Source organism: Aggregatibacter valvarum (genome assembly GCF_980468985.1).
On the sequence record NZ_OZ413141.1, the window covers coordinates 346,029 to 403,699 of the forward strand.

General features: G+C 41.3%; 55 protein-coding genes, 6 tRNA genes, 1 pseudogene and 1 riboswitch (2 of these 63 cut by a window edge). Of the genes and pseudogenes, 27 read left to right on the forward strand and 35 right to left on the reverse strand.

Translation table 11 applies throughout. The annotated features are described in order from the left end of the window. The 4 genes from purL to AC30SF_RS01580 form a co-directional block, all read left to right on the forward strand. Positions 1-717, forward strand: partial view of a phosphoribosylformylglycinamidine synthase gene (purL, locus tag AC30SF_RS01565; RefSeq protein WP_489607345.1) — the end only. Its footprint begins 3,177 nt before the window's first position; 717 of the gene's 3,894 nt are visible here — the last part of the coding sequence; its start codon lies beyond the left edge, outside the window; its stop codon occupies positions 715-717. Positions 718-784: 67 nt separating this feature from the next. After that, complete coding sequence (locus tag AC30SF_RS01570; RefSeq protein ID WP_489607346.1) at positions 785-2,182, forward strand: PIN-like domain-containing protein; 1,398 nt, start codon at positions 785-787, stop codon at positions 2,180-2,182. A gap of 112 nt (positions 2,183-2,294) precedes the next feature. Beyond that, positions 2,295-3,116 (forward strand): DUF6216 family protein, encoded by an 822-nt coding sequence (locus AC30SF_RS01575; RefSeq protein WP_489607347.1) that lies wholly within the window; start codon positions 2,295-2,297, stop codon positions 3,114-3,116. A gap of 277 nt (positions 3,117-3,393) precedes the next feature. Then, complete coding sequence (locus AC30SF_RS01580) at positions 3,394-3,945, forward strand: REP-associated tyrosine transposase (protein ID WP_489607348.1); 552 nt, start codon at positions 3,394-3,396, stop codon at positions 3,943-3,945. Between the two features lie 125 nt (positions 3,946-4,070). Here the strand turns inward: AC30SF_RS01580 and AC30SF_RS01585 are convergent, their stop codons facing one another. The 4 genes from AC30SF_RS01585 to AC30SF_RS01600 form a co-directional block, all read right to left on the reverse strand. After that, on the reverse strand, positions 4,071-5,327 hold the full coding sequence (locus AC30SF_RS01585) for an O-antigen ligase family protein (RefSeq protein WP_489607349.1): 1,257 nt from the start codon (positions 5,325-5,327) through the stop codon (positions 4,071-4,073). 75 nt (positions 5,328-5,402) lie between these two features. Then, positions 5,403-6,482 (reverse strand): class II fructose-bisphosphate aldolase, encoded by a 1,080-nt coding sequence (fbaA, locus tag AC30SF_RS01590; RefSeq protein WP_489607350.1) that lies wholly within the window; start codon positions 6,480-6,482, stop codon positions 5,403-5,405. Between the two features lie 124 nt (positions 6,483-6,606). After that, positions 6,607-7,770 carry a phosphoglycerate kinase gene (gene pgk / locus AC30SF_RS01595; RefSeq protein ID WP_489607351.1) on the reverse strand — a complete coding sequence of 388 codons (1,164 nt, stop codon included), beginning with the start codon at positions 7,768-7,770 and terminating at the stop codon, positions 6,607-6,609. Between the two features lie 137 nt (positions 7,771-7,907). Next, complete coding sequence (locus AC30SF_RS01600) at positions 7,908-8,603, reverse strand: ribonuclease T2 family protein (RefSeq protein ID WP_454900882.1); 696 nt, start codon at positions 8,601-8,603, stop codon at positions 7,908-7,910. A 66-nt stretch (positions 8,604-8,669) separates the two neighbouring features. On the opposite strand from AC30SF_RS01600, the gene AC30SF_RS01605 reads away from it, so the two are divergent. Further along, positions 8,670-8,930 (forward strand): YfhL family 4Fe-4S dicluster ferredoxin, encoded by a 261-nt coding sequence (locus AC30SF_RS01605; protein WP_489607352.1) that lies wholly within the window; start codon positions 8,670-8,672, stop codon positions 8,928-8,930. A 59-nt stretch (positions 8,931-8,989) separates the two neighbouring features. Here AC30SF_RS01605 and AC30SF_RS01610 read toward each other — a convergent pair whose 3' ends face one another. Further along, complete coding sequence (locus AC30SF_RS01610; protein WP_489607353.1) at positions 8,990-10,066, reverse strand: tRNA/rRNA methyltransferase; 1,077 nt, start codon at positions 10,064-10,066, stop codon at positions 8,990-8,992. 171 nt (positions 10,067-10,237) lie between these two features. Here AC30SF_RS01610 and pssA point away from each other — a divergent pair, with 171 nt between their 5' ends. The 3 genes from pssA (at position 10,238) to murQ (ending at position 13,747) form a co-directional block, all read left to right on the forward strand. Further along, positions 10,238-11,605, forward strand: coding sequence for a CDP-diacylglycerol--serine O-phosphatidyltransferase (gene pssA / locus AC30SF_RS01615; protein WP_489607354.1), 1,368 nt, complete (start codon positions 10,238-10,240; stop codon positions 11,603-11,605). A gap of 100 nt (positions 11,606-11,705) precedes the next feature. Then, complete coding sequence (locus AC30SF_RS01620) at positions 11,706-12,836, forward strand: anhydro-N-acetylmuramic acid kinase (RefSeq protein ID WP_489607355.1); 1,131 nt, start codon at positions 11,706-11,708, stop codon at positions 12,834-12,836. Then, positions 12,833-13,747, forward strand: a complete 915-nt coding sequence (murQ, locus tag AC30SF_RS01625) for an N-acetylmuramic acid 6-phosphate etherase (RefSeq protein WP_489607356.1) — start codon at positions 12,833-12,835, stop codon at positions 13,745-13,747. Before AC30SF_RS01620 ends, murQ begins: the two co-directional genes overlap by 4 nt. A 25-nt stretch (positions 13,748-13,772) precedes the next feature. On the opposite strand, the gene AC30SF_RS01630 is transcribed toward murQ, so the two are convergent. From AC30SF_RS01630 to glnA, 3 genes are all read right to left on the reverse strand, one after another. Further along, the gene (locus tag AC30SF_RS01630) at positions 13,773-15,293 is read right to left on the reverse strand and encodes an ABC transporter permease (RefSeq protein WP_489607357.1); all 1,521 of its coding nucleotides are present in this window, start codon (positions 15,291-15,293) and stop codon (positions 13,773-13,775) included. A 67-nt stretch (positions 15,294-15,360) separates the two neighbouring features. Then, a complete protein-coding gene (locus AC30SF_RS01635) occupies positions 15,361-15,921 on the reverse strand; it encodes a DUF5358 domain-containing protein (protein ID WP_021615205.1) in 561 nt (186 codons plus the stop codon). A gap of 142 nt (positions 15,922-16,063) precedes the next feature. Further along, positions 16,064-17,473, reverse strand: a complete 1,410-nt coding sequence (gene glnA, locus AC30SF_RS01640; protein WP_489607358.1) for a glutamate--ammonia ligase — start codon at positions 17,471-17,473, stop codon at positions 16,064-16,066. A 303-nt stretch (positions 17,474-17,776) separates the two neighbouring features. Between glnA and typA the strand changes: the two genes are divergently transcribed. Both typA and AC30SF_RS01650 read left to right on the forward strand, forming a co-directional pair. Further along, positions 17,777-19,630, forward strand: a complete 1,854-nt coding sequence (gene typA / locus AC30SF_RS01645; RefSeq protein ID WP_479743967.1) for a translational GTPase TypA — start codon at positions 17,777-17,779, stop codon at positions 19,628-19,630. A 134-nt stretch (positions 19,631-19,764) separates the two neighbouring features. Further along, positions 19,765-20,262 carry a hypothetical protein gene (locus tag AC30SF_RS01650; RefSeq protein ID WP_489607359.1) on the forward strand — a complete coding sequence of 166 codons (498 nt, stop codon included), beginning with the start codon at positions 19,765-19,767 and terminating at the stop codon, positions 20,260-20,262. A 28-nt stretch (positions 20,263-20,290) separates the two neighbouring features. Here the strand turns inward: AC30SF_RS01650 and AC30SF_RS01655 are convergent, their stop codons facing one another. Together AC30SF_RS01655 and AC30SF_RS01660 are read right to left on the reverse strand one after the other, a co-directional pair. Further along, on the reverse strand, positions 20,291-20,728 hold the full coding sequence (locus tag AC30SF_RS01655; RefSeq protein ID WP_109059941.1) for a DNA repair protein: 438 nt from the start codon (positions 20,726-20,728) through the stop codon (positions 20,291-20,293). Further along, positions 20,728-21,762, reverse strand: a complete 1,035-nt coding sequence (locus AC30SF_RS01660; RefSeq protein WP_489607360.1) for an IS1595 family transposase — start codon at positions 21,760-21,762, stop codon at positions 20,728-20,730. The genes AC30SF_RS01655 and AC30SF_RS01660 overlap by 1 nt, the downstream gene beginning before the upstream one ends. A 119-nt stretch (positions 21,763-21,881) precedes the next feature. Here AC30SF_RS01660 and AC30SF_RS01665 point away from each other — a divergent pair, with 119 nt between their 5' ends. Further along, positions 21,882-22,217 (forward strand): helix-turn-helix domain-containing protein, encoded by a 336-nt coding sequence (locus tag AC30SF_RS01665; RefSeq protein WP_315027517.1) that lies wholly within the window; start codon positions 21,882-21,884, stop codon positions 22,215-22,217. 123 nt (positions 22,218-22,340) lie between these two features. Continuing rightward, positions 22,341-23,600, forward strand: coding sequence for a DNA methyltransferase family protein (locus AC30SF_RS01670; RefSeq protein WP_489607361.1), 1,260 nt, complete (start codon positions 22,341-22,343; stop codon positions 23,598-23,600). Here AC30SF_RS01670 and AC30SF_RS01675 read toward each other — a convergent pair. The 3 genes from AC30SF_RS01675 to AC30SF_RS01685 all read right to left on the reverse strand — a co-directional run bounded on the left by AC30SF_RS01675 (position 23,584) and on the right by AC30SF_RS01685 (position 25,844). After that, positions 23,584-24,240, reverse strand: coding sequence for an MAE_28990/MAE_18760 family HEPN-like nuclease (locus tag AC30SF_RS01675; protein WP_489607362.1), 657 nt, complete (start codon positions 24,238-24,240; stop codon positions 23,584-23,586). The genes AC30SF_RS01670 and AC30SF_RS01675 overlap by 17 nt on opposite strands. After that, positions 24,230-25,354 carry a GmrSD restriction endonuclease domain-containing protein gene (locus tag AC30SF_RS01680; protein ID WP_489607363.1) on the reverse strand — a complete coding sequence of 375 codons (1,125 nt, stop codon included), beginning with the start codon at positions 25,352-25,354 and terminating at the stop codon, positions 24,230-24,232. The genes AC30SF_RS01675 and AC30SF_RS01680 overlap by 11 nt, the downstream gene beginning before the upstream one ends. An 82-nt stretch (positions 25,355-25,436) precedes the next feature. Continuing rightward, positions 25,437-25,844, reverse strand: a complete 408-nt coding sequence (locus AC30SF_RS01685; protein ID WP_315027521.1) for a helix-turn-helix domain-containing protein — start codon at positions 25,842-25,844, stop codon at positions 25,437-25,439. 165 nt (positions 25,845-26,009) lie between these two features. Between AC30SF_RS01685 and AC30SF_RS01690 the strand changes: the two genes are divergently transcribed. From AC30SF_RS01690 to AC30SF_RS01715, 6 genes are all read left to right on the forward strand, one after another. Continuing rightward, positions 26,010-26,450: a hypothetical protein gene (locus tag AC30SF_RS01690; RefSeq protein WP_489607364.1), complete on the forward strand. Its 441-nt coding sequence runs from the start codon at positions 26,010-26,012 to the stop codon at positions 26,448-26,450. 9 nt (positions 26,451-26,459) lie between these two features. Beyond that, the gene (locus AC30SF_RS01695) at positions 26,460-26,993 is read left to right on the forward strand and encodes a hypothetical protein (protein ID WP_489607365.1); all 534 of its coding nucleotides are present in this window, start codon (positions 26,460-26,462) and stop codon (positions 26,991-26,993) included. Between the two features lie 18 nt (positions 26,994-27,011). Beyond that, the gene (locus tag AC30SF_RS01700) at positions 27,012-27,203 is read left to right on the forward strand and encodes a hypothetical protein (protein WP_061869977.1); all 192 of its coding nucleotides are present in this window, start codon (positions 27,012-27,014) and stop codon (positions 27,201-27,203) included. 9 nt (positions 27,204-27,212) lie between these two features. After that, positions 27,213-27,710, forward strand: a complete 498-nt coding sequence (locus AC30SF_RS01705; RefSeq protein WP_489607366.1) for a hypothetical protein — start codon at positions 27,213-27,215, stop codon at positions 27,708-27,710. Between the two features lie 380 nt (positions 27,711-28,090). Next, positions 28,091-29,227: an IS1595 family transposase gene (locus AC30SF_RS01710; protein ID WP_489607367.1), complete on the forward strand. Its 1,137-nt coding sequence runs from the start codon at positions 28,091-28,093 to the stop codon at positions 29,225-29,227. Between the two features lie 311 nt (positions 29,228-29,538). Then, a tRNA-Ile gene (locus tag AC30SF_RS01715) sits at positions 29,539-29,615 on the forward strand. 270 nt (positions 29,616-29,885) lie between these two features. Here AC30SF_RS01715 and AC30SF_RS01720 read toward each other — a convergent pair. From AC30SF_RS01720 to AC30SF_RS01775, 12 genes are all read right to left on the reverse strand, one after another. Continuing rightward, positions 29,886-29,955, reverse strand: a tRNA-Cys gene (locus AC30SF_RS01720). Positions 29,956-30,136: 181 nt separating this feature from the next. Continuing rightward, positions 30,137-31,141, reverse strand: a complete 1,005-nt coding sequence (bioB, locus tag AC30SF_RS01725; RefSeq protein WP_489607368.1) for a biotin synthase BioB — start codon at positions 31,139-31,141, stop codon at positions 30,137-30,139. Positions 31,142-31,156: 15 nt separating this feature from the next. Next, a complete protein-coding gene (locus AC30SF_RS01730; protein ID WP_290521858.1) occupies positions 31,157-31,447 on the reverse strand; it encodes an addiction module antidote protein in 291 nt (96 codons plus the stop codon). Then, complete coding sequence (locus tag AC30SF_RS01735) at positions 31,444-31,752, reverse strand: type II toxin-antitoxin system RelE/ParE family toxin (protein ID WP_314116386.1); 309 nt, start codon at positions 31,750-31,752, stop codon at positions 31,444-31,446. The genes AC30SF_RS01730 and AC30SF_RS01735 overlap by 4 nt, the downstream gene beginning before the upstream one ends. Positions 31,753-31,814: 62 nt before the next feature. Then, positions 31,815-32,459, reverse strand: coding sequence for a thiamine ABC transporter ATP-binding protein (gene thiQ, locus AC30SF_RS01740; RefSeq protein WP_489607369.1), 645 nt, complete (start codon positions 32,457-32,459; stop codon positions 31,815-31,817). After that, entirely contained in the window at positions 32,443-34,086 is a 1,644-nt protein-coding gene (thiP, locus tag AC30SF_RS01745) for a thiamine/thiamine pyrophosphate ABC transporter permease ThiP (RefSeq protein ID WP_489607370.1), read from the reverse strand. The genes thiQ and thiP overlap by 17 nt, the downstream gene beginning before the upstream one ends. 8 nt (positions 34,087-34,094) lie before the next feature. Beyond that, on the reverse strand, positions 34,095-35,099 hold the full coding sequence (gene thiB / locus AC30SF_RS01750; RefSeq protein WP_489607371.1) for a thiamine ABC transporter substrate binding subunit: 1,005 nt from the start codon (positions 35,097-35,099) through the stop codon (positions 34,095-34,097). Between the two features lie 21 nt (positions 35,100-35,120). Continuing rightward, positions 35,121-35,930, reverse strand: a complete 810-nt coding sequence (gene thiD, locus AC30SF_RS01755; protein ID WP_489607372.1) for a bifunctional hydroxymethylpyrimidine kinase/phosphomethylpyrimidine kinase — start codon at positions 35,928-35,930, stop codon at positions 35,121-35,123. A 127-nt stretch (positions 35,931-36,057) separates the two neighbouring features. Beyond that, positions 36,058-36,145, reverse strand: a riboswitch (TPP riboswitch). 117 nt (positions 36,146-36,262) lie between these two features. Further along, positions 36,263-36,337, reverse strand: a tRNA-Gln gene (locus AC30SF_RS01760). 38 nt (positions 36,338-36,375) lie between these two features. Continuing rightward, a tRNA-Gln gene (locus AC30SF_RS01765) sits at positions 36,376-36,450 on the reverse strand. 28 nt (positions 36,451-36,478) lie between these two features. Beyond that, a tRNA-Leu gene (locus AC30SF_RS01770) sits at positions 36,479-36,563 on the reverse strand. Positions 36,564-36,568: 5 nt separating this feature from the next. Then, positions 36,569-36,645 (reverse strand) — tRNA-Met (locus tag AC30SF_RS01775). A gap of 312 nt (positions 36,646-36,957) precedes the next feature. Here AC30SF_RS01775 and uspA point away from each other — a divergent pair. The 5 genes and pseudogenes from uspA (at position 36,958) to galU (ending at position 41,961) form a co-directional block, all read left to right on the forward strand. Then, on the forward strand, positions 36,958-37,383 hold the full coding sequence (gene uspA, locus AC30SF_RS01780) for a universal stress protein UspA (RefSeq protein ID WP_021615195.1): 426 nt from the start codon (positions 36,958-36,960) through the stop codon (positions 37,381-37,383). Between the two features lie 212 nt (positions 37,384-37,595). Next, positions 37,596-40,220 (forward strand): alanine--tRNA ligase, encoded by a 2,625-nt coding sequence (gene alaS / locus AC30SF_RS01785; protein WP_489607373.1) that lies wholly within the window; start codon positions 37,596-37,598, stop codon positions 40,218-40,220. 139 nt (positions 40,221-40,359) lie between these two features. Further along, entirely contained in the window at positions 40,360-40,545 is a 186-nt protein-coding gene (gene csrA, locus AC30SF_RS01790; protein ID WP_021615192.1) for a carbon storage regulator CsrA, read from the forward strand. Between the two features lie 95 nt (positions 40,546-40,640). Next, positions 40,641-40,832, forward strand: a pseudogene (locus AC30SF_RS01795) (phosphomannomutase CpsG); the annotation flags it as partial. A 238-nt stretch (positions 40,833-41,070) separates the two neighbouring features. Then, the gene (gene galU, locus AC30SF_RS01800; RefSeq protein WP_489607374.1) at positions 41,071-41,961 is read left to right on the forward strand and encodes a UTP--glucose-1-phosphate uridylyltransferase GalU; all 891 of its coding nucleotides are present in this window, start codon (positions 41,071-41,073) and stop codon (positions 41,959-41,961) included. Positions 41,962-42,028: 67 nt separating this feature from the next. Here the strand turns inward: galU and cpxA are convergent, their stop codons facing one another. From cpxA to yejK, 4 genes are all read right to left on the reverse strand, one after another. Continuing rightward, positions 42,029-43,456: an envelope stress sensor histidine kinase CpxA gene (gene cpxA, locus AC30SF_RS01805; protein ID WP_489607375.1), complete on the reverse strand. Its 1,428-nt coding sequence runs from the start codon at positions 43,454-43,456 to the stop codon at positions 42,029-42,031. A 45-nt stretch (positions 43,457-43,501) separates the two neighbouring features. Then, a complete protein-coding gene (locus AC30SF_RS01810) occupies positions 43,502-44,200 on the reverse strand; it encodes a response regulator (protein WP_209363288.1) in 699 nt (232 codons plus the stop codon). Between the two features lie 31 nt (positions 44,201-44,231). Beyond that, on the reverse strand, positions 44,232-44,648 hold the full coding sequence (bamE, locus tag AC30SF_RS01815; protein ID WP_295976603.1) for an outer membrane protein assembly factor BamE: 417 nt from the start codon (positions 44,646-44,648) through the stop codon (positions 44,232-44,234). A gap of 65 nt (positions 44,649-44,713) precedes the next feature. Further along, entirely contained in the window at positions 44,714-45,736 is a 1,023-nt protein-coding gene (yejK, locus tag AC30SF_RS01820) for a nucleoid-associated protein YejK (RefSeq protein WP_489607376.1), read from the reverse strand. Between the two features lie 125 nt (positions 45,737-45,861). On the opposite strand from yejK, the gene AC30SF_RS01825 reads away from it, so the two are divergent. The 3 genes from AC30SF_RS01825 to AC30SF_RS01835 all read left to right on the forward strand — a co-directional run bounded on the left by AC30SF_RS01825 (position 45,862) and on the right by AC30SF_RS01835 (position 49,074). After that, complete coding sequence (locus tag AC30SF_RS01825; protein ID WP_021615186.1) at positions 45,862-46,083, forward strand: YejL family protein; 222 nt, start codon at positions 45,862-45,864, stop codon at positions 46,081-46,083. Between the two features lie 6 nt (positions 46,084-46,089). Next, positions 46,090-47,829 (forward strand): DUF3413 domain-containing protein, encoded by a 1,740-nt coding sequence (locus AC30SF_RS01830; protein ID WP_489607377.1) that lies wholly within the window; start codon positions 46,090-46,092, stop codon positions 47,827-47,829. Positions 47,830-48,084: 255 nt separating this feature from the next. Next, a complete protein-coding gene (locus tag AC30SF_RS01835) occupies positions 48,085-49,074 on the forward strand; it encodes an amidohydrolase family protein (protein WP_021615183.1) in 990 nt (329 codons plus the stop codon). A gap of 69 nt (positions 49,075-49,143) precedes the next feature. On the opposite strand, the gene AC30SF_RS01840 is transcribed toward AC30SF_RS01835, so the two are convergent. Next, positions 49,144-50,988, reverse strand: coding sequence for an ABC transporter ATP-binding protein (locus AC30SF_RS01840; RefSeq protein ID WP_489607378.1), 1,845 nt, complete (start codon positions 50,986-50,988; stop codon positions 49,144-49,146). A 79-nt stretch (positions 50,989-51,067) separates the two neighbouring features. Continuing rightward, positions 51,068-51,976 carry a cupin domain-containing protein gene (locus tag AC30SF_RS01845; protein ID WP_489607379.1) on the reverse strand — a complete coding sequence of 303 codons (909 nt, stop codon included), beginning with the start codon at positions 51,974-51,976 and terminating at the stop codon, positions 51,068-51,070. 113 nt (positions 51,977-52,089) lie between these two features. On the opposite strand from AC30SF_RS01845, the gene AC30SF_RS01850 reads away from it, so the two are divergent. Next, positions 52,090-52,431, forward strand: coding sequence for a carboxymuconolactone decarboxylase family protein (locus AC30SF_RS01850; RefSeq protein ID WP_033002463.1), 342 nt, complete (start codon positions 52,090-52,092; stop codon positions 52,429-52,431). 153 nt (positions 52,432-52,584) lie between these two features. Here AC30SF_RS01850 and nagE read toward each other — a convergent pair whose 3' ends face one another. The 4 genes from nagE to AC30SF_RS01870 all read right to left on the reverse strand — a co-directional run. Continuing rightward, entirely contained in the window at positions 52,585-54,051 is a 1,467-nt protein-coding gene (nagE, locus tag AC30SF_RS01855; RefSeq protein WP_489607380.1) for an N-acetylglucosamine-specific PTS transporter subunit IIBC, read from the reverse strand. A 195-nt stretch (positions 54,052-54,246) separates the two neighbouring features. Continuing rightward, positions 54,247-55,380 (reverse strand): N-acetylneuraminate epimerase, encoded by a 1,134-nt coding sequence (locus AC30SF_RS01860; RefSeq protein WP_489607381.1) that lies wholly within the window; start codon positions 55,378-55,380, stop codon positions 54,247-54,249. A 116-nt stretch (positions 55,381-55,496) separates the two neighbouring features. After that, positions 55,497-57,347, reverse strand: coding sequence for a TRAP transporter large permease subunit (locus AC30SF_RS01865; RefSeq protein WP_489607382.1), 1,851 nt, complete (start codon positions 57,345-57,347; stop codon positions 55,497-55,499). A 67-nt stretch (positions 57,348-57,414) separates the two neighbouring features. After that, on the reverse strand, positions 57,415-57,671 hold the 3' end of the coding sequence (locus tag AC30SF_RS01870) for a sialic acid TRAP transporter substrate-binding protein SiaP (protein ID WP_489607383.1). The gene runs 730 nt beyond the window's last position; the window shows 257 of its 987 coding nt (coding positions 731-987); the start codon falls outside the window, past its right edge; the stop codon is at positions 57,415-57,417.

The window sequence follows — 57,671 nt, forward strand, 5'->3', positions numbered from 1 at the left end:
GCAGCATTTGACCGCGCAGGCTTTGAGGCGATCGACGTTCACATGAGCGACTTGCACAACCGCCGTTATGATTTGCAACACTTCAATGCCTTGGTGGCGTGCGGCGGCTTCTCTTACGGCGACGTGCTCGGCGCCGGTGGCGGTTGGGCAAAATCCATTTTATTTAACCCGCACTTACGGGATCAATTCAGCCAATTCTTTGAACGCGAAGACACGCTCGCACTTGGCATTTGTAATGGCTGCCAAATGCTTTCCACCTTGGCGGAAATCATCCCCGGCACAGAAAACTGGCCGCGTTTCGTGCGCAATAAATCTGAACGTTTCGAAGCTCGCGCTGCGTTGGTTCGCATTAATGAAAGCAACTCCCTGTGGTTCCAAGGTATGGCAGGCTCTCACATGCCAATTGCCGTTTCCCACGGCGAGGGCAGAGTAGAATTCAAAACGCCTGAAAATTTAACCGCACTTCAAGCACAAAATTTGATCGTGGCGCAATACATCGACAACACCCTCAACCCGACAGAAGTGTATCCGGCGAACCCGAACGGCTCCGCCCTCGGCATCACCGCCCTTTCCAACACCAACGGCCGCGTCGCCATCATGATGCCGCATCCGGAACGCGTCTTCCGCACCGTGAGCAACTCATGGCATCCGGAAGAGTGGGGAGAAGATGGGGCTTGGATGCGGGTGTTTAGGAATGCGAGGGTGGTGCTGGGGTAATTAATATTAACTATAAACTTATACTACTAATAGTAATTTTGTTATATTTTCTTAGAGGAAAAATTTTATGAAACAATCTTTTTCAGGGTTTTATAGCCCAACAGATGAAGAAATTAGTAATGCTTGGCTGGATAAAAATACTATTTTTATTTTTGATACAAATGTTTTTCTTAATATATATTCATATAAAGAAAAAACTCGCGAAGATTTCTTTTCTTCTTTAGAACAGCTTAAAGATAATATTTGGATGCCATTTCATGTAGGGCTTGAATATCAGAGAAATAGATTAGATATTATTAGTAAGGCTAAGGGGATCTTTAGGAAGGCAAAAAAACAATTAAATGATATTAAAGGGTTAGAGGAAAAAGATGCGATAAAAATAATAACTGATAGGTTTCCTTCTTTATTAAAAAATACAAGTGAATTGTCGAAGGCTATTGATAGATTAATTGATGATTATGAGAATAAACTGGATAAATTAGATTCTAAACAGCCTTGTGTACGTTCACATGATGAGATTAGAGAAAAGCTTAATGAATTATTTAGTAATAAGGTTGGTGCAGAACCTAACCAAGATATTATCAATAATATTGAAAATGAAGGTGTAGAAAGGTATGAAAGTGACATCCCTCCTGGATTTAAAGATAAAAATAAGGAAGGAGAATTTCATTATGGGGGTGTTAAATATAAAAACAAATATGGAGATCTAATAATTTGGAAACAAATCATTGAGTATGTTAAATCTAACAAAGATATTGTGAATGTTATATTTGTAACAGATGATACAAAGAAAGATTGGTGGTTTACCATAGATTCTGGTGGAAATAAGAGAGTTGGTCCTCACGCACACTTAATTAATGAAATAAAAAAATTAGATAATATAAAATTATTTGATATGTATACTACAGCTGACTTTTTACAAAAAACTAGTAAATATTATTCTAACTTTAAAGTCTCTGAGGATTCTATCAGCGATGTTAAGGAAATTGAAAGGAATAACCTGTCTGATTATTATACTGATTTAGATAATAAATTTTCAAAAATATATGGCTTGAGTGAGTTGGATAAATGGGAAGCAATTTCATCATTAAACAGCTTTAAAAAAATTCATGAATTATCTGATTTAAATAAACTTAATAAATTAAAAGAAAGGTATACCAGTTTTATGACACCGACAACAATTGCAGCTCTCGAAAAATCTCCTAGTTTGGAGTTGAATACTAAGATAATGGATGACCTGAAGAAGTATAATAATCTTATGAGAGCAGCTAAAGCTAATCTTGCAATTTCCAAATCTGTTAAGGATGCTACTGACTTTTCAGAAAGTATGGCATTACATATTAAGATGATGGATGATAATATTAAGGCAAATAAAGAAATTCTAAAATATTTGCAGGAAAAGTATGACCCTAATAAAGAAATTATTTTTAATGAAATAGAATCTTTTCAAGAGGATAATGAATAAGCTAGATATCGTGCGTCTCCTAATTGCGTGCTAGCCTTTGTCAAGATAAGCTTGGATGAGGGAGGCTAGAATGCATGGGTGTAGTTTAAATAATTATTTATAAGGTTATAAAATGGATATTCTTTCTTTTGAAATATCACCTATTTTCTCTGAGCATATTAAATTCATTATATTTTTATTATTTATTGTCCTTGGAGGAATATATTTCTATCTTAGAACTGATTCATTATTTTCTATATTCTATAGATTAATTATTTTGTTTTTAGGAAAACCAAGAACAAATACAGATCTAATAAATGATATAGTTGAAATAGAAAAGTTTAATTTCTTATATAATAAGAATGCAGTGTCTATTAGACAGAAAAGTAGATTCGAAAAATGGATTTTTGATTATGAACTAGACTTTAAACTTATAACTAAAGTTGGTAAGCAATTAGATATTGATAACTTGAAACTAAGAAAGATTAAGAAAGGTGGAGCTATTTTTTTATATTCTGTATGCTCTATATTTCTATTATTTTTTTTTGCTTTTTCAATTTTTTTTACTGTTCTCTTGATAAAAGATTCTGCCTTGCACTCATTTAATGGTAGTGGTAAGCCATTTTGGATGAATAGCTATGAGGCAAAGGGAGCTACAATTTTGGATACTAAGAATGTTTGGACGGTAGACTCGGGTATATGTAAGAAAAAAATTAAGGTAAGTAATTTATCTAATGAGGAACTTGATATAATCTGTACTATTTTAAATAGTAAAGATGATATAAATTATATTAATAGTCTGATTTCTAATCAAAATTGGTTTTCTAAAATTTTATTAATTATATTAGTGTTTCCTATAATATTTTTCTTAAAGGAAATAAAAAGTTTAAATAATTACTTAAAATGTAGGTATATGATCTACAAAAAGATAAAAAAGAAAAGAATATTTAGATAGGCTTATTTTGTTCTTCTCAATGATAGTTCCCCCATGATAGCGCAAGCGTCCACGCTTGTGCTTTTTTCATTTTAGTTACAGGCACAAGCGTGGACGCTTGCGCTATCGTAATCCAATTATAATTCCATCATAATGTCATCATAACTTAATAGAGGTTTGATTTTTTGCTTCAGTAATTTATTTTTTTGCGATCTTCTTCAAAAATCTGAGTTAAATTTAGAGTGAATTTAGTCATTCCTACTATTTTGCTTATCGGAGAGTTTTAGAAGGTAGGAAGATGAGCAGAAAGTATAAATTTAATGATAAGAATGGCGTTTATTTTATTAGCTTTGCAACCGTATATTGGATTGATGTCTTTGTCCGTAATTGTTACTTTGAAACGATGATAAGTGCATTGAATTATTGTCGTGAAAATAAGGGGATGAAGATCTATGGTTATTGTATTATGCCAAGTCATGTACATTTATTATTTCAGATAGAAGAGAAAAATCCTTCTGATGTCATTCGAGATTTAAAAACATTTACCTCTAAAGCATTACTGAAACAAATTGCAGAAAATCCTCAAGAAAGCCGCAAAGAATGGCTACTATGGATGTTCCGGCGAGCGGCTAAAAAGTATAGTTATGTAAAGCACTACCAATTCTGGCAACACCACAACCAACCCATCGAAATTCATTCCGATAAATTTTTTGACGAGAAGTTAGACTATATTCATCAAAATCCGGTGGTGAGCGGGTTTGTGTCTGAACCGCAGGATTGGAAATATAGCAGTGCGAAAAATTATTGGCAGGCGGTTGATTCTGTTTTAGACATTGATATTCTCAGTTAAAAAGTGCGCTTAAAAATCCACGATAGCGCAAGCGTCCACGCTTGTGCTTTTTTATTTTAGTTATAGGCACAAGCGTAGACGCTTGCGCCATCGTAGGGGGTTGTTAATTTGAGGCTTATTGAGGCTTACGCCATCTTCTTGATATTACCTTGCTGCGTGGTGAACAAGGTATACCACACAATCGTGAGAAAAAAGTAAAATAAATTCCCTGAATTATGGGTGAAGAAGCTTTGGCTTAGGCAGTAAATCATCACGGCGAGCACATGAAGGGTGCCTAATGTGGCAATTAATTTTGTTTCTGCGGAATCGCTTTTTAAGCCTGGCATAAAACGGCGTAGCGGTATAACAAAGATTGCTAAAAAGGCGACTAATCCAACGATGCCACGCTTAGAAAGATCATCTAAATATTGATTGTGCGCATGTGTAAATTGCCCGGCGTATTGGCTGATGATGCCTTGTTCGGCTAACTGGTGGCGTTTTTGGGGTGCGCCTTGTGTTCCCCAGCCCAATATCGGCTTTTCTTGTACCATGATGAAGACGGATTTCCACATATCAAAACGTGCGCCGACAGAGGTAGAACCGTTATCCTGTTCTAAATATTGTTGAATATCATCTTGCGCTGCCGCAAAACGCTCACTCATACGATTATTTGGCATTTGCGCAATACCAATGATGGCTATAGCAAACAAACCAATCAAGGTAATAAAAAATGTTTTTGATAAATTACGGCGATACATCCAAAGTAATGCAATCAAGAGAATGGGCAATGCCGGCCAACCGCCACGCGCGGTAGAAAGAATACTGCCCAAAATGCCAAATAAGGCGGCTAGAATGCAAAGCGCAGACTGTTTTGGTTGTGTTTTTTGCCAAAAATACAGCGCAATAGCCATGCTAAATAACCCCAATGACATGGCAATGTCACCGCCTTGAATATACATGATTCGTGAACTAAACGCGGCTTCACTTTGTAATATAAACTTATCATAGATTGCCATGAAACCTGCCAATACACTGCCTAAAGGAACGCTCCATAAAAAGGTCGAAAGTTTAGGTGGTGTCTTAAGCAAAAGAAGAAAAGCAGGAATCAGCAATATTGCCCGGCTTGGATTATCTAATTCGCGTATTTTTCCATCATGAATTAACCAAGAAAGCACAAAAACAGAAAAATAAAAGAGTAACGTCCAAATCAGCCATTTTGTCTCTTTCGTGAGAGCAAAAGGCATTTTTTTGAATAAGCAATAAACGCTATAGCCAAGCCCTAATAGCATCAGCGCCATCGGTGCAACATTGTAGCCGCCTTGGAACGTTAAGGCGGATAAAAAGAAAAAACCGACACAGACGTTGATAAATAGGGCGAGCTTATCATGTTTTAAATCAAACATAAGCCTCTCTTAAACAAGAAATAAATAAAAAACCGCACTAAAAAGTGCGGTTACATTTTAATGTGTTTTTTTCAATTATAAAACGTCAACGCAGTTTAAGTCTTCGAAAGATTGTTCTAAACGTTTAGACATAGATTCTTCCATTTTGCGTAACCAAACGCGTGGGTCGTAGTATTTTTTGTTTGGTGCATCAGGGCCTTCCGGGTTACCTAACTGACCTTGCAAATATGCTTCGTTCGCTTTGTAGAAGTTGAGAATACCGTTCCAAGACGCCCATTGGGTGTCGGTGTCAATATTCATTTTAATTGCGCCGTAGCTAATCGCTTCACGAATTTCTTCACGGGAAGAACCGGAACCACCGTGGAACACGAAATTGATTGGTTTTGCCGGAAGGTTACGTTCTTTCGCAACGAATTCTTGGCTTGCACCTAAGATCGATGGTTTTAATTTTACGTTACCCGGTTTGTACACGCCGTGTACGTTACCGAATGCGGCGGCAACGGTAAAGTTCGGACTGACCGGATTTAATTGGTCGTAAACATAAAGCACATCAGATGGTTGGGTGTAAAGACGAGATTCATCGGCGCCGGAGTTGTCCACGCCATCTTCTTCCCCACCGGTGATACCGATTTCGATTTCAAGGGTCATGCCCATTTTGCTCATACGAGCAAGGTATTCACGGCAGATTGCCATGTTTTCTTCCATCGGCTCTTCGGAAAGGTCAAGCATGTGGGAAGAGAATAATGGACGACCGGTTTCGGCGAAGTGTTTTTCACCGGCTTCAAGTAAGCCGTCAATCCATGGAAGTAATTTTTTCGCCGCGTGGTCGGTGTGTAAAATCACCGGTACGCCATATTCTTTGGCTAAAGTATGAACATGTTTTGCACCTGCAATCGCACCTAACACGTCAGGGCGGGCACCGCTGGTCGGTTTGATGCCTTTGCCTGCGTAGAATGCCGCTCCGCCATTAGAGAATTGAATAATGACCGGCGCTTTCACGCGAGCAGCCGTTTCTAATACAGCATTCACGGAGTCGGAGCCAACGCAGTTGACGGCAGGCAGTGCGAAGCCGTGTTCTTTTGCGTATGCGAATACTTTTTGAACATCTTCACCGGTAAGCACGCCCGGTTTGACGATATCTAATAATTTAGCCATTTTCGTTTTTCCTTTTGTGTTGGGTGGGTTGCTCCCACCATTTGAAGAAGTTGTTTTACGTTTTTGATTGATAGCACGCATCAGCAGACACGTGCTATGACGATCTTATGCAGAAAAAGTGTGGTTAGTTTTTCGCACGTTTTTCGAGGATTTCTACTGCCGGTAACACTTTACCTTCAACGAATTCTAAGAAAGCGCCGCCGCCGGTTGAGATATAGGAAATTTTATCTGCGATACCGAACAGGTCGATAGCAGCAAGCGTATCACCACCGCCCGCAATGGAGAACGCATCGCTGTTGGCAATGGCGTGAGAAATGATTTCTGTTCCTTTGCGGAAGTTAGGGAATTCAAATACGCCTACCGGGCCGTTCCATAAAACGGTTTTCGCATTTTTGATGATTTCTGCAAGTTGTTCCGCAGATTTATCGCCGATGTCGAAAATAGATTCGTCATCTTTCACTTCGGTCACAGATTTTTCTGTTGCCGGTGCAGTTTCGGAGAATTCGGTACCCACGCGAACATCAACTGGTACTGGAATGTCTGTGCTTGCTGCTAATTCTTTAGCAACCGGGATTAAATCGGCTTCGTATAAGGATTTACCCACGTTATGGCCGGCTGCGGCAATGAAGGTGTTGGCGATACCGCCACCCACGATAATTTGGTCGGCAATTTTGGAAAGTGAGTTTAACACTTCTAATTTAGTGGATACTTTAGAACCACCCACGATAGCCACCATTGGACGTGCCGGTTCTTTTAATGCTTTACCCAGCGCATCAAGTTCTGCAGCAAGCAATGGACCTGCGCAAGCAACCGGTGCAAATTCTGCAACGCCGTAGGTAGAGGCTTGCGCACGGTGTGCTGTACCAAAGGCATCCATCACGAAAACATCACAAAGTGCGGCGTATTTTTTACCTAATTCCGGATCGTTTTTCTTTTCGCCTTTGTTGATGCGCACGTTTTCTAACACCACGATTTCACCGGCGTTCACGTCAACACCGTTAAGGTAATCACGTACTAAGCGTACCGGGACATCAAGATGTTCGTTTAAATAATCAACAACAGGTTGGAGGGAATCTTCAGGGGTGAATTCACCTTCGGTCGGACGACCTAAGTGAGAGGTAACCATCACTTTTGCGCCTTTTTCTAAGGCTAATTTTAAGGTTGGGATGGTGGCACGGATACGCGCATCGGATGTGACTTTACCGTCTTTTACCGGCACGTTTAAGTCGGCACGGATAAATACGCGTTTACCATTCAAATCTAAATCGGTCATTTTAATTACTGACATAATTTACCTCTCTTTACTGGTTAAAATTAAAAATAATAACTGTTGGCATTATACCTGTAACTGAGTAGCTTGTAACCTGAATTCAAGGGTTCAACTTTAGGATTACACATTTCATTGATCCATGTCGAATTATTGAATTAATAGCCGGTTCGACTACTTGGGCAATCCATAATTTGCCAGTCTAAATCGTAACAAATAAAGAGTTCATTACGTGCGGCGCCCAAGTAAACATTCTTTAATTGCGGGTTGTTTTTTCGCATCCATTTAAACAGTTCGGTACGGCTTAATTCATAGTTCGGTAGCTTCAAAGTGCGGTATAAATTTTTGATCTTTTCAAAATAATCTTGCGCATTGTTAAACATACACGCGCCGTGTTTTTCCCACTCGCCTTGTAATAAGGCGGCGCTTGGCACTTCAGGCAAATAGCGTTCTATAAGATCTTGCGGTAATTGCGGCAAATCGCCTTGACAAAAACGCGGGTGATCGGAGACTCTTCGAGCTTGTTTGTTTTGTGACCACAATCCATGCACAATCCAACCGAATTGTTGGGTTAAACCGCATTGATATTGTAAAGAGGTGGGTAAATTATCGCCGTATTGTTGACGTTGTCGGTCACAGAATGCCGGTGACCAAGACAACACAAGTGTGTAATAATCGGTTTGCGCCTGTTTATTTTGCCCGATAGGATCATTTTTCATGACGTAATCGTAATTACGATCAACCACCACATCAACGGCTTGTTTTTGTTGGGAAAAATAATACCAACCGGCAAGTAAAAACATTAAAAATGCCACCACAAAAAAAGACAGTAGCAACAGACGTTTTTCGTTCATAAAATTCCTTTCACTTTGTTAATGTATTGATTATAATCCGACCCTTTCATTTTCCCCGAGGATGTTATGGCGCTACTCATCACTGACAAATGCACGAATTGCGATATGTGCTTGCCGGAATGCCCGAATGAAGCAATTTCAATCGGCGATGAGATCTATGTCATCAATCCCGAACTCTGCACCGAATGTGTCGGTCACTACGACACGCCCACCTGTCAAAAAGTTTGCCCTATCAGCAAATGTATTATCACCGACCCGGATCACGAGGAAAGCGAAGAACAGCTATGGGAGCGCTTTGTGTTAATTCACCACGGGGACAAACTGTAACGCGTTTGAAAGTGCGGTGAAAAAAGAGGGCGTTTTGACCCGCCCTACCTTTTCTCTTGTTATCTAAAATACCATTTCGCCAGTAAGATGCCGGCATTTACTGACACGTTTAATCCATTTTTCACTGGGCTGGCAAACGCCAAACGAACCTGCTCATCGTTTTTCTCTGATAAAGCCTCTGTTGAGCCTTCACTCAGCACAAAAACCGTTTTATTTTTTAACCGCACTTTATCCAATGCTGTCGCGTTTTCATCGCTGCTTACGTGAATAATTTGATAACCGGCTTGGCGTAATTGCGAAAGCGCATTGCGGGTGTCATTGGTTTCCAATACGCGCACATATTCCGCGCCGCCTTCTGCGACACGTAAGGTCACGGCAGAATTAAGGATTTCAGCGTTTTCTACCACAATATTTTTCACCCCGAAAAAGGCGCAAGTGCGTAAAATACCGCCAATGTTTTGTGCGTTGTTCACATTATCTAACAACACCAAGCAATCTTCTTGATGTGGCACATCGAGATAGCCTTGCAACGTAAACGGATGCGCTTTTTTCACCAACATACAAATGCCACCGTGGTGTTCTGTGCCGCTGACTTTGATCATCTCGTCGCTGTCCACAATGTGATACACCTTTTTATTAGTGGCTAAATAACTGCAAATATCCCCAATTTTATGCGCCATTTGTACGGTTGCCCACAAGCGCACAATGCTTCTCGGGCGTTGTTGAAATAAAGCTAAACACGCATTTTCACCATACACTTTCATTTCTTCCGCGCGATTCTTTTTGATTTTTTCCGGTGCGCGTGGTGACAATGGGCCGGTCTTTTTCTCTCTCGGCTTATCATCGAAACGACTGCTTTTGACGGTGACTTTCACGTTGCCTTCCGCACCACCGGCTTTTTTCATGGTGCTTTCGGCAATGTGTAAGGTTTTTTCTTGGCTTTCAGCGCGTTTAAATTTCGGCTTAGTATTTCTGTCGTTCTCTCTTTCTCTGCGAAATTCTTGGCGAGAATCGCTTTTTGAGGAGGCAAAGTGCGGTCGATTTTTATCGCGTTTTTGACGGTCGTCACCGACACTGCGTTCGGAAAAAGTACGGTTGTTTGATTTGAAAGTCGGTTTGTTTGAATTTTGGTTCATAGTTGTGTTGCCGATAGGGTGGATGAATGGAATGAATTTGCGCTGTTGGCAATAAATTTGTGAGCATTATAACGAAAACCAGCCTTTTTTCTACCAAGGGGGGCGATAAATATTGTAAACTATCGCCCCAATTAGGTTCCGACTCATTGAGTACAACAGAGAACAGATTTTATGTTTAGAGATAAGACAAAACGGGCTCAAAAGCGTCTTGAAAGCCTGCCATGTTTAGCTTTACAGGCGGAACAAGTTGAATTTATTTACAGCCCAATGGCATTCAAAAATGAAATTATTCAACTGATCAGACAGGCGAAAACGCGTATTTTTGTGACCGCACTTTACTGGCAAAATGACGAAGCCGGGCAAGAAATTCTCGATGAAATTTACCGTGCGAAACAAGATAAGCCTGAACTTGAAGTGAAAATTTTAATTGATTGGCATCGTGCGCAACGCAATTTATTAGGCGCGGAAAAGAGTGCAACGAATGCCGATTGGTATTGTGAACAACGTCAAAAATATCAACTTGCCGATGACCCGAATCTATTTTTCGGTGTGCCGATCAATACGCGCGAAGTGTTCGGTGTGTTGCATATTAAAGGCTTTGTTTTTGATGATACCGTGCTTTACAGCGGCGCCAGTATCAATAACGTGTATTTACAACAAAATGAAAAATACCGTTATGACCGTTATCAAAAAATCACCCATCCGCAGTTGGCTGATAGTATGGTGGCTTTTATTCGTGACTTTTTGTTAAATAGCGATGTGGTGTTGCCGTTGGATAGCATTAACCGTCCGAAAACCAAAGAAATTCGACAAAATATCCGCCATTTCAGAAAAAATCTTGCGCTTAATGGGCAATATACTTTCGCAAGTGCGGTCGATTTTGGCAACGAATTAACGGTAACGCCGTTGTTTGGTTTAGGCGGCGCGGGCAATGTATTAAATCGGACGATCGAAGATTTATTCCAGTTGGTGGAAGAAAAGCTCACTATTTGTACGCCGTATTTTAATTTCCCGCGGACATTGCAACACAAAATCCGCCAGTTGCTACATAAAGGCAAAAAAATCGAAATTATTGTGGGCGATAAAGTGGCGAATGATTTCTATATTCCGCCGGAACAACCGTTTAAAATGGCCGGGGCGTTGCCATATTTGTATGAAAACAATCTTCGCCGCTTTAGCAAAAAGTTCCAACGTGAAATGGAACAAGGCCAGCTGATCATTCGGACGTGGAAAGACGGTACAAACACCTATCATCTGAAAGGCGTTTGGGTTGACGATAATTATATTTTGTTGACCGGCAATAATTTGAATCCACGTGCATGGCGCTTGGATGCGGAGAATGGTCTATTTATCCATGATCCGAAACAACAACTTTTGCCTCAAGTCATTCAGGAGTTAGCCTATATTCGCCAACATACCACGTTGCTTCAACATTACACGGAGTTAGAAGAAATGGCGCAATATCCGGCGCCGGTGCAAAAATTATTGAAAAAATTTGCCCGCATTAAAGCGGATAAGTTAGTGAAGATGATTTTGTAATCTGTCGTTCCGTTCGTTTTGTGGAACATTTCATCACCGGTGGGGAAGAAGTGAAAATCTTCTTCCCCATTTTGTTTTTATCTTCGATGAGGACACCGCCATGCAACAAGAATATTATCTCGGCATCATGTCCGGCACCAGTTTGGACGGTGTGGATATCGCGCTGATGACATTTGGCGAAAAAACGCAATTTATCGCAGCACAATTCATGCCGATGCCGGCAGATTTGCGTCAAGATTTATTGCAATTAATTTCGCAAGGCAACAGCACATTGCAGCGACAGGGCGAATTAGATCAGCGCTTAGCCTTACTTTACGCCGAGGCGGTCAATCATTTTCTCACCCGTCACCAACTGCAACCACAGCAAATTCGCGCTATCGGTTGCCACGGACAAACTGTTTGGCATGCGCCTCAAGGCAATTTTCCGTTCACCATGCAATTAGGCGACATGAATCTCCTTGCTGCCCGCACCGGGATTGATGTGGTTGGGGATTTCCGTCGTAAAGATATGGCATTTGGCGGGCAAGGCGCGCCGTTAGTGCCGGCGTTTCATCAAGCGTGGTTTTATGATGACAACTGGGCGACGGTGGTACTGAATATTGGCGGTATCAGTAATATTTCCATCCTCTTTCCCCATCAACCGATTATTGGCTACGACACCGGTACCGGCAATGCACTGATGGACGCTTGGATCGAACGCCATCTCGGAAAATCTTATGATGCTGACGGACAGTGGGCGCGAAGTGGCAAAGTGCGGTCGACATTATTGGCGGAAATGCTGAAAGAACCTTATTTCCAACTCCCTCCGCCAAAAAGTACCGGACGTGAGTTATTCAATCTTGCTTGGCTTGACAAAACATTAGAAAAAACCACCGCACTTTTGGGTGAGATTCCCCCACAAGACGTGCAAGCTACCCTACTGGAATTTACCGCACAAAGTATCGCACTTGCGTTAAATCCACTGGAAACGCCATTACCACGCCGTTTATTAGTCTGCGGCGGTGGGGCAAAAAACGGCTTGCTGATGGCGCGATTACAAGCGCTATTACCACAATGGCAATGCCGCCCAACCAATGAGGAAGGCTTGGATGCAGACTATGTGGAAGCCGCTGCTTTTGCTTGGCTTGCCTATTGTCGTTTACACAACCTACCGTCTAATTTGCCAAGTGTGACCGGTGCCCAACGGGCGGTCAGTTTAGGTGCAATTTTTCCTGCGGAGAAACAGGCATGAGCGAACACCATTTATTAAAAACGCTTGAAACAATGTTAAGCGAACAACGCAATCCAAACACCTTGCACATTGATGCCTTGTCGTCGTTAGAGGTTGTCACACTGTTAAATCATGAAGACAAACAAGTGGCTTTCGCCGTGGAGAAAAATCTGCCACAAATCGCACAGGCAGTAGAACACATCGTGGCGGCATTTCAGTCTGGCGGACGCTTGGTTTATATGGGTGCCGGCACCAGTGGCCGTCTTGGTGTGCTAGATGCGTCCGAATGTCCACCAACGTTTGGTGTTCCATCAAGCATGGTGGTTGGATTAATTGCCGGTGGCGAAACTGCCTTACGCAACGCCGTGGAAGGGGCGGAGGATAATCGCGAAGCAGGCGAACAGGATTTACGTCACATTCATTTTAGTCGCAAAGATGTGTTAGTCGGGATTGCGGCCAGTGGTCGCACGCCTTATGTCATCGGCGGCTTAACCTATGCCAAACAACTCGGTGCTACCACGGTTTCTTTGGTCAGCAACCCAAACGCTATCATGAGCGAAATCGCAGACATTGCCATCACCACCGCAGTCGGTCCTGAAGCGCTCACCGGTTCCAGCCGTTTAAAATCGGGCACGGCGCAAAAAATGGTGCTGAATATGCTCACCACCGCCGCCATGATTCGTCTCGGCAAGTGCTATCAAAATCTCATGGTGGACGTGCAAGCCACTAACCAAAAACTCAAAGCGCGCGCCATTCGCATCGTCATGCAAGCTACCAAGTGCGACCAAACGACCGCCGAACAAACCTTACACACCACCAATGGCAATGCAAAATTAGCCATTATGATGTTGTTGAGCGGATTAGATAAAGACCAAGCAGAAGCCGTTTTAACACAGAACAAAGGACGATTACAGGACGCGTTGGCAGGGTAAAATGCCAACACCTCTTGCATAACCTTTACTTAAAGCCATATTTTTTCAATAAAAACACCGGAATGCCGGAAAATAGCACTAACATCACGGCATAAGGTGTGGCAGCAGCATATTGGGCGTCACTGGTGTATTCCCAAACGGCGATAGATAAGGTTTTGATGTCGTTCGGGGTGAGTAATAAGGTGGCGGTGAGTTCTTTCATCAGGTTTAGAAACACCAACGCAAAGGCAGCGGCAATACCCGGCAACATGGCGGGAATGGTGAGCGTGCGGAAAATATAAAAATGGCTACGCCCAAGGCTTTGCCCCACTTTTTCGACATTGTCGGAAATTTGTTCCAACGAGCTACGCAACGTGGTTTGCGCCATCGGCAAATACAACATGAAATAGGCAACAATTACCATAAAGAACGTTTGGTAGAAAGAATACGCATAGTTAATGGTGAAATATACTAATGACAAGGCGATAACCAAGCCCGGCACGGCGTGTAATAAATACGGCAGGCGATCAATCCACAGGGTAAGGCGGCTACGATAGCGTACGGCGCTCCAAACGAGTGGTAAAGCGCAAAGCACGGTGAGCCCAGACCCTAAACAGGAAACTAACAAAGAGTTGCTGAAGGCTTCAAAAAAGGCGGAAAAATCCACCGCACTTTCAAGAGATGTTCCCACGATCATCCAGTAAATCAACATGGTGAGCGGCACACCGATGCTCAGAATAAAAATGGTCAGGAAAAAAATGATCACCAAGCCTTGTTTGCCAACCGTTAAATTTTTTACCGGATAAGGGCGGCTCACGCCTTTGCCACTGTTGTACAGGGTTTGTTGTCCACGAAAGAAAATTTCGCCGAATACGATTAACGCGCAAATCACCATTAACACCGCCGACAACAATGCCGCCGTATTGTTGTTAAAGGCCATTTCATATTCTTGGAAAATGGCGGTGGTAAAGGTTTGATAATTCAAAATCGACACGGCGCCGAATTCCACCAACATATGTAATGCGATTAATAAAACACTGCTGCCGATAGCCGGTTTTAACTGCGGAAATATGGCGTGCCAAAGGGTGTCGCGACGACTTTTGCCGAGAGAAAGGCTAACTTCTTCTAATGAGCGATCCAGTCGTTTTAAGGTGGCGGCAACCGGCAAATAGGCAAGCGGAAAGGAGCTTAAAGTCATAATGCCGATCGTGCCCAAAAAGCCTTCGACGCGAAAAGTCAGGCTAATCCAAGTGAAACAACTGACGAAGGCAGGAATACACAGAGGCAACGTCATTGCCACTTGAAAAAAGGGCTTACCCCAAAAACGATAGCGTTCCAATAAAAAGGCGCAAACCGTGCCGAGAATAATGGCGCTAAAGGTGACACAAACCATCAGTAGTAGGGTGTTGCGCAACAGCTCCCACATATGCGGTCGCCAAAGTAGCGCAATACTGCGATCCCAACCGACCTCAATGGCTCTCACAATGACGTATAGAAAAGGCAAAATCAGCGGCAAGCTGATGAGAATAATCAAGGCGGTCAGCCAAAATGGGGGATTGCGGTTCACCTGTGTATCCTATTGAAATTGGGGAAATTAGGTTCTCATGTTTGTTATCCGATGAGAATGGCTTTCGTTAAAGCAGGAGTGCTGAACCCCATTTAATAATGTCAAAAAAGAATTTATTTTGATTTGTGGCAACACCATCGGAAGATTTATTTTCTTCGGTTGCTTTTTTCTCTTCTAACATCCCGTTTTTATATTGTCCTTTAACCACTTCCAAATCATCTAACGCATTTCTGCGTAAAACGTTACACTGCGCTTTATCTAAGTCATCCACTTTATCTAATTTGAATTTTTTATATTGATAAATGGCGTAATTCATGGATTTTTCATCACTTTGAATAATTTTGACATATTTCTCGCCGATAATTTTTTCAAGCGGATAGAAAAGCACATATTGTGAATGAATATACGCATCTTCTTTCGGAAAATGTTGTTGTAAAATCCGTGTTAAGTTCGGGTAAATACATTGCTCAACCTGTTTGCTGTCAAACGCCCAGCGTTGTGCATCCGCATCTGACAAATAATAACCTGCGCCGGCATATTCCGCTGGGATTGGTGCCTCTTTCGAGGAAAAAAGGCCACAACCGACCAAGCAGAATGACATTGTCAAAATAAGGTATTTCTTTAACATAATGACACCTTTAACGTGAGTTTAATATTGCGTTTCCGTGAAAAAGATCGCCCTATTCGTGGCGATTTCATGTTGTTACGATAATCGTTATTGTCGTTAGAATAAAACGACGCCTCGAAAATATTCAAGGCGCGTTTTCAAATTAGTAGTACATTTCAAACTCGACCGGATGTGGTGTCATGTTCAAACGTTCAACTTCCTTGCGTTTTATGCCAATAAAGGCATGAATGAAATCTTTTGTGAAAACATTGCCTTGTGTTAAGAATTCGAAATCCTTTTCTAAGGCGTTTAATGCTTCTTCTAATGAACTTGCGACAGCAGGAATATCTTTTAATTCTTCCGGTGGCAAATCATAGAGGTTTTTGTCCATGGCATCGCCCGGATGAATTTTATTCACCACGCCATCTAAGCCAGCCATTAATAACGCCGCAAAGGCTAAATACGGATTGGCAAGCGGATCCGGGAAGCGAGCTTCCACACGAATGGCTTTCGGACTGGTTACAGCAGGAATACGAATGGAAGCCGAACGGTTGCTTGCGGAATACGCCAATAACACCGGCGCTTCAAAGCCTGGCACCAAACGTTTATAAGAGTTGGTGCTTGGGTTGGTAAAGGCATTTAACGCTTTTGCGTGTTTGATAATGCCGCCGATGTAATAAAGTGCGGTCTCTGAAAGCCCTGCATATTTGTCTCCTTGGAAAATATTTTTGCCGTCTTTGCTCAAGGACATATTACAGTGCATGCCCGAACCGTTATCACCGGTAATCGGTTTTGGCATGAAACAGGCGGTTTTACCATATTCCTTTGCCACATTACGCACGATGTATTTATAAATTTGAGTTTCATCCGCTTTCAACGTTAACGTATTGAACTTGGTCGCAATTTCATTTTGACCGGCAGTGGCGACTTCATGATGGTGTGCTTCAATCACCAAGCCCATTTCTTCCATTAACAAACACATCTCGGAACGAATATCATGTGCCGTATCAATCGGAGCTACGGCACAATAGCCGCCTTTTTTCAGCGGACGATAGGCATTGTTGCCGTTTTCATAACGCTTGTTGGTGTTCCATGCGGCTTCAACATCATCCACGTGGTAAGCATTGCCGTTCATTGATACGTCAAAACGCACATCATCAAAGAGGAAAAATTCCGGTTCCGGCCCGAAAAAGACGTGATCTGCCACACCGGTGGAACGCATATAATTTTCTGCACGAAGTGCGATAGAACGCGGATCGCGATCATAGCTTTGCATGGTGGTCGGTTCAAAAATGCTACAACGGAGGGATAAAGTTGGAATCTGTGCAAACGGATCGACAACGGCTGTTTCAGCAATCGGCATTAAAAGCATATCTGCTTTATTGATGGCCTTCCAACCTTCTACAGAAGAGCCGTCAAACATTTTGCCGTCTTCAAATAAATCCTCGTCAACCAAATTCACAGGTAAAGAAACACCATGTTCTTTGCCTTGAATATCGGTAAAACGAAGTAACACAAATTTGATGTCGTTTTCTTCAATGAGTTTAAACACATTGTCAATCGCGTTAGACATACTAGTAAATCCTCTAAGACGTGGGTTAATTAAGATAAAAAGGGGAAAAGAATGCGCATAAAAATAGCATATTCCGCCTCAATTTCATAAAAGTATTTCATACATTCAGTTGAATTTTATTCATTAAATCCCTTTTTTATTTTTCATAAAGTCAGGTCGTTTATTGTGTAAATTTTCTCCCATTTACGCATAGCAGCCCCTCATAAAAAGTTGTATAATCTGCGCCTTTCGCATTTTTGGCAGTAAAAGTGCGGTCAGAAAATTACCTATTTTTTATTATTAGCTTAGGCTTAAGAATTCTCAATGACAGATCAAATAGACATTAACAAACTGCGTAATATCGCAATCATTGCCCACGTTGACCACGGCAAAACAACTTTAGTGGATAAATTATTACAACAATCCGGCACATTGGAAGCCTCCCGTAGCGGTGATACCGATGAGCGCGTGATGGATTCCAACGATTTAGAAAAAGAGCGCGGCATTACCATTTTGGCAAAAAATACCGCCATTAATTGGAACGGCTACCGTATTAACATTGTGGACACCCCGGGACACGCAGACTTCGGTGGCGAAGTAGAACGCGTACTCTCCATGGTGGATTCCGTATTATTGGTGGTGGATGCCTTTGATGGCCCTATGCCACAAACCCGTTTTGTGACGCAAAAAGCCTTTGCTCACGGCTTAAAACCTATTGTGGTCATTAACAAAGTTGACCGCCCCGGTGCACGCCCTGACTGGGTGGTCGATCAAGTGTTCGATTTATTCGACAATCTTGGCGCCACCGATGAACAATTAGACTTCCCGATTATTTACGCGTCAGCCTTAAATGGCGTTGCCGGTTTGGAACACGACGAGTTAGCTGCCGATATGACCCCTTTATTTGAAGCTATCGTCAAATACGTTGAACCACCAAAAGTGGAACTTGACGCACCGTTCCAAATGCAAATCTCCCAACTTGACTACAACAATTATGTGGGCGTTATCGGTATTGGTCGTATTAAACGTGGTACAGTAAAACCAAACCAAAGTGTGACAATCATCGACAGTTTCGGTAAAACTCGCACCGGAAAAATCGGACAAGTGTTAGGCCACCTTGGATTACAACGCTACGAAGAAGATATTGCCAGCGCAGGCGACATCGTGGCGATTACCGGTCTTGGTGAACTCAATATTTCCGATACCATTTGCGATATCAATAACGTGGAAGCCTTACCGGCATTAAGCGTTGATGAGCCTACTGTGACCATGTTCTTCTGCGTAAACACCTCACCATTCTGCGGTAAAGAAGGCAAATACGTGACATCTCGTCAGATTTTAGAGCGCTTAAACAAAGAGCTTGTGCATAACGTAGCATTACGCGTAGAAGAAACCCCAAACCCGGATGAATTCCGCGTTTCCGGTCGTGGTGAATTGCATTTATCCGTGTTAATCGAAAATATGCGCCGCGAAGGCTACGAATTAGCCGTCTCCCGTCCGAAAGTCATCTTTAAACAAGTGGATGGACACAAACAAGAACCGTTTGAACAAGTGACCATCGACATTGAAGAACAACACCAAGGCGCGGTGATGGAAGCCTTAGGCATCCGCAAAGGTGAAGTAAAAGACATGGTGCCGGACGGTAAAGGTCGTACACGTTTGGAATATGTGATCCCAAGCCGTGGCTTAATCGGTTTCCGTAATGAATTCATGACCATGACTTCAGGTACCGGCTTGCTCTACTCCAGTTTTAGTCATTACGATGATGTGAAACCAGGCGAAATCGGTCAGCGTAAAAATGGTGTATTGATTTCCAATGCGACAGGTAAAGCCTTGGCTTACGCTTTATGGGGCTTGCAAGAGCGTGGCAAACTGATGATCGATCACGGTACCGAAGTTTACGAAGGTCAAATCATCGGTATTCATAGCCGTTCTAATGACTTAACCGTGAACTGCTTGCAAGGGAAGAAACTCACCAATATGCGTGCTTCCGGTAAAGATGATGCTATTGCGTTAACCACACCAATCAAATTCAGCCTTGAACAAGCCATCGAATTTATTGATGATGATGAATTGGTGGAAATTACGCCACAATCTATCCGTATCCGTAAAAAATTATTAACGGAAATGGATCGCAAACGTGCAAATCGAACCACAACCAGCACAAGTACACATTAATTCGTTTTAAAATTTAAAAAGTGCGGTGCGTTTTTCAAAAGTTTTGCGGTATTATGTAGCAGTTGCACAAAGACCTAACCGATTGAAAATACTAAAATCTCCATTGAAAGTTTAACTCAATGGAGATTTTTATTATGGCGGAATCCCACCTTATTTCTCAATTTAGCAAATTAATTGAAAGCAGCTATAAAGAAAAAGCAATTCTTGAACATCAGCTTACTCAGTTGGAACAACAGAAATTAGATTTAGAAGATAAAATACTCTGTTTTGAGAATACTTTAATGTACCTCGAACCCAATTTCGATTTAAGGCAAATCAAAACACAATTTAATGCGTCAAGGCTAATAAAACCTCGTTTGTTTAAACAAAATCTTCAATTGTTGGTCGCAAGGGTATTAAAGCAAAGTGAACGTTGGAAAACATTATACTCGATTGCAAATGAGGCGTTGGCATTAGATAGTGGCAAAGATTATTTTTCACCTAAAAGAGAGCATGAATTAGCCGTTGCTCGCGTATTGAAAGGACTGTACAAGAAAGGAATTATTGAACGGAGAGAAGTTGAATTACATAAACGGACAATAAAGCGAGGATTTTTCAGACGTTCTGAATGGCGATTAAAACCTCTTGAGTAAAAATGGATAAGTAGCGGTAGAAATACCGCTATTTTTGTTTTAGCCGCCATTTGACATCAGTCACGCCTCTTTCTAACCGTTCTACGACGCCTTTTGTCAGCCAATGTTTTAACGCGCCACGCACGGAAACCGTATGTTTCGGACGAACGATAGGGTCTTGTCTGTCTTTTATTAAGACAATCTCAGTGATTTCATTGACCGTAAAATAATGGTCGGGTTGAGCTTTGAGTACCGCTAAGACCATTGGTCTTAATTTTCCACGGAATCTATGTTTGTAGGTTCGATATGAATAAACCTCAGTATCGTATTCATCGGTTAAGGCTTCATCTTCCATTACTTCGAGAGCATCGTTGAGTTTTTTAATTTTTCGTTCAACTAATTCGAGATGTTCTAGCACCTGTGTTCGTTCACGCTGCAATCGGTCGATTTTAGCCTGAATTTGGCTAAAGTAGATTTTATTTCCCATTACATTATCAGCCTTTCTGCTTGTCTATGATTACCTTGCCAATAGCCTTGCCAGTCTGTTGTATTGTCGGTAGCAAGACATTGCCCTAGCGTGCTGTTAAATAGGCTTAAATTATCAACACGGCGATTATCTTCTCGATAAGCACATTCGTTGGCGTAGTTATCAAGATACTTATTGCTGATTTTGTGGTGCGTACCGATAATCATACGTTTAAAACGGCTGAAATAGCTTTCCGCAAGATTGTTAGTGATACCGTCATCGCTGCGGTATTCTTTTTGATGGTTCACACGCCGCAAATCGTAGTGAATCATCAATTCGTCATAAGCCGAGTTTTCGTCTGCGTGAATACGGCTACCTGCCTTAATATAGCTTGTTGCCAGTTTATTCACGACTTGGCTATTTTCCGATAAAATCGGAAAGGTTAAGGTTTTCTTTGCGCCCACTAAATACGGATTTTCTACGGTTTCTTCCTCAGTGTAACGACTTCGCATTACCAAAATTGACCGCTTGTGAGGATTAGCATTTTCCTTCAGTCGTCTATCAACGCGTTCACTTTTCTTATTTTTAGGGCGTGGAGCGGAATGCACGTAAGTGCCGTCAATATGGATTTCACCCGAAAGCGGAAATAACTGTTTCTGAATTTGTAAACTTTCACGAATTTTGTGAGCAAGCGTAAAAGCCGTCTTATATTGCACGTTCAAGTCGCGCGAAAGTTGGCAAGCAGACAAACCTTTAGCGGCATTAACAAATAAAGCTATCGCGTAAAGGTAGGTCTGAATAGACAGTTTACGGTCGGCAAAAATCGTGCCTGATGTGACACTAAAGGTATGATGACAATGTTTACACCGCCATTGATTGCGACTGGCAATGCGATAAGCAATATGTTGAACGCCACACTTCGGACACACCACATTTTCCTCACTCCCCCAACGAATTTTGCATAGCAATGTTCGCGCTTCGGTATCAGATAGCTGTGCCAGCTTGATAGGTGAAAGCGTGCGAGCTTTACTGGAGAGTAAGAAATGTTGAGCCATTTAATGCCTAAAATCTGTCGATTACCGTTTGTTTAAATATACCTAAAGATGTATAATCATCTTTATTTTGACGTATAATATACATATTTAAAAACAAAAGTCAATATTGAGATACACAAATGAATACAAGTGAAAGGCTTAAACATATCATGGAAGCAAAAGGATTCAATCTAAAAACCTTTGCTGAACAGGCTGATATACCTTATAGAACCCTACAAAATTACATTTTAAGTGGGCGTGAACCAAGTGCAGAAGCCTTGATGAAATTGCATACCCGATTAGGTATCAATCTAAATTGGCTAGTAAGTGGTAATGGTGAAATGTTTGTTGATAACGTTAAGGAAGTAAATTTAACGGAGTTAGAAAAAGCACTGCTTTCCGGTTATCAATCTTGTGATGTCTCCACTCAACGTAAAATTAATATCGCTATTTCTGCTATTGCTCAAGATAAGTAATGAATTAACGAGCTTTTCAACTAGGGGTGGCGGCATTAAAGAGAATAAAAGGCTAAAAATGCTGCAGACTTAAAAATAAAAATCCTGTATAGTGATAAAAACTTTTCTGCAGAAATAAGGTGTATGAAAATCTATATTGAAGTACTGAAAGAATCAATTAAAGGAAATATTGATAACATAAGAAAACTAGCTGAAAAAAATAATACTGAGGAAATAATAGAAAACATTAGAGCAATTTTATCTGCAGAGTATTTGAAAACTCTTGGTGCATTTTTTACAGAGCAATCTCTGGCTGCTGAGGCTATGAAACAGTTTCAGTCTGCAATTACTGCAGAATCAATCGTTCTTGATCCGAATTGTGGCATAGGCAGTCTGCTTATTGAGTGTTCTCGTCAGTTAGGCGTATGTAAGAAATTATCTGATACATTAAAACAATGGAATCATGTATTAAGAGGGGTTGATATTCAAGCTGATTTTGTCGAGATTACCAAGCTACGAATTATACTTGAAGCATTGTGTAGAGGAGTAAAAAAAGACTGCAGTATTGAAGAAGCTATTTCTTATTTAAATAATATTGAATTACGAGATGCCCTAACTCTTTCAAAAGAGGATGTGAGGAATGTAACACACTTATTTATGAATCCACCTTTTATTGCGGTTCAAGCACCGAAGCGTGATTATTGGGGGAATGGTAAAACAAATTCTGCTGCAGTATTTTTCGATTATTATCTAAGATTACTCCCTAAAAATAGTAATGTTGTCGCTATTTTGCCTGATGTATTAAGATCAGGTTCTCGTTTCACTTATTTTCGTAGATTTGTTTCTGATTCTATGCATGGTAAGTTCCAGATTTGGGGTCGTTTTTCTTCAAGTGCTGACGTTGATGTTTTTATTCTTTCAGGTATAAAAACGGATAATAACCCTTCAATCGAATGGGATAAAAATTCTCAATTTAGTGGAGTTGCTACATTAGCATCTGAGTATAATGTTCGTATCGGACCACTTGTTGCTTATAGAGATAAACAGCAAGGACAAATTTATCCCTATTTTCACCCTAAGAATTGTAAAACTTGGGAGGTAATTACTGCAGTATCAGAAATGAGAGCTTTTGATGGAAAGGTTATCCAGCCCCCCTGCATATTGATTAAACGTACTTCCAGTCCTTCAGATAAATTTAGAGCAGCTGCAGCGTTAATAGACTTACCTCAGTCAATTGCCGTAGAAAACCATTTAATTGTTGTAACTCCTAAAGATGGAACATTAAAAAGCTGTAAAAAATTATTGAGAGTACTTGCTAAACAAAAAGTAAATGACTTTCTTAATGAAAGAATACGGACAAGGCATTTAACTGTTGAAGTTGTGAAATCTATTCCATTGGTTTAATAAGATAAGAAGATGATGCTACAGCATTAGAAACAAGAGTATTGAATTCTTCTATTAGTGGTAGTAAATGCTCTTTTACTTCATTATATGCATCTTCAATGCTCTTATTATCTCTTAATTCACCGTGTGCTATCGCATTTCGATTACTTAGGAGAATTTCGTTGATAAAATGTTCTTTTTGGATAAATAAAGTTGAATTCAATCCTAATTGAAGTAAAATTGTATCAAGAATATCATATTTTAGATTTGAATTTGTATCTATAACATTTCCCTCTTTAACTTTGAATTTTTCATTAGGTATTATAGATAAATATTCATACAATTTTATTTGATGTTGCACTTTTGAGATAGAAAATCCATTACGGAAGTTTTCTCCTAATGAAAGATGATGAAAATTTTCTTTTAACAGGCTATGTTGTATACCTTGATGATTTAAGAAGTTTATATAGGCAATAGAACAATTTTTAATATGACCTTCCCAATGGGAATAAAATAAAACTAATGCTGACTTCATAAGAATAGTTTTTTCATGTTTTCTGGCTTTTTCGATTAAAAATATCAGTGACGTTATTTCTTTTTTCCTCCATGCTATATCACTATTAATATAATCTATACATTCTAATGCGCTTCTAATTCTCATCAAAGATGCTCTCGCTTAACTTTAACATATTAATTGTTCTTTCTATCGGTCTTGTATTATTAGCTCGTAAAGAGTTTAAAAAATCAGTATTTTCTGAAAGAGATTTAGATTTAATTTTTATTAACTTAATAAGTTCATTACTATCAACATGTTTTTCTATAAGTCTAGAGGTTGCAGTTGATATTACTTCAAAAATAGGTAATGAAACACCGCCTTTATATTTACTTTCAGATAATTGATATTTCTTAAAACAATCTTCACCTAATGCATCATTTAATATTTTAAATGTTTCATTAAATACGGTCTTTTCTGAATCTATATTAAAATTAGTATTTTTAGAGAATAATCTAATTAATTCGTTATCTAGATATTCATTAACATAACTATAAGCTGAGGGATTGTCTAATTTAAAATATCTTTGTATAAAGAAACGCAAAGCTAATTCAGAATAATGACTTTCATTTTCTTTTCTTTCCGTAATAGGTAGAGTCTCCCTAAAATTACTATTCTCAGAACATTCTTTAATTAAATTAAAAATATCTTTATTAATCATTAGTAATATGCAATTTCGAACTTCTTGTGGTTTTAGTTCACTTCCTCCAGTATTTAATCTTTGAAATAGCTCAAATTTAGTATCTGAATCAGAATCTCTACTCACAATTTTAACGTCCATTCTCGCTCTTTTGAAATCTAACTTTAAAGCAGACGTTAGTTCTCTTGAATCTTCACTACTTCCCCAAGTTACATTTTCTAATTCAGTAAGATATTTTGTTGAAGATAATTTTAGATTAGGTAATGTTTTCCCATCCTCATCTTTAAGTTTACCCATGAATTGAAAAATTGTAGATAATCTTTGCAATCCATCTACAACTTCCCAAACACCATCGGAATTTTGAGCAACAAATATTGAGGGAAGAGGGATTCCAAGTAAAATAGATTCAACAAATTTACTTTTTTGATAATTATCCCATCTATATACTCTTTGGAATTCAGGATGAATATTTAATTCATTGTCATCATATAAATTTACTAATTCACCAATAGACATTGAATATCCATCCGTCGATACCGCCAATCTTGCTTCTTTTACTTGTTTTTCTAAATTATTATTCATGTTGCCTACCATAAAATAAGAGCATTTTTTTATAATGTTTAAGTTAAATAATCATCTGACCAATATAAGGTTCTATAGAAATTTATTGTTTATCGCTAATCTTTTGAATTAAATTCCTTAATGATTGAATCTCACCATCCTTCTGCTCAAGCAACTTCCTCAACAATTCTTCCTTCTCATTCGCATGAGACAAAGCTAGCTTCAACCGTTCAACCTCAATCAATAACTGAGTTTCCCCTCCGCCTTGATATATAGAACCTAGTGGGGACTCAATTTGAAAACAGATATTCTTACCATCTGATTGCATTAATTCGACTACATCAATGTCGAAAACTTGTGCAATTTGCTCAAGTTTATCTAAGTAGATTTTACTTTCACCACGCTCAATTTTAGCATAGCCATTTAATGACATATTCAGTTTTTCAGCCATCTGTTCTTGCGACCAATCCTTTGCTTCTCGGATCTTTCGAATCTTCTCATTGACACTCATTTTGTACCTGTAAAATTTCTTGAATACCCACTACTAGGGTAGTTGATAGAGATTGCCAGTTGCTACAGCAAAATAACCACGTTATGTATTATAGCTATATTTAATGCGGGTTTTTACTAAAAATTTCCCTAAATTTCTTACACTAATCATTATAGGTTTTTTATTATGAATAAGCTATATCCATCTTTCGCTGTGATGTTTTTATCTGCAAATGTTTTCGCTTTATCACCTTTAGAGCAAGCTAAAGTAGATACCGTTACAAAGGTCTATCAAACCAATGATTTAGAACGCTACTCAACAAAAGATTTTGCAGATTTACAAATGAAGGCAACAAATATTCATAATGAAAATGAGTATGAATACGGTGGAACGTGCCTTTCGGAGTTCTGGATTTATGGAATGGTAAGAAATCAAGTCGAGGCAACTCCTAGTGTAAAACTGGATAGTGAGCAGGTGAATGTTATGCTCAGAAATAAGAGAGGATCAATTAGTTTAAGCTATCAAATGGACTGCAAAACCAATCAGTGCTTAGTATCGGATGTGATTACTGAACAAGGACGTAGTTACAAGAAAAACTTGGCTTCTTGCATCAAGAAATATCAATAAGGAAATATCATGAGAAAAGCAGTTATCGCCGTAGCATTAAGCCTATCATTAACATCTTGTGCCGAAATTGCGGATGGGCTTCGAGATGTTTCACAAGGTACATTTGTGAAGAAAAGGGTCAATAATCCATTCAGAACGGAGCAGACCACTGATTCGTCTTTTTACGACAGTCTGGTTAAGCTATCTCAAGGTAAGGCAACAGGTTCATCTATAAAGATGGAAACATCCGATCTTATGTTCTTTAAGGCATTAAACCATAATACTTTAATTCAAGAAAATGAAGTAAATTATGACTACGACCAAGTCGAATTATTAAGTAATGAATTAAAACGTCATAAAATCTTTGTTAAAGAAAGTAAAGCAGGTGAAAAATGTTCATCTCCTTTATCAAATGATAAAGGCTACTCAGCATCGACCCATGAATTTATATTCAATGGTAAAAAACTATACATTATTGCATATGGAACAGTGTGTGGTAGTTGTTTACATAGACCAGTAGTGATAACGAAAAATCAACCATGTAAAACCCTTAATATTCTCTAAAATTTAAAAGGAAACACAATGAAAGAACTTATTTATTTTTATCTTCTTGTTGGTTGCTATGTTGCACATCGCAGAACAGCTACTCTTGATGCAAATACACCTGAATTTTTGAAAACATATTTAAAAATAATGTGTACTTATCCTAAAGAATTAATTAACAAAGTACCTAGTTTCAAGAAAAAAGAACCTGATAACTCTGAACAGCAATAGGAGTATCAAATGGCTTTCAATAAGTTTGGAAAATATATTTTTCCTGTTGTAGCGACAATTTTTACTGCTGATGTACTTATACCAAGCATTTCTCCTTTGCAAGCTATTCCTGTATTTCAAAAAGAAATTGAATGCGATGATTATGTAGTTGAAGAAACTGTACGTCGCTTTATTAATGAAGGAGTAAAGCAGCAGAATGTTCAAGCAAATAAACTTGCTCAATTTTTTGTTGGACACGCAACCAATGGATTAGACCGTTCAAATCCATTATGGGATACGTTTGCTAGAGGTTTTGAAGGTGCAGGTCGTATTGTCGAAAATACAACTAGACCACAAAACTTTATTTCCTTTGCTTCTTTTGAAGCAAAGGAGATTTCCAATGATTATGGGATAAAGCGATGTAGAGTTATTGCGAATACAGTTCATAATATGATGTCGGGAAGAAGTGAAATACAGACTCATAACTTAACTATAAATATTAGTGAAAATCAAATTATTGTTGATTAACAATCAATAGCGAGCTTCAGCTCGCTATTTTTATACTTGCAAATCGGTCAAACGTTGTTCTAAAATACCCTACCTTAGGGAAGTCTTCCTAAGTAAATATATTAATTAGCCAAAGAATGCATTATTTGCCTATTGCCATTACTAATTGGCATGCGTGAATGTTTAGGCGACAGAAAAAATTTCATCTTTATGAGTTTTCTGTTTTGACACTCACGATTTATCTCATTTTTCAATGAGTTTTCCCACAAATTCCTTGTGGAGTATTAACGGTATTCGAGGCACAAACGCTTTGAGCCGACTTGAGATTTTCAGGTGGGCGATTTTTCGTGTCTGGCGTTTAGCAAATCTCGAATGCCTTGTACTACACAAGGAAATTCGCAATGGCTCAACATTATTTACTTTCAAGCAAATCAAAAAACATCAATTTAAAAGATATTTTACGCCTTACAGAAGAAGATGCTTTTCACCTTTTAAAAACTCACCGTTGGGGAAATACTGGTAATATTCGTGATGTGTGTTGTCCACATTGCGGCATTCGTCACGAAGCCTACTTCCTTGATTCTCGTAAACGTTGGTGTTGTAAACATTGCAAACGCCATTTCTATATCACTACAAATACCGTTTTCGCTTTTCATAAGGTTAAATTAGTCGATATTCTTGCGGTCATTGTGATGATGGTAAGTTGCTCAAAAGGTATCAGTGCGATTGATGTTAGTCGCCTTCTCCATTTGAATTACAAAACGGCTTTCGTACTTTGCCACAAGTTGCGTGAAGCCCTGTTCAAAACGCGTGATTTACGCCCAATGCAAGGCGAAATTCACGAAGATGGAGCTTGGATTAACTTCACGCTACGCAAGCCAAACTACCGTAAAAACAACCATAAACAACGCCAACAAGCGGACGAAAAAGGACGGAAATTTCCCAAATTTAGACCGACTAAACGTTGCATTATCAGTCTTAACCAACGTTCCGCCAATGATGAACAAATGTGGGGTTCTAACCGCACCATCGTGGCAATGGATTATACCGAAAACGCTGACACTGTATTCGCCTTAAATCAACGTTTCATCACCGTAGGCAGCGATATTATGTGTGATGAAAACCCTGCCTACAACAATCTTAATTTTCATTACAACCGTTGGTCGGTGAATCATCAAGAGGCTTATAGTGCAAAAGGTGTAAACAACAATCTAGCAGAGTCTTTCAACGCCAGAATGCGAGATTTAATGCGTGGCACACACCATAAAACCGATAATAAATATGCCTTACATTACGCCAATCAAGCGGCATTTATGTCAGACAATCGTAGAAAATCGAATGGTGAATTATTCTCCGACGTGCTTCAACGCTGTCTATGGGTATTGCCACTCAAAGAATGGGTCGGTTACTGGCAAGGGAATCACCGTCAAGGTGAGTTAATCGGAATGAAAGCCTTTTCCCCCGAAGAAATTTCACAAAACTACTTCAAGCGACTAGAAGAACAAATGAAGTACGATGAAATGCTGTTAGCTGCGTAGATTGCAATAGCTAGAAAGGGATAATTAGCTTACCGAAATCACGGTCGAGCGGATTTCTCATGCCTAAATCAGCGGAAAATGAAGAATTTGCGTGAAAAATAGCGTAGAATTTCAGGAAAAATAAATGCCTTTCGCAAGATCATCTCGGAAAGGCACTTAATTTGGAATGCGGTTTTAGTCAATTTTCGGTCTTTGTGCAACTGCTACATAATACCGAAGTTTTGTAAAAGGCACCGCACTTTTTTCGGCTAAAAATCTTGTCATCCTAGACTTTAACGACAAAATTCTCTATAATCCGCAACGTTTTTTCCGCCCCCATAGCTCAGTCGGTCAGAGCAGTCGACTCATAATCGATTGGTCACAGGTTCAAGTCCTGTTGGGGGCACCACTTTCGCTATACTACATCATTTTATTCCCCTCAAAAACCCACACGACAAATAAAAATCTACCGCATAGCATCCGCTGAATCGCCGTACCGTGCAACTTATTGCACGAAATTGTAAATGCTCTAAAGGGTTAAATGACGTGCCGCGCGTGGTTCGATCGTGCATCAAGATGCACGCTACAATATGAAATAATGCTCTTCGTAGCGTGCAACTTGTTGCACGAAATCGAAGAAAAGACGATTGGCAAAATTATATTGAAACAAAGGTTGTAACGCGCTGTGGTGGGAGTTGAACCCACAATACCGCGATTGCTCGCTGACTTACCATTAGTCTACACAACGCATTACTGTGCACCACCCTATATACCTGCTAAAACAAAGTCAAATGCTCTATTAATGCCACAGGGCAAGTGATCGTCCTATTTTTTGCGATACACAATAAACCTAAACAAATTACCTGTTTTTATGTTTGATTTAATCATATATTGCAGATTGAACGATATGCGTTAAATCTCTGCGAGTCATTAACGTAAACGCTTGTTCTCTTCCGTCTCCGGCTCTAAATCGAGTTTTTCCATCAATAAACGGTCGCCGTCTTCTTCAGGGTTGCCCGTCACAAGCAGTTTGTCGCCGTAGAAAATCGAGTTAGCCCCCGCCATGAAACACATTGCTTGCATTTCTTCACTCATGCCTTGGCGGCCGGCGGATAGGCGAACGTAACTATTTGGCATGGTAATGCGTGCTACGGCAATGGTGCGTACAAATTCTGTCCAGTCCAAATCTTCTGCATCGGCAAGCGGTGTGCCTTCGATTTTCACTAATTGGTTGATAGGCACGGATTCCGGTTGCGGATCCAAATTCGCCAAGCTGGCAATGAGTCCTGCGCGTTCTTTGCGGGTTTCGTTCATGCCTACAATCCCGCCGCAACATACTTTCAAGCCGGCTTTACGCACTTTGCCTAAAGTACTGATACGGTCGTCAAAACGGCGTGTGCCAATCACTTCGCTGTAATGTTCCGGTGCGGTGTCTAGGTTGTGATTGTAGTAATCCAAACCCGCGTCTTTTAATTCTTCCGCCATGCCATCTTGCAATAAGCCAAAAGTACCGCAAGTTTCCATACCGAGAGATTTCACCGCTTTGATAATTTCTGTTACTTTCGTGATGTCTTTCGGTTTTGGCCCACGCCATGCGGCGCCCATACAGAAACGACCTGCCCCACGCGCTTTGGCGATTTTGGCTTTCGCGACAATTTCTTCCACGTTTAATAACTCTTGATTTTGGACGCCTGTATGATAACGTGCTGATTGCGGACAATACCCACAATCCTCCGGGCAGCCGCCGGTTTTAATCGACATTAAGGTAGAAAGCTGAATCGCGCGTGGATTGAAATTTTTGCGATGGATTTGTGCCGCGCGATAAACCAAATCTAAAAATGGGGTTTCAAATAGGGCTTCTACTTTGCACACCGACCAATATTCTGCGGTTGGATGCGGTGTGATGGAGTAAATTTGTAAGGTACTGGTTGACATAGGTTTCTCGATAAATTAAATACTGGGACTTCTCGGTGTGAACGCAAGATTCACACCTAATGCATTGACAATTTTAGTAATTGTTTCAAAGCGAGGTTTACTCTCGCCGGACAAGGTTTTATATAAACTTTCACGGGGAACCCCGGAATCTTTCGCCAGCTGCGTCATACCTCTTGCCTTGGCGACATTTTTTAGAGCAAGTAAAAATTCCGCTTCTGAACCATTCTCCAACGCATCCGTTAAATAAAATGCAATGGTTTCTTCGTCTGTGAGATATTTTGCAGCATCATATTCGATAAACTTCATGAGACTTCTCCTTGTTGGTATTCAAGCCATAATTTAATTGCTTCATCAATATCCTGTTGCTGGCTGCGTTTATCGCCACCACTGATTAAAAAATAAGTGATTTCGCCTTGCCGAGCATAATAAATTCGATAACCTTTTCCGGTATCAATGCGCATTTCATAAACACCTTGCCCAACAAACTTGCAATCGCCGAAGTTGCCTAATCTCGCACGATCTAATCGACGTGTGATCATCGCAACCGCCAATTTATCTTTTAGATGACTTAACCATTTATCAAATTTTTCACTGGTTAAAAGTACGTTCATATTATCCCTTAATTTTGGTTTATTGTAATCTAGAGATTACATTTTTTGTTTCTCCTATCATATCAATTCATTACTAATGCGCTTATCCGACCATTTTCAATACGAAGCATACGATCCACTTTGCCCGTCAGCTCTGACGGTTGGTGCGTGACAAGCAACAATGTTAGGTTTTTACTGTGGCAAAGTTCATCAATCAAATTGAGCATGTCCATTCTCAATTCAGGATCGAGCGCAGAAAACGGTTCGTCCAACAATAAAATCGGTTTATCACGCAATAAACAACGCGCCAATGCGACCCGTTGTTTTTGTCCGCCCGACAAACTGTTTGGCAGACGGGATAAAAAGGAGGTTAATCCTACCGCATCAGCAACCTGTTCGATCTGATCTTGCTCAAGTGCGGTCAATTTTAAGCTTGTTTTTAAGCCCAATGCCAAATTTTGTTGCACGGTTAAATGGGGAAATAAGTTGTTCTCTTGAAACAACATGGACACGGGGCGCTCATAAGGCGCGCTTTGCGTATGATTTTCACCGTTGAGCCAAACCTCGCCACGGGTGGGCAAAACAAAACCGGCAATTAAATTTAACAACGTACTTTTACCCGCACCGCTTGGCCCGACAATGGCAATACGTTCCCCTTCCACCACCTGTAAATCAAACATCATTGGCAGTGCATCATCAGCTAAAAATACGTTATCTAAGCGAATCATGTTGTTCCCTTTGATTTTCAATTAAAGCGAAAATAGCGCCGCATAATAACAGCAAAATACCGGCAGTGACAGCGGCCTCTTGGTGACGATAACTGCCTAATTGTTGATACAACAAGTGCGGCAATGAGGTGAATTCTTGGTTACCGAACAGCGCAATCGCCGTGAAATCCCCCAATGAAAGCGCAAATGCCAAGGCAAGCGCATAGTTTATCGGTGTACGAAGTGAATGCCATTCAATCAGACGAAAACGTTGCCAGCCGACAATCCCAAGGGAATTACACAAGCGTTCGTAATACAACATATTGTTGTTGAACGGCTCGGTCAAAATGCGCAGTACGAAAGGCATGGCACTCAAGGCGTTACAGGCAACGACAATGGCAAATAAATGAGCGTTGCTAAAATCCACGTCACGCAACAATAAAAATAACCCCATCGCCAATACCAAAATGGGAATCGCCAAAATCACCATGCCGGCATTGAGAATAAACTGCGCCGTTCTCACATAATAAAGCCATTGCAAACGGCGAGATAATAACAATAACGTCACCGCCATCAGTAACGCCAGCAAGGCGGACGCAGGCGCAATAGTTAAAGAGTAGGTTAACGCTTTCCACAGTTGCGGATTGTGCCACGCCGTCAGCCATTTTCCGGATGTCAGCGCGCTAAACAAAATATTTAACAATGGAGACAACATAAAACACACAAAAACACCGAGCAAAAAAACATGGAAAATTTTGACCGCACTTTTTGATGGACTCAGCCAACGATACGGGCTGCTTAACGTGGTTTGTGAAGCCGTGTTGAACAGACTGCTAAACGTAAATAGCAGCAAACAAAACACAAACTGCAATAAGGCAAACACTGCAGCTTTCGGCAAGTCAAATTCAAATAAAATCGCCTGATAAATCGCCGTTTCCAGTGTGGTGTATTGCGGCCCGCCCCCAAGAGTGAGCACCACCGTAAAACTGGTAAAACAGAGCATAAAAATCAAGCTGAAAGTCGGCAATATCTGCTGACGCAGTGCATACCATTCCACCAAGCGCACAAAACGCCAGCCACGAATATTCAGTTGCGCCGCCAACTGATGCTGTTCATAAGGAATGCTTTCCAAACTTTGTAAAAACAGTTTGGTTGCCAGTGGAATATTAAAGAAAAGATGCGCAATTAAAATCCCCGATAAACCGTAAATGCTGCCCGTCCAAGTGCGGTCGAAAAAATGGAAGAATTGCGCGATCCAACCGGAGGCGCCATAAATGCCAATTAAGCCAAAAATCGCCACCAATACCGGCAACACAAAAGTCAGCGACATGATTTTCAGTAAAAAGGCTCTGCCGACAAATTCCACATAATAAAAAGCACGAGCGAGTAGCATGCCGAAGAACAGGGATAACAACGCAGAAAGCAACGCCTGCCCGAAGCTAAAAGCAATAACGTGATGTAAATAGCTATCGTCAAAGAGCTGTTGCCACTGAAACTCACTGCCTTGCGCCAACACGGCACGCATGGCAAAGCCATAAAGCAACGAAATCAGCAAAATAACGCTAATTCCGCCCACATAATGACGCGGGCGGAATTGCGGGTTAGAAAAAAGCGAACGGGTAAACAATGAACGAGACAACCAAAACATCGTTCGAATTATTTAGTCAATGTAGTTTGCCATTGATTAATCCAACTCCGCAACATTTCCGGGGTAACATTAGATGTATTCAAGAAAGACTGTTTCAACACATTTTCTTTTAGGGCATCAAAGTGTGGTTCAACCGGCGCTTGGATCACCGGGAACATCACATTTGCCGTGACAATCGGCTTTTGTGCTTCCGGTGTTACCAAAAAATCCATGAAGTGATCTGCGCATTGATTTTTATGCTCTGCGATTCGTGCCGCCAATTCCACTTGCATCACATTGCCTTCAGCAAATGTGGTTGCCGCATAATTGTCTTTATTTTCAAATAATTGGTGATATAGCGGCGAAGTGGTATAACTTAATACGACATCCGCTTCCCCTTTCAGGAATGCGCCGTAAGTGTCAGACCAGCCCTTGCCCACAGTGACTGTGTGTTTAGCAAGTTGCTGCCAGGCTTGTGCCACTTGGTCTTCAGGATAAACCGTATTCATCCACACTAATAAACCACGTCCCACGCTGCTGGTGCGCGGATCTTGATAGATCACACGTAAATCTTCACGCTCAACCAATTCTTTTAGGCTTTTCGGTGGATTTTTCACTTTATTTTTATCGTATATAAAGGCATACGTGCCAAAATCGTAAGGCAAGAACGTGTTATCCGTCCATTGATTTGGCAAAGAAAGTTGGCTTAAGTCGATGCTATTTGAATCAAATAATTGGCTTTTTTTCGCTTCATCCAACACAAAATTATCCAAGCCTAACACGATATCCGCTTTGGTTTTATGGCCTTCTAAACGCACGCGGTTAAACAACGTACCGCCACTTTCAAACGGGATATAATTCACTTTACAAAGCGGAAATTGCTGTTCAAATGCCTGCTTCACTTTCGGACCGGCACCCCAATCAGACGTAAAAGAATCGTAAGTATAAATATTCACGGTTTCTTCGTAATGATTCGCCAATGCCATGCCGGCGTATAAAGAAAGTGCGGTCAAAATTAACGTTGTTTTTTTCATGTGTCTGTTCCTCAGTCTAAATTACAGTTTATTTTGATAAGCCCAATGATTAGTCGGCCCATGTCCATGACCGATATTTAACGGATGGCTAATTGCCGCCGTAATGTAGTCTTTTGCGGTTTTAATCGCCTGTTCCACGGAAACGCCTTTGGCAAGCTCCGCCGTCATACAAGCGGAGAACGTGCAACCCGTACCATGGGTTTGCGCTGTCGCATAACGTGGGCTTTCTAAAGTAAATTGTGCGCTAGGAGTAAACACCCAATCGCGACACACCGCACTTTGCGAATGCGCGCTGTGTCCGCCTTTAATCACCACGGTTTTCACACCACGTTCCTGCAAAATTTGCGCCGCGTGTTGCGCCGTTTGATCGTCAATGACCTCTACGCCTGTCAGTGCCTTGGCTTCCGGCAAGTTCGGCGTAATCACATCCGCCAACGGCAATAAAAATGTATTCAAAGAATCGACCGCACTTTGTTGCAACAATGGCGCACCGCCTTTTGCGATCATGACAGGATCTAACACCAACATGCCGAAGTGATACTGCTTTAATGCCTCAGCGACACATTCGATAATCTCTGCTGTGCCTAACATACCGATTTTAAAGGCGCTAATCGTGAAATCATCAGCAATCGCTTTCATCTGGCTCTGAATGGTTTGAAGGGGGATGGTGTGAATATCAAAGACACCTAAGGTGTTTTGCGCCGTGACGGCCGTAATCACCGAGGTGCCAAACACACCACGCATTTGAAAGGTTTTTAAATCAGCCTGAATTCCGGCACCACCGCCGCTATCTGAGCCGGCAATGGTCAACGCCTGCGCGACTTTACTCATAACGTCCTCCGCCATTTACCGGCACAGAACGACAAAACGCATATTGCATCATTGTTCCTTTTTTAATGAAAAAAGATAATCAGCAATAATGACGAATGAAGAAGATGTGGAGAAAAAGAAAGGCAGTGTGATTTTCTCGTTAGTTTCCTACGTCAGTATTAACTGTATCAGGTTCACGGGTATGATCTCAGCACAAAGCACCCCGACTAATAACGAGATTCAGTCTATCTATTTTGCAGTGAGAGGGCAAGGGATTTATCAAGAGCACATCAATGACAGCTTGTTGAAAACTAAGTGTATATGGGGAAAAAAGAAAAAAGTGAAAGTGTGTATGGCTGGGGTACTAGGATTCGAACCTAGGGATGCCGAGATCAAAACCCGGTGCCTTACCGCTTGGCGATACCCCAATAGAATATTAATAAGAAATGAGAGCTTGAAAATAGTATGGCTGGGGTACTAGGATTCGAACCTAGGGATGCCGAGATCAAAACCCGGTGCCTTACCGCTTGGCGATACCCCAACAACTACGTTGATATCAATGAAATAAATGGTGCGGGACGAGGGACTTGAACCCACACACCTCGCGGCGCCGGAACCTAAATCCGGTGCGTCTACCAATTTCGCCAGTCCCGCAATAATGGTGGCTATGACGGGATTCGAACCTGTGACCCCAACATTATGAGTGTTGTGCTCTAACCAACTGAGCTACATAGCCATTCATTTGCATTATCTCATTGACTTTGCGCGGCGTATTATGCGGATATTGCTTTTGCTCGTCAACTCTTTTTTTATGAAAAAAACTATTTTTGGCGCATTCGAATAGAGATTAAGCAAATCGTATTAGTTTTGTTCATTGCAGGTAGATAACTGACCTTATTTAAGAGGAGATTCAAAGCGGTAAGGTTGTTTTTAGTTAATTAAAAATCAATGTTTTTCTCAAAATGTGATCTGACGCATATTTTTTCCTATATGGCGGTGCTATTATGTGAATGACAAAAAATAACCCTGATCAGATAAGGAGTCGATTATGTACAAACATGTATTAGTTGCAGTAGATCTTTCAGAAGAAAGTCCGGTTCTTTTGAAAAAAGCAGTGGGTGTTGCACGGCGGCATGATGCGAAATTATCCATCATCCATGTAGATGTAAACTTTTCGGATCTTTATACAGGTTTGATCGATGTCAATATGGTCTCCATGCAGGATCGAATTTCCAGCGAAACTCAACAAACATTGTTGCAATTAGCTGAACAAGCAGGGTATCCGGTGAGTGAGAAATTAAGTGGAAGTGGTGATTTAGGGCAAGTTCTATCAGATGCGATTGAACAATATGATGTGGATTTGCTTGTGACCGGGCATCACCAAGATTTTTGGAGTAAGTTGATGTCTTCAACTCGCCAAGTGATGAATTCCATTAAGATTGATATGCTTGTTGTTCCTCTTCGTGAAGAATAATTGTTAAAGCTCACCTGTTATTAAAGGCAGAAAAAAAGAACCGCACTTCACGAAGTTAGAGCGTAAGTGCGGTTTTGTTTTCTTCATTTTTAAGAAAAGCGAAATGGTTTCGTAAAAAGTTTTTCTATAAATGTAAAAAATATGCAAGAATAGGAAGTTACGCAGTAATTTGTAAATAATTAAGTAAAGACGTTAAAGTTTAAGGCTTATAAATGAAAACAACAGCACAAATTCGACAAGCATATCTGGATTTCTTTCATAGTAAAGGGCATCAGGTTGTAGAAAGCAGTTCTCTCGTTCCGGATAATGATCCGACATTATTATTTACCAACGCCGGGATGAACCAATTTAAAAATGTTTTTTTAGGATTAGAAAAACGCCCTTATACCCGAGCAACCACTGCACAACGTTGTGTGCGTGCCGGGGGAAAACATAACGATTTAGAAAATGTGGGTTATACCGCAAGACACCATACTTTCTTTGAAATGTTAGGGAACTTCAGTTTCGGTGATTATTTTAAGCATGATGCCATTCATTACGGTTGGGAGTTTTTGACTTCTCCACAGTGGCTAGGGTTACCAAAAGAAAAATTATGGGTAACCGTGTACGAAACCGATGATGAAGCCTATAACATTTGGCATCAGGAAATCGGTATTCCGGCAGAACGCATTATTCGTATCGGTGACAATAAAGGCGCACCTTATGCTTCGGATAACTTCTGGCAAATGGGTGATACCGGTCCTTGTGGTCCTTGTACGGAGATTTTCTACGATCATGGCGATCATATTTGGGGTGGACCTCCTGGCTCTCCTGAAGAGGATGGTGACCGTTATATTGAAATTTGGAACATCGTGTTCATGCAATTTAACCGCCATGCTGACGGTACCATGGAGAAACTTCCAAAACCATCCGTGGATACCGGTATGGGCTTGGAACGAATCAGTGCGGTATTGCAACACGTTAACTCCAACTATGATATTGATATTTTTAAAACCTTAATTGCCAAAGTGGCAGAGTTAACCGGTGAGAAAGATTTAACCAATAAATCATTACGTGTTATTGCTGACCACATCCGTTCTTGCGCGTATTTAATTGCTGATGGTGTTGTGCCTTCCAATGAAGGACGTGGTTATGTGCTTCGCCGTATTATTCGTCGCGCAGTACGTCATGGACATTTACTCGGTGCAACAGAAGCATTCTTCTACAAACTCGTCCCAACATTGATTGATGTGATGGCAGAAGCCGGTAAAGAAGTGAAAAAACATCAAGCGACAGTGGAAAAATTCTTGCGCTTGGAAGAAGAACAGTTTGCTCGCACATTAGAACGTGGTTTGACCTTGTTAGATGACGCGTTGGCTAATGTAAAAGAGAATATCTTGTCCGGTGAAGTGGCGTTCAAGTTATATGATACCTATGGTTTCCCTCTAGATTTAACCGCAGATGTTTGCCGTGAGCGTGGCATTGCGATTGATGAAGAAGGCTTTGAGCGTGAAATGGAATTGCAACGCGTTCGCGCACAATCGGCAAGCCAATTTGGTATGGACTATAACAGTGTAATCCGTGTTGACGGGACAACCCGTTTTGAAGGATATACCGAGTCAGAAACACTGGCAAAAGTGACCGCACTTTTCCATGAGGGAAATCCGGTGGAATCGATTTCAGCGGGTCAAAGCGCCGTAGTTATTTTAGATAATACGCCGTTCTATGCAGAATCCGGTGGCCAAATTGGTGATATCGGTCGTTTAGAAGGCAATGGTTTTTGTTTTGACGTAAAAGACACGCAAAAATATGGTCAAGTGTTTGGTCATATTGGTGAGCTCACACAAGGGAGTTTATCTGTTGGGCAGTCTGTAAATGCAGTGGTTGACGATGTTCGCCGTCAACGTATTTCGTTAAATCACTCCGCAACACATTTGTTGCATGCTGCATTACGTCAGGTATTAGGTGAACATGTCGCACAAAAAGGCTCACTTGTTTCCGATACGTTGTTACGTTTTGACTTTGCTCAACATGAAGCCATTAGCAAAGCGCAGTTGGCTGAAGTTGAACGTATTGTGAACCAGCAAGTAAGAGCCAATAATCCAATCCAAACCGACATTATGGAGTTGGAAGCCGCAAAAGCAAAAGGGGCGATGGCGTTGTTCGGTGAGAAGTATTCCGAACAAGTTCGTGTCTTAACGATGGGTGATTTCTCTATTGAGTTGTGTGGTGGTATTCATGCAAAACGCACGGGAGATATTGGATTATTTAAAATCGTAACAGAAACCGCTGTGGCAGCAGGTATTCGTCGTATTGAAGCGATTACCGGTGAAACGGCAATTGAATGGTTACAACATCAACAAACTTTATTGAATCAAAGCGCTGAATTACTGAAATCCGATGTGAATTCTATTGTGGATAAGATTTCTCTGTTGCAAGATAAATGTAAGAAAGTTGAGAAAGAGTTACACACGTTAAAAGAGAAAGCTGCACTTCAAGCCGGTAATGAGTTGGCGCAAAGTGCGGTCAAAATTAATGGTGTTTCTGTGATTGTGCAGCAGCTTGATGGTATCGAAGCGAAGTCTTTACGTGCAATGGTGGATAGCCTGAAAAATCAATTAGGCTCTGCCGTCGTGGTGTTTGCTTCTGCGTTGGATGAAAAAGTTAACTTAATTGTTGGCGTAACGCAGGATCTAACAGCCAAAGTGAAAGCCGGTGAGCTCGTGAATTTAATGGCTCAACAAGTCGGTGGTAAAGGCGGTGGTCGACCTGATATGGCGATGGCTGGTGGTACTGAACCGCAAAATATCAACAAAGCATTATCTGTTTGCTCTGATTGGTTAAAAGCAAATTTATAATCTTTGTTTCCTGTTAATTAATCGTCGGCACTTATGATCTCATAAGTGCCAAAGTACAAAGTATTGTTTAATGTTTGATAGGGATGTTGGAAGCAAAATAGGGAAGTTGGAAATAAACTATAAAAGGTGAGGAGTTTATATGCTGATCTTAACCCGTAAAGTTGGCGAGAGCTTGCTCATCGGCGATGATGTTTCTATCACGATTCTTAATATACGAGGCAACCAAGTAAAAATTGGCGTGCAAGCCCCGAAGGATGTTTCCGTTCATAGAGAAGAAATTTACCAGCGTATTCATCAAACTAAGGATGAAAACAAAGTATCGTAATTTTTATTTTATGGGCAGTTGAAGTAAGTCGGTGATAAGTCAATTGACTTGCCAAGAGCTTGCGGCGTCTATGTTTGTTCAAGTGAACTTCATAGGATATTGTTTATCGTATAGGTCGTGTATGTGGGTGGTTTTTTAGGCTCAAAATTATTGTCGTTGCCGGTGATGTTCGTTTAACGAGCGAAGAACTAAAAAATACGGTGACAAATGGATTATTGAATTCCGGTGTTAATGTAATTGATTTTGGTGAAACGGGGACAGAGGAAGTCTATTTTGCTACATTATTTTGAAAAACAATGGCGGTTAAACTGACTATAAAACAACAACCCGACTGAGTATATCGGACTTAAATGCGTGAATCGTCATGCGTTAATCGTAGTTTAGAAGTATTACTTTCATAAGGTAAATTAACCTCAACTTGCAAACGAAAGATACGCTTTATTTCACCAGTAGAAATTCATAAAAAACTTACCGCACTTTTTTGAAGTGGAAAGGTGCGGTCTTTTTATATTAAGGAAAATAAATATGAAAGCAATTATTCCTGTGGCCGGCTTAGGCACACGTATGTTGCCTGCAACAAAGGCAATTCCAAAGGAAATGTTAACGCTGGTGGATAAACCACTTATTCAGTATGTTGTTAATGAATGTGTTGCTGCAGGTATTAAAGAAATTGTATTGGTTACCCACTCTTCTAAAAATGCTATAGAAAATCATTTTGATACCTCTTTCGAGTTGGAAACCATGTTAGAAAAACGGGTAAAACGCCAGCTCTTAGAAGAAGTTCGTTCTATTGTACCAAAAGATGTCACCATTATGCATGTTCGCCAAGGGAATGCAAAAGGCTTGGGGCATGCGGTATTATGTGGTCGTCCGTTAGTCGGAGATGAGTCTTTTGCGGTGATCTTACCGGATGTGTTATTGGCGGAATTTTCAGCTAATCAGAAAAAAGAAAACCTCGCGGCCATGTTAAAACGCTTTAATCAAACAAAAGCCAGTCAAATTATGGTCAGCCCTGTTGCACCGGAAGCCGTAAGTAGCTACGGTATTGCCGACTGTGGTGGCATTGAAATTCCGCCGGGTGAAAGTGCAAAAATTAATAGTATTGTGGAAAAACCAAGTGTTGAGGAAGCGCCATCTAACTTAGCGGTTGTGGGGCGTTATGTTTTCTCTGCAGCAATTTGGGATTTATTGGAAAGAACACCGATTGGCGTTGGTGATGAAATTCAATTAACCGATGCGATTGATATGTTAATTGAAAAAGAAACGGTGGAAGCGTTTCATATGACCGGTATTTCTTACGATTGTGGCGATAAAATTGGGTATATGAAAGCGTTCGTCGAATATGGCTTACATCACAATAAACTGGGTGGTGAGTTTAAATCTTACTTAAAAGCATTGACTTCATCATTTCAATAAGCCGTCTTGTTTCGTCTAAATTGATTTATCCTGAAGATACTTAACCCAATCTGATGCTCGTTGTCAATTAAGCATCAGATTGGGTTTTGTTATTTGTCGTAGCAGAATTTACTTCACCGATCCAAAGGGGAATACTTAAGGTGACGGCCAGTCCACCTAACCGACTTCGATTTGCCCAAACACGTCCATGATGACTTTTAATGGTATGTGCAACAATGGATAACCCTAAACCGGTTCCGCCGGTGGTTCGCGTTCTTGCTTCATCTACTCGATAAAAGGGTTTGAAAATTTTCTCGTATTCTTCTGCGGGTAATCCGGCGCCATCATCTTCTGTGAGAATCACTAATTCGTGGTTTTCAATATAGAAGTGAATCACAATCTTAGAAGAAGTGTACTTTAAGGCATTTCTAATCACATTTTCGACCGCACTTTGAAGGAGTTCGAGATTGCCGTTGATGCGATAATTCTCCGGATGGAAAATATAGAGATTGCTAAGAAACAGAATCTTTTTCTGTTCGGCTTCAAACTCCGCATCTTCTAGTATGCCTTCCCATAAGGCAGCGATTTCAAAAATTTCTCTGCCTAAATGGCTATTGAGTTGTTGTCTTGATAATTGTAATAAGTCATTGATCATTTTATCTAAGCGTTGGGCTTCAGTATCAATGCGCTGGATATTTTCATTTTCCCCTAAGCGTCTTCTCAATAAAGCAGTTGCAAGCTGTAAGCGCGTTAATGGCGTTCGTAATTCATGTGAGATCGAGGAAAGTAATGTGCGCTGGTTATTTAAAACGTCTTCCAATGATTGTGTCATTCGATTAAAACTTTGCCCAACTTGACGTAATTCCAGTAGCCCTTTCTTCTCTAAGTTTTTGTCGATGGTTAAATGTCCCATTGCAACGGCATTCGCAGCTTGCTGCAAATTGCGTATCGGACCGCCGATACTTTGTGAAAGCCACCACAATAGAGGCGAGGAAATCAGAATGACTAAAATAATTAGAAAAATAGGACGTTCGAAAATATAAGTGAGGATTTCTTTTTGTGCACTAATTCGATTAATAAAAAAGCATTGATACGTTGCGTCTTGTTCGCCTAGTTTAATCGGAAAAGGGCCTACGATTTGGGAATTGCCATAAATCCGCTTTAACGGTTTGACTTGAACAGGGTTACTGAACATGAATTGTCTAATGGCTTTTTCTTCGTCCGGTAACATGCCTAGAAGTTGACCGCTATGAGAGACTAATATCGGGTGATCACTAAAAAATTCAGCCGGAAAGATAATATCGCCATTGAGTAATTTTGAAAATTGATCATGCTGAATGGCGGATTCAATTTTATTCTCATATCGATGAATTTCATTTTCTTTTAAATTGGAATAAACATGTGCATCAAAATAGGGAAGAAGAAAAATGAAAAGTAACAAGATAAATAAGGTCAGCCAGAAAAAGAGAAAGATCCGGATAGTCAGAGAATTAAATGTAAACGTTTGCTTTTGCATAATTTTAAAATGAAAAAAGGCTATATCAATATAGCCTTAGAGGATTTATTGTTTTTCAGTGATTAATAAATACCCACGCCCCCTTAAGGTCTTCATCCATTGTAAGCCATCTGAACGGGGAGGTAATTTTTTGCGTAAATTAGACATATGCATGTCAATTGAGCGGTCAAATGAAGCCAGTTTTTTTCCAAGCACTTCAACGCTTAAGACTTCTTTAGGCACAATGATACCGGGATTTTTAATCAAGTGGAGCAGCAAGGCAAACTCTGTTCCGGTGAGCTCTAAATCCTGATCACCGGCGAGCACTTGTTGTCTTCCCGGATATAACGTAATACCGGCAAATTCAATTTTCTCAACATCAGTCTGTGTCGCCATTTTATTGGCTTGATCGACGCGTCTTAAGATCGCTTTAATTCGTGCGATCAACTCACGATCATTAAAAGGCTTAGGAAGATAGTCATCCGCACCAAGTTCTAGGCCTACTATGCGATCAATTTCATCGCCACGTGCAGTTAACATAATGACCGGCGTCGAAAAGTTTTTTCTGATTTGTTGTAGGGTTTCGATGCCGTTTAGAACAGGCATCATGACATCGAGCAATACTAAGTCGTAGGTTCTATCAAGTGCTGTTAGTGCCTCTCTACCGTTGCGTACGACATTAACTTCAAACCCTTCCAATTCTAATAATTGCGATAAAAGATCCGTTAATTCTGCATCGTCATCAACAAGTAAAATTTTTGCCATAACAATCCCCTGATTCATGGTTTATTGCGAATTATTTTTTGCCGAATTGCCACCAACGTTTTTTCGGCGCTTCAGGCGCATTAATAATCGTGTTATTTGGGGCTGCTTGCTCTTCATTCGGTAATGGTTTATCTAAATCAAAGTGGCTCACGGTGCCTTTTTGATCGAAATTAACCACTAACGTATGTTGCTCCGGCGTTTCGTAGGCTTTTTGTTGTAAGAAAACATAGTACCAAGTATTGCTACTGTATGGATCAACCAACACCGGCGTGCCTAGTAAATATTGAACTTGTTGAGTTGTCATACCGGTTTTGAGTTGTGCTACGCTGGAGGCTTGTAAGTAATTGCCTTGTGGCACATCAATACGATAGACCACTTTGTTGATTCTGGAACAAGCGGTCACGCTCAATGCAAAAATTAATGTGGTGACAATAAATTTGAATTGCATTTTTGCCTTTTATCCTCTGTAAATAATGAAAAATGATGATACCGAAAGTTTAATTAATTGCCAAATTAATTCTCTTCTTTTAGCCGGCGTTGTAATTGATCCCGCAAGTTTGGCGGCAATCCTTTAATCGTCAACGTATCGGTAGTTTCATCCCAAAGAATGCGTTGATTTAGTAATTCCGCATCAAAACTGATGGTGATGCCTTTGCCAGAACCGGAAAATTTGGTTAACGATTTAAGTGCGGTGCGAATTGGTGGAATACTGTCTTCCAATCCATAGTTTTGTTCTTGTGCGAATGCAACAAAAGGTTGCTGATTGAGCGTTGGTAACGTATCGGAAAGTTCCGTCAACGTAATTTCCTCACCGCTATTTATTTGACCTTTACAGTATTCAAACACCTGCTTTTTCACGGCTTGAGTTTGTTCTGAATTGAGTTCGCCTTGTACGCAGTAATCACTCACCGCTTGCAATAAGCATTGGTTTTGTACTTGTGGATTGAGCCCTTCTTCTGCGCCTAAGAAATCCATAAAAAAATCGGCGATCTTGCGTCCCACGCGACCTTTAATAAAGGTGAGATAACGATTGGAATTGGCATTGAGTTGTAAATCCGTCAAATTAATGCGAGCAGCAATGTCAAATTGCGTAATATCGAGATATTCTGTGCGTTGAATTTCCAGCTGATCGTTGACTAACATACTGACACGACTGTCCAACAGCGCAATAAATAAGTAATCGGTCGCCAAGAAATTATATTGGCATAACACTAACGTACCGCTGTCGGCAAAGTGATATTTCCCCAATTCGGCAAGCAATAAATGGGTTGCTTCGTGGCTGAATGGCAGAAAATCCAGTTCATTTTCCAACAATCGGTTAAGGCATTGGGCAAACGCCGAAGATTCTTGAAACACGCCGTATGCTTTGGCTTTATTTTGATAGCCCTGATGTAATTGCAACATCATTTGCTCTACTTCAGGGGTGATGGTTAATAATTGTTCACGCAGAACACAGCTTAATGGTGGCAGATTGTCGCCTTCCGGCTCCGCCTTGATAATTTGATGAAGAATAATTTGTTTAACTGTAATGCTCATAAAATCACCTTAAAAAACGCCCGCTATTATAACCGCACTTTTTAACAGAACTAACAAAATATGTTAGGATTAGCCCAATTATCGGTTAATATACGTAACGCTTTACATTAATTGGCTAATCAAACATGGCAATTCAATCAAAATATCAAGATAAACAAATAGATGCAATTTTAAACGACATGATCGCAGTGCTTGAAAAACACCAAGCGCCATTGGATTTATCCTTAATCGTCTTAGGCAATATGACCACCAATTTGCTCACCGGCAGCTTGGGGAAACAACAGCAAAAGGTGCTGGCACAAGCCTTTTCTGAGGCACTACTCAATTCCATTAACACAGCGAAATAATTGGCAATGTGGAAATTCAACAGCAGACAATATCGTGAAGAAACCTCACAGAAGATTTCGTGGGGGCACTGGTTTGCTTTTTTTAATATTCTTTGGGCCATTTTTATCGGTGCCCGCTATGCGTTTATTATTGACTGGCCGGATACGCTCTTTGGCAAAATTTACTTTTTCATCAGCTTATTAGGGCATTTTAGTTTCATTGTATTCGCCTTTTATTTGTTGGTGATCTTCCCCCTCAGTTTTATCGTGAAGAACCATCGCACTTTTCGTGGACTCACGGTCATTCTTGCCACAATCGGCAATACTTTATTATTGGTTGACACGGAAGTTTTTGTGCGGTTTAACCTGCATTTATCTTCCCTTGTTTGGAATTTGTTGGTGAATCCGGAAAACGGCGAATTGTCGCGTAACTGGCAACTGTTCTTTACGCCGATGCCGTTGATTCTATTAGTGCAAATGTTGTTTTCCCGCTGGTCTTGGCAAAAGCTGCGTAGTTTGGAACGACAAAAATGGTTAAGAGGTGTTGGCGTCTTTTTTGTTTGCACTTTTATTGCCACTCATCTGATTTATGCGTGGGCGGATGCTTATTTATATCGTCCGATTACGATGCAACGTTCCAATTTCCCGCTGTCTTATCCGATGACAGCGCGCTCTTTCTTGGAAAAACATGGTTTTATCAATAAGCAAGAATATTCCCAACGCCTCGAACAAGAAGGGCGTTTAGACGCGTTAGCGATTAATTACCCGAAAAATCCATTGCTTTTTGAGGCACCGCAAGAAAAGACTAACGTGTTGCTGATTACGGTTTCCGGTTTACGTTATGATGCCGTTGATATGGAGACCATGCCGAATTTGGCGGAGTTTGCCCAACGTTCCATGCAATTTACCAACCATTACAGTAGCGGCAATAATAACAATGCCGGCTTAACCGGGTTATTTTACGGATTAAACGGCAGCTATACCGACAGCCTGCTCAGCAATAAGACGTCCTCTGTTTTGGTTGAACGTTTTGCACAGCAACAATATGTGCAAGGCTTATTTTCTGCGAATAAATTTGATAACGCGATTTTCCGTCGTGCAATTTATCCGAAAGCGAAGTTAAGCGGTGATAATAGCAACCCAGCTGCGGTGCAGTCCTTGAAACGCTGGTTGGATTCCGCTAAACAACAGGAAAAACCGTTTTGGGGATATTTGAGTTTAAATATTGAACCCAATTTGGCGCAAGATAAGTATCAGCAACAGCTTGGCAAACTGGATGAACTTTTCGGTCAACTCTTGCCGGAATTGGATTTGCCGAACACGATTGTGGTGATTACTGCAGAACATGGCTATCGTTTCAGCACGTTAACAGAGAAAGAAGAGAACAACGATTTCTCTCGTGATGAAGTGCAAGTACCGATGATTGTGCACTGGCAGGATTTGCCGGCGACAAAAATCACGAAATTAACTGCTCATGTCGATTTATTGCCGGCGTTGATGAAACACGTTTTCAACGTAAAAAATCCGATCAGGGATTATGCGCAAGGGCGCGATTTATTCGATTTAAAACAAGCTACAGATTGGGTCTTAGTTTCCAATTATCGTTGGAATGTGATTATTCTGCCGGACGGCACGCAATATCATATTGATGCGCGTGGAAACTATCAAAAATATGACCGCACTTATCAGAAGATTTCATCAGAAAGACCGCCGTTAGGTTTGTTCTTAGAAGTGTTCAATAAAGAGCGATCATTTTTAGAAAAATGATTGAAAATGCGCCTGACTAATAGCCAGAATCAATTATATTTTTGTGCCGCCGGGTTTTATACTAGCGCGCAATTTCATTAGGACAAATACGATGTTATTAATTAAAAATCTGCGAATTTTTTATAACATTATCTGTTATTTCAATGCATTGTCATTGAACGCCTGCCTATTTTCAATTAATACAAAATCCTCTTTTATGAGGATTTTTTTCTATTTGCTCCCTGCCTATCCTTCAAATTTACTTATGGAGTCACTATGACGAAAAGTCACGTTCGTAGTTTTAAAACTTATATTCGCGATGAAATTATTAAAAAAGGCGGCTGGGTGAATGCGCATGCGCATGCGGATCGTGCCTTTACCATGACACCGGAAAAAATTGGCATTTATCAAAGCTGTAATTTGCAACAAAAATGGGATTTAGTAGATGAGGTGAAACGCACCTCTTCAGTGGACGATTACTATGCCCGTTTTTGCCAATCTATTGAATTGATGATTTCCCAAGGGGTGACGGCTTTCGGTACGTTTGTGGACATTGACCCGGTGTGTGAAGACCGAGCGATTATCGCCGCCCACAAGGCACGTGAAGTCTATAAGCATGACATCGTCTTGAAATTTGCGAACCAAACTTTAAAAGGCGTGATTGAGCCCACTGCGCGCAAATGGTTTGACATCGGTTCCGAGATGGTGGATATGATTGGTGGCTTGCCATACCGTGATGAATTAGATTATGGACGTGGTTTGGAAGCCATGGATATTTTGTTGGATACCGCCAAATCACGCGGCATTATGTGTCATGTTCACGTGGATCAATTTAATTCACCGACAGAAATTGAAACAGAACAGTTGTGTGACAAAACCATTGAACACGGTATGCAAGGGCGCGTGGTCGCCATTCACGGCATCTCCATTGGATCGCATTCCAAAGAATATCGTTATCGTCTTTATGAAAAAATGCGCCAAGCACAAATGATGATGATTGCTTGCCCGATGGCATGGATTGACAGTAATCGTAAAGAAGAACTCATGCCGTTCCACAATGCGTTAACTCCAGCCGATGAGATGATTCCGGAAGGCATTACGGTGGCGATTGGTACGGATAATATTTGTGATTACATGGTGCCGTTGTGCGAAGGGGACATGTGGCAGGAATTGAGCTTATTGGCTGCCGGTTGTCGTTTCCCGGATTTAGATGCCATGGTGAATATCGCCAGTATCAACGGTCGTAAAGTCTTAGGCATTGATTAATCAAATAAAATACCGAGCCATAATGCTCGGTATTTTGGTTTTAAAGTGCGGTCGTTTTTTGAAATGTTTTTAATCCGTATGTTCACTCAAAAAACCACCGCTTTGGTGTTGCCATAATTTGGCGTAGAGACCGTTTTGTGCGAGCAGTTCGGCATGGGTACCTTGTTCTACGATTTGTCCGTGATCCAACACAATCAGACGATCCATCGCGGCAATGGTAGATAAACGGTGCGCGATGGCGATAACGGTTTTATTTTCCATCATTTTATCTAGGCTTTCTTGGATCGCCGCTTCTACTTCGGAATCTAACGCACTGGTGGCCTCGTCCAATAACAAAATCGGCGCATCTTTTAACATCACGCGGGCAATGGCGATACGTTGGCGTTGCCCACCGGAGAGTTTTACACCACGTTCGCCAACATGGGCATCATACCCCTTGCGTCCCTGCGCATCACTTAAAAACGGAATAAAATCCGCCGCTTCGGCACGTTCAGCCGCATCAAACATTTCCTGCTCGGTGGCGTTTGGTCTGCCGTACACGATATTATCACGCACGGAACGGTGCAATAACGAGGTATCTTGCGTCACCAAGCCGATTTGACTACGCAGGCTTTCCTGTTGCACATCCATGATATTTTGTCCATCAATGGTAATGGATCCATGCTGGGCTTCATAGAAACGCAATAATAAATTCACAATGGTGGATTTACCCGCGCCGGAACGTCCGATTAAGCCCACTTTTTCACCCGGTTTAATGGTTAAATTAAAATGGCGCAATAAAGGTTTTGCCGGATCATAGGCAAAACTCAGGTCATTGAATTTAATCTCACCCTGCGTCACTTTTAGTGGCAGGCAATTCGGCTTATCTAAAATAGTCTGCGGCTTAGTCAGCGTATTCATACCGTCATTGACCGTACCGATATTTTCAAACAAACGTGCCGATTCCCACATAATCCAACGGGACAAGCCATGAACGCGTAATGCCATGGCGGTGGAAGTGGCAATGGCGCCGACGCCAACGAGGTTTTGTTGCCATAGCAGAACACCAATGATTGCCGTACTTAAAATCAACACGACATTATTGATGTAAGTTAAGCTGTCTAACGACGTTGCCAAACGCATTTGGGCGTGCACCGTGACCATAAATTCTTCCATAGAACGTTTGGCATAACTTGCTTCTCGATCACCATGGGAAAAGAGTTTCACCGTAGCAATATTGGAATAGGCATCAGTGATTCGCCCTGTCATTAATGAACGGGCATCCGCCTGACGTTGCGCCGTTTTGGAAAGACGGGGAATTAACAAACGCAAAATGGTGATAAACAGTACAATCCAAACGAAGAAAGGCACAAGGAACCAACTATCTAATGAGGCTAACACCAAGCCAGAGGTGACAAAATACACTACCACATAAACTAACATATCGGCGATGGTCAGCACTGTATCACGCACTGCTAAAGCTGTCTGCATGACTTTGGCTGACACCCTGCCGGCAAATTCGTCTTGGTAAAAACTTAAACTTTGCCCCAACATCAGACGATGGAAATTCCAGCGCAGGCGCATCGGAAACACGCCTTGTAAAGTTTGTAAACGCACTGCAGAGGCTAAAAACAGCCACATAATGCTAAAGACCAACAAGCCGCCCATCCCCATGAGCCAATGGCCTTTTTCCTGCCATAAGGTTGCTGGGGTATAAGTCCCTAACCAATCCACCAACAAGCCCATAAATTGGAATAACATGGCTTCCATCACACCGTTGCCGATCGTCAGCACCGCTAACAGCAAAATCCAACCCTTCATTCCCTCAATGCTAGACCAAATAAAGCGGAACAACCCTTTATCCGGTGTTTTCGGCGCTTGGTCGGGATAGGGGTTCAAGCGATGCTCAAACCAACTAAAAATTTTATTTAACATGTCCTCTTTCCTTAAAAATAAAAGGCAACCACGCTGTTGCCTATATGGAATACATTATAGCGTAAAACGCCAATATCGCCTAAACCTGTTCGGCTTTTCGATATTGACTTGGGGTCATGCCATACAGTGCTTTAAAGGCTTTGCTAAAATGCGCTTCCGATTGATAGCCCACCTCCAATGCCACCGACAAAATATTTTTTTGTGTTTTATTTAACAATAACGCGGCTTCTTGCAAACGCAGTTGCGTTAAGAATTTGCCCGGTGCCATACCGATTTTTTGCTGAAATACCCGCATAAAATTCGCCCGCGACATCGCGGCCAACGCTGCCAAGGCATCCATATTCCACGACTGTTGCGGCGCATTAAATAACTGCTCTAATACCTTGCCTAAGCGCTTGTCTTGTAACCCGGCAAATAATCCGCAATGAAGCCGATTGGCTTGTAGTCCGTGGCGTAAAATATAAATAAACAACACAGTAACTAAGGCATCCATCAGCGATTTTGCACCGCTTTGATGATTATCCGCCTCCTGTTGCATTAAGCGAATCAGCGGTTGCACCGGGGTGTCATTGAGCGATAAATGCAAATATTCCGGTAACGAATCAATAAGCAGGGAGGGCTTGCTGTAATAAAACAAACCGCAGAACATTTTCAAATCTGCCGAATTCTGCCCAATGCTATACACTTTAAACAACGTAGAACGGTTATCTTGGGCATGGGGCACATTATTTTCCGACAAATTCTGTGCCTGTCCGGCAATTAAGTGCGGTCGATTTTGCGGGAGAAAAAAGATATCGCCCGCTTGCAAATGAATTTGTTTTTTATCTAGCGTGAGCCAGCATTCGCCCTGCTCAATCAAGTGAAATGCGCCCACATATTGATTTTCGGCGATATTCGGTTGAATTTGCCACTGTCCTTGAAACAGGCAGCGAATATTCACTTCACCACTCACCTGTGCCAGCTGAATGAGTTTATCTAAACAGTCCATAATGAGATTTTACGCATAAAAGTTAAGACGAATGAGCAAGTATGATAGACGAATTTGCCTATAATTTGTTGCGAAATTTAAATGGATTCCAACCTAAATTAAGGAGAAAAATCATGTTTGCAGATTGGAAAAATGATGTTGCCCATGTAAAAAAATCATTCGGCGAATTAGGTAAAAAACATCCGAAAATGTTACAAGCCTACGGTGCACTAGGCGCAGCCGCAGCAGAAGGCAATGTTTTAGATGTGAAAACCCGTGAATTAATCGCCCTTGCCGTGGCTGTGACCACCCGTTGCGAAAGCTGTATCGGCGTACACGCAGCCGAAGCGGTAAAAGCCGGCGCAACCGAAGAAGAAGTGGCAGCAGCCTTAGCGATGTCTATCGCATTAAATGCAGGTGCGGCTTACACCTATTCTTTACGCGCATTAGAAGCTTATAATACGCAAAAAGACTAAGCATTTATTAGGAACTTTATATGATTGGCACCCTTCGTTAAGGGTGCCATTTTTTTAGAGAGACAGACGCTGATCGTCTGATAAATTGTGTTGCAACATCAATTTAAACATGTTCGTTAATTTAAACGCATTCGTTGTTTAGTATGATTTGCACTATTTCACTTTCGCCTTAATGGCTTCTGCAACCAATTCCGCTTCTGTTCCCAGAATGACTTGTAAACCATCATTCCCTAGTTTCACGTTGCCTTTAGACCCGAGCGATTTTAATTGTTCTTCGTTGATCTTATTGCGATCCACTAAAGTTAAACGTAAACGCGTAATACAAGCGTCAATTGTTTTGAAGTTATCCGCACCGCCTAAAGCGTCAATAAATTTGACCGCCCTTTCTTCGCGTGATTGGTTGGTGGAAGGTTGTGCTGCGACAGACTCTTCTGTGTTTTCCGTACGACCGATGGTTTTTAAGTTGAAGGCTTGGATAGCAAAACGGAAGACTGCATAGTAAATGGTGAAGAAGACTAAGCCTTGTACCAATAACATGTACCAGTCAACGGCTAATGGGTTGCGTGAGGACAACACCATATCCACTAAACCGGCACTGAAGCCGAAGCCTGCAATCCAGTGCATACTTGCTGCGATAAACACGGAAATACCGGTTAATAATGCGTGTAATACATAAAGAATCGGAGCAACGAACATGAAGGAGAATTCAAGCGGTTCGGTGATACCGGTGAAGAAAGAAGCAAATGCGCCCGCTAACATGATGGACGCCACTTTCACTTTTTGGCTTGGTTTTGCACATTGGTAAATTGCCAATGCTGCACCCGGTAAACCGAACATCATGACCGGGAAGAAACCGGCTTGGTACATACCGGTGACACCTACCGTAGCAGTGCCTTCAGCAATGGATTTAGCGCCACCTAAGAAATTCGGAATATCGTTAATGCCTGCCACGTCAAACCAGAATACCGAGTTTAACGCGTGGTGTAAGCCAACCGGAATTAATAGACGGTTGAAGAAACCGTAAATACCCGCACCCACAGCGCCTAAATCTTTGATGGATTCACCGAAAGACACTAAGGCGTTGAAGATGTAAGGCCATACATAAAGCAGAATGAAAGAAAGGGCAATCATGGCGAAAGAGACCACGATTGGGACCAAACGTTTTCCGCTGAAGAAGGACAGCGCTTTCGGCAACTCTACTTGATAGAAACGGTTGTAAAGTTCAGCAGAAAGCACACCGATTAAGATCCCGATAAATTGGTTATTGATTTTACCGAAAGCAGCAGGCACTTGGCTTGGATCGATATGTTGTAATTGGGCTACACCACCCGGTGCGAGTAGGGTGGTCACGACATAGTAACCTACTAAACCGGAAAGAGCGGCTGAGCCGTGTTTGTCTTTAGATAAACCGAAAGCCACGCCCACGGCAAATAATAAGCCCATGTTGTCGATGATGGCAGCACCGGATTTGATGAGCAAGGCGGCAAGTTGGCTATTCGCCCCCCAACCGTCCGGGTCTAGCCAATAACCGATCCCCATTAGTACGGCGGCTGCCGGTAATACCGCCACCGGCACCATTAAGGCTTGCCCGATTTTTTGGGCATAACTGAGAATACTCATAAGAACTCCTTTAATTTTTTGATTCATAAAATAATTTTTGAGGTCTGCGTAGCATAGCGCGAGAGGATTTCGCTTTTCAAATGAAAACTTTCGTATTTGTGAGAGCTATCACGAATCTGTTGGCACGATGCTTAACTTAAAAACAAATTAACGGATCAAGCACGCTTAATCCGTTAATTTGAAACCCAAAGAAGATTATTCTACTTTTAATTGTTTGCCGTCATAGCTCATGCTTTGAACAGAGGTTAAGGCTTTGCCACCATCGGTTTCCCCACCAATGAGCAATACTTTGTTGTCATAAGACACGGCAACACCGTAACCGATGCCTGCCGGCAATTCGCCAATGATGTTCCATTTGCCGTTGTTTAACGTATAAATATCTTTATGCCATGCTTTGCTTAAGCCTTGGTGAGCGTGAAGTTTTCCTTCTTTAAATTGTTTTACGGAACCTGGGAAGTTTGCACCACCGGTGACTAAGTAATGACCGTGGCTGTAACCTGCCATTGCTCCCGCCAAACCATCTTGGCTTTGACCTTTTGGTGCCGGTAAATCAGGCAGGTTTTTCCATTGAACGCCTTTCGCCGTGAATTTACCGGCGTGGGTTTCTGCCGTACGCAAGCCCGGTTTGATTTCACCGCTAACGACAACTAAATCATCACCTTGAATGGTAAATGCCGCACCGGCACGACCGGAGAAGGGTACGCGACCTTCGTTGCGCCATTTATTGGTAGATGGCTCATAGCTTAACAATTCGGTTGTGAAGAAATAGTCTTCCGGACGTTGTTCAAAATACGCTTTGGTGATTTCGTCTTTTTTCGCTTTGTCTTCCCCAGCCGCAACAGTGTCTTGGAAGAAACCGTTGAAAATAGACAAGTTAGAACCGCCCACGATATACACTTTGTCACCATGTGATGCGCCGGTAGAACCGACTAAACCGCGTGGTGAGCGGGTGGGTAATTTGCTCCAAGTATTATCAGCCGGGTTATAGCTGTAAGCATCGTTGACGAATTGTAATTTGCCTTTTTCATTTTTTTGTAATCCGCCGAAGACATATAATTTGCCGTCAACAGCCGCAGCCACCGGTTGGTTACGGTCACCGCCCGGGAATGCGGCGATTTCTTTCCATTGCGCGTTCGGGGTTTTTAAGTCTAACGCATAGAATTTGTCACCGCCTGTACCTAAGCCCACATAAACGGTATCGCCAATTAACGCACCGGCACCGCTTTTAATGCCTACCGGTAAATCAGGATAAGCAGCAGCGTGTGCGGTTACCGCAAAAGTGGTTGCCGCTAAGAAGAGGGTGGCGAATGTTGTTTTTTGAAATTTCATAATAAACCTCGTTTGGAGTGATTTGGGCTATTCGTCAACGGCAGAATAGGTCTTTTATGTGTAGGGTGAAAGTGCGGTTCAAATTTACTGCGTTTTGCAACCGCACTTTTAGTGTCCTAAGGTATTAACAAATTCGGAATGAATGTGATGATACTTGGGAAGATGGTAATTAACACCAAGGTCACGAAAATCGGGATTAAGAACGGCAATACACCTTTCGTTACGGTGGACACAGACATGTTACCCACACGTGCGACCACGAATAACGCCATTCCCATCGGTGGGGTTAAGATGCCGATCATCATGTTCAAGGTTGTCATAACACCGAAGAACACAAGGTCGATACCGAATTGCATGGCGATTGGAATTAACATTGGCAATACAAGGAATTGTAATGCTAAGGCGTCAATGAACATACCGAGGAACAATAACAAGGCATTGATCATGACTAACACCATTAACGGAGAATCCGCTACAGCAACGAAGACGTCTGCAATACGCATTGCCACTTGTTCACGGGCAATCATGTCACCGAAGAAGGTGACGGTCATAATCATTAAGGCAACAACACCGGTAATGGACATGGCTTCCACGCAGCTGTTGAAGAGCATTTTCAAGGTTAATTCTTTATAGACGAATTTACCGATAATCACAGAATAAGTTGCTGCAACCACCGCAGATTCTGTCGGGCTGAATAAACCGGAGAAGATACCGCCGATAATCAATATTGGGGTTAAAATTGCCCAGAATGCTTTTTTGAATGAAGAGCAAAGTTCTTCACGAGAAGCTTTTGGTGTTCTTGGATAGCCTCGTTTCTTGGAAACATAGTAGTTCATTGCCATTAAGGCGATGGTGACCAACACGCCCGGCACAAAGCCGGCAATAAAGAGTTTTGCAATAGATTCGTTTGCGATAACACCGTAAATGATCATGGCAATACTTGGCGGAACCAATGGACCGATAATACAAGAGGCTGCCGTGATACCGCCGCAGATGTCATCATCATAGCCTGCATCACGCATGGCTTTGATTTCTAATTGACCTAAACCACCTGCATCGGCAAGTGCAGAACCGGACATCCCGGAGAATAACAAGCTTGCACCGATATTAACGTGTCCCATACCGCCGGTGTAGTGGCCAAGTAAGGCTTTGGCAAAGTTAAAGATACGTTCGGTGATACCGCCGGTGTTCATTAGAATGCCGGTGAGAATATAGAACGGCACGGCAAGGAGCGGGAAACTATTTAAACTCATGGTGAGTTTATCAGAAGCTGCATTGACCACATTCCAACGAGTCATGGAGAAGTAAAGTAGGGTCGTGATAAATAATGACCAGCCCACTGGTACGCCCAAGAACATAATCACTAACCAGAAAAGCAATGCCACATAAACGGTATTTGCGCCCAATTTAACATATTCGGTAACGCGGAAGACTTTGTACCAGTCAGGGGCAAGGAATAAAATACCCAATAAAACGACTGCACTTACGATAAAGAAGGTTGCCGGCAAATAGCTTTTGTTTTGTTTGAAGTTGTCTGCTTGCGCTTGGAAGAAGCGAACGAGCATCAATACGGCAATGATTGGTAAGGAGGCATAGATCCATTTTTCAGAAATACCGCCTAACGCATCAATCGGGAAACTGGCACCTAAATAGGTTTTGATACCAAAGTGGATAAAGAAAATCACACCGAGGAAAATCACGATTTGTACGAATGTATTGGTGATTTTTTTGACTGCCGGTGGCATTAAGTTAGTCAAGAAGTCGATATAAACGTGCTCTTGTTTTCTGACGGCAACGCTAATGCCGAGCATACCGACATAAACGAACAGCAATTTGGCAAGTTCTTCACTCCAAATTAATGGGGAGTGGAAAGCTTGTCTGAATAGAATTTGCAAAACAAGAATGCAGAATATCACGAGGAATAATGCCCCACCGATCCATTCTTCGAGTTTATTAAAGATTTTCATATTCAACTCCGTTGAATAATAAAGGAGAGAAAAAGCGTGCCTGCCGAAACAGGCACGAATAAGGGAATTATTTGCTTACAGCTTGAATTTGTTTAAGTGCTTCTTCGCCTTTCGCACCGGTTTGTTTTACAAAGTCAGCATAGAAAGGTTTCATGGCTTCTTTGAACGGTGCAAGATCCGGATAGGTCACGGTGACACCTTGTTTTTCAAAGAAAGTGACTAAGTCTTTTTCACCATCAACGAATAATTTGGTGTGGTATTCTGCCGCTTTTTGAGCCGCATCTTTGACGACTTTTTGTAAGTCAGCCGGCAAGTCTGCAAAGG

Bases quoted from the DNA above. Each gene is read 5' to 3' on its own strand.
- AC30SF_RS01570 (WP_489607346.1), top strand. From the start codon at position 785: ATGAAACAATCTTTTTCAGGGTTTTATAGCCCAACAGATGAAGAAATT.
- AC30SF_RS01575 (WP_489607347.1), top strand. From the start codon at position 2,295: ATGGATATTCTTTCTTTTGAAATATCACCTATTTTCTCTGAGCATATT.
- AC30SF_RS01580 (WP_489607348.1), top strand. From the start codon at position 3,394: ATGAGCAGAAAGTATAAATTTAATGATAAGAATGGCGTTTATTTTATT.
- AC30SF_RS01585 (WP_489607349.1), bottom strand. From the start codon at position 5,327: ATGTTTGATTTAAAACATGATAAGCTCGCCCTATTTATCAACGTCTGT.
- fbaA (WP_489607350.1), bottom strand. From the start codon at position 6,482: ATGGCTAAATTATTAGATATCGTCAAACCGGGCGTGCTTACCGGTGAA.
- pgk (WP_489607351.1), bottom strand. From the start codon at position 7,770: ATGTCAGTAATTAAAATGACCGATTTAGATTTGAATGGTAAACGCGTA.
- AC30SF_RS01600 (WP_454900882.1), bottom strand. From the start codon at position 8,603: ATGAACGAAAAACGTCTGTTGCTACTGTCTTTTTTTGTGGTGGCATTT.
- AC30SF_RS01605 (WP_489607352.1), top strand. From the start codon at position 8,670: ATGGCGCTACTCATCACTGACAAATGCACGAATTGCGATATGTGCTTG.
- AC30SF_RS01610 (WP_489607353.1), bottom strand. From the start codon at position 10,066: ATGAACCAAAATTCAAACAAACCGACTTTCAAATCAAACAACCGTACT.
- pssA (WP_489607354.1), top strand. From the start codon at position 10,238: ATGTTTAGAGATAAGACAAAACGGGCTCAAAAGCGTCTTGAAAGCCTG.
- AC30SF_RS01620 (WP_489607355.1), top strand. From the start codon at position 11,706: ATGCAACAAGAATATTATCTCGGCATCATGTCCGGCACCAGTTTGGAC.
- murQ (WP_489607356.1), top strand. From the start codon at position 12,833: ATGAGCGAACACCATTTATTAAAAACGCTTGAAACAATGTTAAGCGAA.
- AC30SF_RS01635 (WP_021615205.1), bottom strand. From the start codon at position 15,921: ATGTTAAAGAAATACCTTATTTTGACAATGTCATTCTGCTTGGTCGGT.
- glnA (WP_489607358.1), bottom strand. From the start codon at position 17,473: ATGTCTAACGCGATTGACAATGTGTTTAAACTCATTGAAGAAAACGAC.
- typA (WP_479743967.1), top strand. From the start codon at position 17,777: ATGACAGATCAAATAGACATTAACAAACTGCGTAATATCGCAATCATT.
- AC30SF_RS01650 (WP_489607359.1), top strand. From the start codon at position 19,765: ATGGCGGAATCCCACCTTATTTCTCAATTTAGCAAATTAATTGAAAGC.
- AC30SF_RS01655 (WP_109059941.1), bottom strand. From the start codon at position 20,728: ATGGGAAATAAAATCTACTTTAGCCAAATTCAGGCTAAAATCGACCGA.
- AC30SF_RS01660 (WP_489607360.1), bottom strand. From the start codon at position 21,762: ATGGCTCAACATTTCTTACTCTCCAGTAAAGCTCGCACGCTTTCACCT.
- AC30SF_RS01665 (WP_315027517.1), top strand. From the start codon at position 21,882: ATGAATACAAGTGAAAGGCTTAAACATATCATGGAAGCAAAAGGATTC.
- AC30SF_RS01670 (WP_489607361.1), top strand. From the start codon at position 22,341: ATGAAAATCTATATTGAAGTACTGAAAGAATCAATTAAAGGAAATATT.
- AC30SF_RS01675 (WP_489607362.1), bottom strand. From the start codon at position 24,240: ATGAGAATTAGAAGCGCATTAGAATGTATAGATTATATTAATAGTGAT.
- AC30SF_RS01680 (WP_489607363.1), bottom strand. From the start codon at position 25,354: ATGAATAATAATTTAGAAAAACAAGTAAAAGAAGCAAGATTGGCGGTA.
- AC30SF_RS01685 (WP_315027521.1), bottom strand. From the start codon at position 25,844: ATGAGTGTCAATGAGAAGATTCGAAAGATCCGAGAAGCAAAGGATTGG.
- AC30SF_RS01690 (WP_489607364.1), top strand. From the start codon at position 26,010: ATGAATAAGCTATATCCATCTTTCGCTGTGATGTTTTTATCTGCAAAT.
- AC30SF_RS01695 (WP_489607365.1), top strand. From the start codon at position 26,460: ATGAGAAAAGCAGTTATCGCCGTAGCATTAAGCCTATCATTAACATCT.
- AC30SF_RS01700 (WP_061869977.1), top strand. From the start codon at position 27,012: ATGAAAGAACTTATTTATTTTTATCTTCTTGTTGGTTGCTATGTTGCA.
- AC30SF_RS01705 (WP_489607366.1), top strand. From the start codon at position 27,213: ATGGCTTTCAATAAGTTTGGAAAATATATTTTTCCTGTTGTAGCGACA.
- AC30SF_RS01710 (WP_489607367.1), top strand. From the start codon at position 28,091: ATGGCTCAACATTATTTACTTTCAAGCAAATCAAAAAACATCAATTTA.
- bioB (WP_489607368.1), bottom strand. From the start codon at position 31,141: ATGTCAACCAGTACCTTACAAATTTACTCCATCACACCGCATCCAACC.
- AC30SF_RS01730 (WP_290521858.1), bottom strand. From the start codon at position 31,447: ATGAAGTTTATCGAATATGATGCTGCAAAATATCTCACAGACGAAGAA.
- AC30SF_RS01735 (WP_314116386.1), bottom strand. From the start codon at position 31,752: ATGAACGTACTTTTAACCAGTGAAAAATTTGATAAATGGTTAAGTCAT.
- thiQ (WP_489607369.1), bottom strand. From the start codon at position 32,459: ATGATTCGCTTAGATAACGTATTTTTAGCTGATGATGCACTGCCAATG.
- thiP (WP_489607370.1), bottom strand. From the start codon at position 34,086: ATGTTTTGGTTGTCTCGTTCATTGTTTACCCGTTCGCTTTTTTCTAAC.
- thiB (WP_489607371.1), bottom strand. From the start codon at position 35,099: ATGAAAAAAACAACGTTAATTTTGACCGCACTTTCTTTATACGCCGGC.
- thiD (WP_489607372.1), bottom strand. From the start codon at position 35,930: ATGAGTAAAGTCGCGCAGGCGTTGACCATTGCCGGCTCAGATAGCGGC.
- uspA (WP_021615195.1), top strand. From the start codon at position 36,958: ATGTACAAACATGTATTAGTTGCAGTAGATCTTTCAGAAGAAAGTCCG.
- alaS (WP_489607373.1), top strand. From the start codon at position 37,596: ATGAAAACAACAGCACAAATTCGACAAGCATATCTGGATTTCTTTCAT.
- csrA (WP_021615192.1), top strand. From the start codon at position 40,360: ATGCTGATCTTAACCCGTAAAGTTGGCGAGAGCTTGCTCATCGGCGAT.
- galU (WP_489607374.1), top strand. From the start codon at position 41,071: ATGAAAGCAATTATTCCTGTGGCCGGCTTAGGCACACGTATGTTGCCT.
- cpxA (WP_489607375.1), bottom strand. From the start codon at position 43,456: ATGCAAAAGCAAACGTTTACATTTAATTCTCTGACTATCCGGATCTTT.
- AC30SF_RS01810 (WP_209363288.1), bottom strand. From the start codon at position 44,200: ATGGCAAAAATTTTACTTGTTGATGACGATGCAGAATTAACGGATCTT.
- bamE (WP_295976603.1), bottom strand. From the start codon at position 44,648: ATGCAATTCAAATTTATTGTCACCACATTAATTTTTGCATTGAGCGTG.
- yejK (WP_489607376.1), bottom strand. From the start codon at position 45,736: ATGAGCATTACAGTTAAACAAATTATTCTTCATCAAATTATCAAGGCG.
- AC30SF_RS01825 (WP_021615186.1), top strand. From the start codon at position 45,862: ATGGCAATTCAATCAAAATATCAAGATAAACAAATAGATGCAATTTTA.
- AC30SF_RS01830 (WP_489607377.1), top strand. From the start codon at position 46,090: ATGTGGAAATTCAACAGCAGACAATATCGTGAAGAAACCTCACAGAAG.
- AC30SF_RS01835 (WP_021615183.1), top strand. From the start codon at position 48,085: ATGACGAAAAGTCACGTTCGTAGTTTTAAAACTTATATTCGCGATGAA.
- AC30SF_RS01840 (WP_489607378.1), bottom strand. From the start codon at position 50,988: ATGTTAAATAAAATTTTTAGTTGGTTTGAGCATCGCTTGAACCCCTAT.
- AC30SF_RS01845 (WP_489607379.1), bottom strand. From the start codon at position 51,976: ATGGACTGTTTAGATAAACTCATTCAGCTGGCACAGGTGAGTGGTGAA.
- AC30SF_RS01850 (WP_033002463.1), top strand. From the start codon at position 52,090: ATGTTTGCAGATTGGAAAAATGATGTTGCCCATGTAAAAAAATCATTC.
- nagE (WP_489607380.1), bottom strand. From the start codon at position 54,051: ATGAGTATTCTCAGTTATGCCCAAAAAATCGGGCAAGCCTTAATGGTG.
- AC30SF_RS01860 (WP_489607381.1), bottom strand. From the start codon at position 55,380: ATGAAATTTCAAAAAACAACATTCGCCACCCTCTTCTTAGCGGCAACC.
- AC30SF_RS01865 (WP_489607382.1), bottom strand. From the start codon at position 57,347: ATGAAAATCTTTAATAAACTCGAAGAATGGATCGGTGGGGCATTATTC.